Source organism: Xanthomonas euvesicatoria pv. euvesicatoria (assembly GCF_020880415.1).
Classification (GTDB): domain Bacteria; phylum Pseudomonadota; class Gammaproteobacteria; order Xanthomonadales; family Xanthomonadaceae; genus Xanthomonas; species Xanthomonas euvesicatoria.
The window spans coordinates 1-54,707 of the sequence record NZ_JAJIUJ010000075.1 but is presented as its reverse complement, the minus strand read 5'-3'; the positions used below and the strand labels follow the sequence as shown (position 1 = coordinate 54,707).

General features: G+C 66.1%; 55 protein-coding genes, 1 other RNA gene and 3 pseudogenes (1 of these 59 running past the window's edge). 24 read left to right on the top strand and 35 right to left on the bottom strand.

Going from position 1 to position 54,707, the window contains the following annotated elements; translation table 11 throughout:
* On the top strand, positions 1-62 hold the 3' end of the coding sequence (locus tag LN450_RS13120; RefSeq protein WP_011346461.1) for a DUF6607 family protein. It extends 862 nt beyond the left edge of the window; only the last 62 of its 924 coding nucleotides appear in the window; the start codon falls outside the window, past its left edge; its stop codon occupies positions 60-62.
* Between the two features lie 126 nt (positions 63-188).
* On the opposite strand, the gene LN450_RS13115 is transcribed toward LN450_RS13120, so the two are convergent.
* From LN450_RS13115 to LN450_RS13085, 7 genes are all read right to left on the bottom strand, one after another.
* On the bottom strand, positions 189-542 hold the full coding sequence (locus LN450_RS13115) for a DMT family protein (RefSeq protein WP_005910790.1): 354 nt from the start codon (positions 540-542) through the stop codon (positions 189-191).
* Between the two features lie 79 nt (positions 543-621).
* A complete protein-coding gene (locus tag LN450_RS13110) occupies positions 622-1,506 on the bottom strand; it encodes an ABC transporter permease (protein WP_011346462.1) in 885 nt (294 codons plus the stop codon).
* Positions 1,503-2,336 (bottom strand): ABC transporter ATP-binding protein, encoded by an 834-nt coding sequence (locus tag LN450_RS13105; protein ID WP_011346463.1) that lies wholly within the window; start codon positions 2,334-2,336, stop codon positions 1,503-1,505. Before LN450_RS13105 ends, LN450_RS13110 begins: the two co-directional genes overlap by 4 nt.
* A gap of 3 nt (positions 2,337-2,339) precedes the next feature.
* Positions 2,340-3,386 carry an ABC transporter substrate-binding protein gene (locus LN450_RS13100; RefSeq protein ID WP_011346464.1) on the bottom strand — a complete coding sequence of 349 codons (1,047 nt, stop codon included), beginning with the start codon at positions 3,384-3,386 and terminating at the stop codon, positions 2,340-2,342.
* Between the two features lie 40 nt (positions 3,387-3,426).
* Complete coding sequence (locus tag LN450_RS13095) at positions 3,427-4,344, bottom strand: TauD/TfdA dioxygenase family protein (RefSeq protein ID WP_011346465.1); 918 nt, start codon at positions 4,342-4,344, stop codon at positions 3,427-3,429.
* 248 nt (positions 4,345-4,592) lie between these two features.
* Entirely contained in the window at positions 4,593-7,076 is a 2,484-nt protein-coding gene (locus tag LN450_RS13090) for an ABC transporter permease (protein ID WP_011346466.1), read from the bottom strand.
* The gene (locus LN450_RS13085) at positions 7,073-7,678 is read right to left on the bottom strand and encodes an ABC transporter ATP-binding protein (protein ID WP_011346467.1); all 606 of its coding nucleotides are present in this window, start codon (positions 7,676-7,678) and stop codon (positions 7,073-7,075) included. The genes LN450_RS13090 and LN450_RS13085 overlap by 4 nt, the downstream gene beginning before the upstream one ends.
* A 103-nt stretch (positions 7,679-7,781) precedes the next feature.
* Between LN450_RS13085 and LN450_RS13080 the strand changes: the two genes are divergently transcribed.
* From LN450_RS13080 to LN450_RS13070, 3 genes and pseudogenes are all read left to right on the top strand, one after another.
* On the top strand, positions 7,782-8,450 hold the full coding sequence (locus tag LN450_RS13080; protein WP_011346468.1) for an arylesterase: 669 nt from the start codon (positions 7,782-7,784) through the stop codon (positions 8,448-8,450).
* 91 nt (positions 8,451-8,541) lie between these two features.
* A pseudogene (locus LN450_RS13075) lies at positions 8,542-9,253 on the top strand (response regulator transcription factor).
* Between the two features lie 142 nt (positions 9,254-9,395).
* A complete protein-coding gene (locus LN450_RS13070) occupies positions 9,396-10,667 on the top strand; it encodes a sensor histidine kinase (RefSeq protein WP_039417740.1) in 1,272 nt (423 codons plus the stop codon).
* A gap of 417 nt (positions 10,668-11,084) precedes the next feature.
* Here LN450_RS13070 and LN450_RS13065 read toward each other — a convergent pair whose 3' ends face one another.
* On the bottom strand, positions 11,085-11,786 hold the full coding sequence (locus tag LN450_RS13065) for an SGNH/GDSL hydrolase family protein (RefSeq protein ID WP_011346470.1): 702 nt from the start codon (positions 11,784-11,786) through the stop codon (positions 11,085-11,087).
* A 181-nt stretch (positions 11,787-11,967) separates the two neighbouring features.
* Here LN450_RS13065 and LN450_RS13060 point away from each other — a divergent pair, with 181 nt between their 5' ends.
* The 8 genes from LN450_RS13060 (at position 11,968) to LN450_RS13025 (ending at position 17,374) form a co-directional block, all read left to right on the top strand.
* Positions 11,968-12,348 carry a diacylglycerol kinase gene (locus tag LN450_RS13060; protein ID WP_005910722.1) on the top strand — a complete coding sequence of 127 codons (381 nt, stop codon included), beginning with the start codon at positions 11,968-11,970 and terminating at the stop codon, positions 12,346-12,348.
* 96 nt (positions 12,349-12,444) lie between these two features.
* On the top strand, positions 12,445-13,083 hold the full coding sequence (locus LN450_RS13055) for a LemA family protein (RefSeq protein ID WP_014089429.1): 639 nt from the start codon (positions 12,445-12,447) through the stop codon (positions 13,081-13,083).
* A 344-nt stretch (positions 13,084-13,427) separates the two neighbouring features.
* Complete coding sequence (locus LN450_RS13050; RefSeq protein ID WP_011346472.1) at positions 13,428-14,315, top strand: TPM domain-containing protein; 888 nt, start codon at positions 13,428-13,430, stop codon at positions 14,313-14,315.
* Positions 14,315-14,806, top strand: coding sequence for a TPM domain-containing protein (locus LN450_RS13045; RefSeq protein ID WP_011346473.1), 492 nt, complete (start codon positions 14,315-14,317; stop codon positions 14,804-14,806). Before LN450_RS13050 ends, LN450_RS13045 begins: the two co-directional genes overlap by 1 nt.
* Positions 14,807-14,860: 54 nt before the next feature.
* The gene (gene lgt, locus LN450_RS13040) at positions 14,861-15,751 is read left to right on the top strand and encodes a prolipoprotein diacylglyceryl transferase (protein ID WP_011346474.1); all 891 of its coding nucleotides are present in this window, start codon (positions 14,861-14,863) and stop codon (positions 15,749-15,751) included.
* A complete protein-coding gene (locus tag LN450_RS13035) occupies positions 15,748-16,542 on the top strand; it encodes a thymidylate synthase (protein WP_011346475.1) in 795 nt (264 codons plus the stop codon). Before lgt ends, LN450_RS13035 begins: the two co-directional genes overlap by 4 nt.
* 53 nt (positions 16,543-16,595) lie before the next feature.
* Positions 16,596-16,883 carry a hypothetical protein gene (locus LN450_RS13030; protein WP_011346476.1) on the top strand — a complete coding sequence of 96 codons (288 nt, stop codon included), beginning with the start codon at positions 16,596-16,598 and terminating at the stop codon, positions 16,881-16,883.
* Positions 16,880-17,374, top strand: coding sequence for a dihydrofolate reductase (locus LN450_RS13025; RefSeq protein WP_011346477.1), 495 nt, complete (start codon positions 16,880-16,882; stop codon positions 17,372-17,374). The genes LN450_RS13030 and LN450_RS13025 overlap by 4 nt, the downstream gene beginning before the upstream one ends.
* A gap of 51 nt (positions 17,375-17,425) precedes the next feature.
* Here LN450_RS13025 and LN450_RS13020 read toward each other — a convergent pair whose 3' ends face one another.
* The 9 genes from LN450_RS13020 to LN450_RS12980 all read right to left on the bottom strand — a co-directional run bounded on the left by LN450_RS13020 (position 17,426) and on the right by LN450_RS12980 (position 26,760).
* Positions 17,426-18,382, bottom strand: coding sequence for a symmetrical bis(5'-nucleosyl)-tetraphosphatase (locus tag LN450_RS13020; protein ID WP_011346478.1), 957 nt, complete (start codon positions 18,380-18,382; stop codon positions 17,426-17,428).
* Positions 18,383-18,410: 28 nt separating this feature from the next.
* Positions 18,411-18,794 (bottom strand): Co2+/Mg2+ efflux protein ApaG, encoded by a 384-nt coding sequence (gene apaG, locus LN450_RS13015; RefSeq protein WP_007965232.1) that lies wholly within the window; start codon positions 18,792-18,794, stop codon positions 18,411-18,413.
* 36 nt (positions 18,795-18,830) lie between these two features.
* A complete protein-coding gene (gene rsmA, locus LN450_RS13010; protein ID WP_011346479.1) occupies positions 18,831-19,619 on the bottom strand; it encodes a 16S rRNA (adenine(1518)-N(6)/adenine(1519)-N(6))-dimethyltransferase RsmA in 789 nt (262 codons plus the stop codon).
* Positions 19,620-19,736: 117 nt separating this feature from the next.
* On the bottom strand, positions 19,737-20,708 hold the full coding sequence (pdxA, locus tag LN450_RS13005; RefSeq protein ID WP_008576395.1) for a 4-hydroxythreonine-4-phosphate dehydrogenase PdxA: 972 nt from the start codon (positions 20,706-20,708) through the stop codon (positions 19,737-19,739).
* Positions 20,709-20,727: 19 nt separating this feature from the next.
* The gene (locus LN450_RS13000) at positions 20,728-22,119 is read right to left on the bottom strand and encodes a peptidylprolyl isomerase (protein ID WP_008576397.1); all 1,392 of its coding nucleotides are present in this window, start codon (positions 22,117-22,119) and stop codon (positions 20,728-20,730) included.
* The gene (gene lptD, locus LN450_RS12995; RefSeq protein ID WP_011346480.1) at positions 22,116-24,545 is read right to left on the bottom strand and encodes an LPS-assembly protein LptD; all 2,430 of its coding nucleotides are present in this window, start codon (positions 24,543-24,545) and stop codon (positions 22,116-22,118) included. Before lptD ends, LN450_RS13000 begins: the two co-directional genes overlap by 4 nt.
* A gap of 128 nt (positions 24,546-24,673) precedes the next feature.
* Positions 24,674-25,582: a histone deacetylase family protein gene (locus LN450_RS12990; RefSeq protein WP_008576401.1), complete on the bottom strand. Its 909-nt coding sequence runs from the start codon at positions 25,580-25,582 to the stop codon at positions 24,674-24,676.
* 38 nt (positions 25,583-25,620) lie between these two features.
* Entirely contained in the window at positions 25,621-26,178 is a 558-nt protein-coding gene (locus tag LN450_RS12985; protein ID WP_008576403.1) for a cob(I)yrinic acid a,c-diamide adenosyltransferase, read from the bottom strand.
* Positions 26,179-26,181: 3 nt separating this feature from the next.
* On the bottom strand, positions 26,182-26,760 hold the full coding sequence (locus tag LN450_RS12980; protein WP_011346481.1) for a hypothetical protein: 579 nt from the start codon (positions 26,758-26,760) through the stop codon (positions 26,182-26,184).
* A gap of 340 nt (positions 26,761-27,100) precedes the next feature.
* Here LN450_RS12980 and ubiH point away from each other — a divergent pair, with 340 nt between their 5' ends.
* The 5 genes from ubiH to LN450_RS12955 all read left to right on the top strand — a co-directional run bounded on the left by ubiH (position 27,101) and on the right by LN450_RS12955 (position 32,053).
* Positions 27,101-28,309, top strand: coding sequence for a 2-octaprenyl-6-methoxyphenyl hydroxylase (gene ubiH, locus LN450_RS12975; protein ID WP_011346482.1), 1,209 nt, complete (start codon positions 27,101-27,103; stop codon positions 28,307-28,309).
* The gene (locus tag LN450_RS12970) at positions 28,306-29,487 is read left to right on the top strand and encodes a UbiH/UbiF family hydroxylase (protein ID WP_011346483.1); all 1,182 of its coding nucleotides are present in this window, start codon (positions 28,306-28,308) and stop codon (positions 29,485-29,487) included. The genes ubiH and LN450_RS12970 overlap by 4 nt, the downstream gene beginning before the upstream one ends.
* Before the next feature lie 127 nt (positions 29,488-29,614).
* Positions 29,615-30,337 (top strand): alpha/beta fold hydrolase, encoded by a 723-nt coding sequence (locus tag LN450_RS12965; protein WP_014089440.1) that lies wholly within the window; start codon positions 29,615-29,617, stop codon positions 30,335-30,337.
* 102 nt (positions 30,338-30,439) lie between these two features.
* Positions 30,440-30,871, top strand: a complete 432-nt coding sequence (locus tag LN450_RS12960) for a nuclear transport factor 2 family protein (RefSeq protein WP_008572574.1) — start codon at positions 30,440-30,442, stop codon at positions 30,869-30,871.
* A gap of 150 nt (positions 30,872-31,021) precedes the next feature.
* The gene (locus tag LN450_RS12955) at positions 31,022-32,053 is read left to right on the top strand and encodes a SphA family protein (RefSeq protein WP_011346485.1); all 1,032 of its coding nucleotides are present in this window, start codon (positions 31,022-31,024) and stop codon (positions 32,051-32,053) included.
* A 166-nt stretch (positions 32,054-32,219) separates the two neighbouring features.
* Here LN450_RS12955 and LN450_RS12950 read toward each other — a convergent pair whose 3' ends face one another.
* On the bottom strand, positions 32,220-32,894 hold the full coding sequence (locus tag LN450_RS12950) for a GntR family transcriptional regulator (protein WP_005917283.1): 675 nt from the start codon (positions 32,892-32,894) through the stop codon (positions 32,220-32,222).
* Between the two features lie 233 nt (positions 32,895-33,127).
* Here LN450_RS12950 and LN450_RS12945 point away from each other — a divergent pair, with 233 nt between their 5' ends.
* The 3 genes from LN450_RS12945 to LN450_RS12935 all read left to right on the top strand — a co-directional run bounded on the left by LN450_RS12945 (position 33,128) and on the right by LN450_RS12935 (position 35,462).
* Positions 33,128-34,024, top strand: a complete 897-nt coding sequence (locus LN450_RS12945; protein WP_011346486.1) for a gallate dioxygenase — start codon at positions 33,128-33,130, stop codon at positions 34,022-34,024.
* A gap of 10 nt (positions 34,025-34,034) precedes the next feature.
* On the top strand, positions 34,035-34,394 hold the full coding sequence (locus LN450_RS12940) for a protocatechuate 3,4-dioxygenase subunit alpha (RefSeq protein ID WP_011346487.1): 360 nt from the start codon (positions 34,035-34,037) through the stop codon (positions 34,392-34,394).
* Between the two features lie 66 nt (positions 34,395-34,460).
* Positions 34,461-35,462: a LysR substrate-binding domain-containing protein gene (locus tag LN450_RS12935; RefSeq protein ID WP_008572588.1), complete on the top strand. Its 1,002-nt coding sequence runs from the start codon at positions 34,461-34,463 to the stop codon at positions 35,460-35,462.
* Between the two features lie 177 nt (positions 35,463-35,639).
* Here LN450_RS12935 and LN450_RS12930 read toward each other — a convergent pair whose 3' ends face one another.
* The 7 genes and pseudogenes from LN450_RS12930 to LN450_RS12900 form a co-directional block, all read right to left on the bottom strand.
* Positions 35,640-37,118 (bottom strand): AMP-binding protein, encoded by a 1,479-nt coding sequence (locus LN450_RS12930; RefSeq protein ID WP_011346488.1) that lies wholly within the window; start codon positions 37,116-37,118, stop codon positions 35,640-35,642.
* Positions 37,119-37,321: 203 nt separating this feature from the next.
* Complete coding sequence (locus tag LN450_RS12925; protein ID WP_011346489.1) at positions 37,322-38,791, bottom strand: aldehyde dehydrogenase; 1,470 nt, start codon at positions 38,789-38,791, stop codon at positions 37,322-37,324.
* An 83-nt stretch (positions 38,792-38,874) separates the two neighbouring features.
* Complete coding sequence (locus tag LN450_RS12920) at positions 38,875-39,702, bottom strand: p-hydroxycinnamoyl CoA hydratase/lyase (RefSeq protein ID WP_008572593.1); 828 nt, start codon at positions 39,700-39,702, stop codon at positions 38,875-38,877.
* Between the two features lie 45 nt (positions 39,703-39,747).
* A complete protein-coding gene (locus tag LN450_RS12915) occupies positions 39,748-40,221 on the bottom strand; it encodes a MarR family winged helix-turn-helix transcriptional regulator (protein ID WP_008572595.1) in 474 nt (157 codons plus the stop codon).
* Positions 40,222-40,358: 137 nt separating this feature from the next.
* Positions 40,359-40,768: pseudogene (locus LN450_RS12910) on the bottom strand (EF-hand domain-containing protein).
* 200 nt (positions 40,769-40,968) lie between these two features.
* On the bottom strand, positions 40,969-41,691 hold the full coding sequence (locus LN450_RS12905) for a hypothetical protein (RefSeq protein ID WP_011346491.1): 723 nt from the start codon (positions 41,689-41,691) through the stop codon (positions 40,969-40,971).
* 81 nt (positions 41,692-41,772) lie between these two features.
* Complete coding sequence (locus LN450_RS12900; protein ID WP_008572599.1) at positions 41,773-42,678, bottom strand: SMP-30/gluconolactonase/LRE family protein; 906 nt, start codon at positions 42,676-42,678, stop codon at positions 41,773-41,775.
* A gap of 123 nt (positions 42,679-42,801) precedes the next feature.
* Between LN450_RS12900 and LN450_RS12895 the strand changes: the two genes are divergently transcribed.
* Positions 42,802-43,911, top strand: coding sequence for a Gfo/Idh/MocA family protein (locus LN450_RS12895; protein ID WP_011346492.1), 1,110 nt, complete (start codon positions 42,802-42,804; stop codon positions 43,909-43,911).
* A 497-nt stretch (positions 43,912-44,408) separates the two neighbouring features.
* Here LN450_RS12895 and rlmM read toward each other — a convergent pair whose 3' ends face one another.
* From rlmM to LN450_RS12880, 3 genes are read right to left on the bottom strand one after another with little or no spacing between them, the layout of a single operon-like run.
* Positions 44,409-45,452, bottom strand: coding sequence for a 23S rRNA (cytidine(2498)-2'-O)-methyltransferase RlmM (gene rlmM, locus LN450_RS12890; protein WP_011346493.1), 1,044 nt, complete (start codon positions 45,450-45,452; stop codon positions 44,409-44,411).
* 39 nt (positions 45,453-45,491) lie between these two features.
* The gene (locus tag LN450_RS12885; RefSeq protein ID WP_011346494.1) at positions 45,492-46,052 is read right to left on the bottom strand and encodes a nucleoside deaminase; all 561 of its coding nucleotides are present in this window, start codon (positions 46,050-46,052) and stop codon (positions 45,492-45,494) included.
* Positions 46,052-46,432: a hypothetical protein gene (locus LN450_RS12880; RefSeq protein WP_046932418.1), complete on the bottom strand. Its 381-nt coding sequence runs from the start codon at positions 46,430-46,432 to the stop codon at positions 46,052-46,054. Before LN450_RS12880 ends, LN450_RS12885 begins: the two co-directional genes overlap by 1 nt.
* Positions 46,433-46,697: 265 nt before the next feature.
* Between LN450_RS12880 and LN450_RS12875 the strand changes: the two genes are divergently transcribed.
* Positions 46,698-46,772, top strand: a non-coding RNA gene (locus LN450_RS12875) — sX9 sRNA.
* A 13-nt stretch (positions 46,773-46,785) separates the two neighbouring features.
* Here LN450_RS12875 and LN450_RS12870 read toward each other — a convergent pair.
* The 4 genes and pseudogenes from LN450_RS12870 to LN450_RS12855 form a co-directional block, all read right to left on the bottom strand.
* Positions 46,786-46,995, bottom strand: a complete 210-nt coding sequence (locus LN450_RS12870; RefSeq protein ID WP_162012997.1) for a hypothetical protein — start codon at positions 46,993-46,995, stop codon at positions 46,786-46,788.
* A gap of 103 nt (positions 46,996-47,098) precedes the next feature.
* A complete protein-coding gene (locus tag LN450_RS12865; protein WP_011346497.1) occupies positions 47,099-48,028 on the bottom strand; it encodes a DMT family transporter in 930 nt (309 codons plus the stop codon).
* An 11-nt stretch (positions 48,029-48,039) separates the two neighbouring features.
* Positions 48,040-48,288, bottom strand: a pseudogene (locus tag LN450_RS12860) (hypothetical protein).
* Positions 48,289-48,411: 123 nt separating this feature from the next.
* The gene (locus LN450_RS12855) at positions 48,412-50,151 is read right to left on the bottom strand and encodes a glutamine--tRNA ligase/YqeY domain fusion protein (RefSeq protein ID WP_011346499.1); all 1,740 of its coding nucleotides are present in this window, start codon (positions 50,149-50,151) and stop codon (positions 48,412-48,414) included.
* Positions 50,152-50,567: 416 nt separating this feature from the next.
* On the opposite strand from LN450_RS12855, the gene LN450_RS12850 reads away from it, so the two are divergent.
* Both LN450_RS12850 and LN450_RS12845 read left to right on the top strand, forming a co-directional pair.
* Entirely contained in the window at positions 50,568-51,209 is a 642-nt protein-coding gene (locus LN450_RS12850) for a glutathione S-transferase family protein (RefSeq protein WP_008572606.1), read from the top strand.
* Between the two features lies 1 nt (position 51,210).
* Complete coding sequence (locus LN450_RS12845) at positions 51,211-51,441, top strand: putative signal transducing protein (protein ID WP_014089453.1); 231 nt, start codon at positions 51,211-51,213, stop codon at positions 51,439-51,441.
* 94 nt (positions 51,442-51,535) lie between these two features.
* Here LN450_RS12845 and LN450_RS12840 read toward each other — a convergent pair whose 3' ends face one another.
* The 3 genes from LN450_RS12840 to LN450_RS12830 are packed head-to-tail and all read right to left on the bottom strand — an operon-like array spanning position 51,536 to position 54,611.
* Complete coding sequence (locus tag LN450_RS12840; RefSeq protein ID WP_003487509.1) at positions 51,536-52,000, bottom strand: response regulator; 465 nt, start codon at positions 51,998-52,000, stop codon at positions 51,536-51,538.
* Positions 51,997-53,907, bottom strand: coding sequence for an ATP-binding protein (locus LN450_RS12835; protein ID WP_008572609.1), 1,911 nt, complete (start codon positions 53,905-53,907; stop codon positions 51,997-51,999). The genes LN450_RS12840 and LN450_RS12835 overlap by 4 nt, the downstream gene beginning before the upstream one ends.
* Positions 53,904-54,611 carry a helix-turn-helix transcriptional regulator gene (locus tag LN450_RS12830; RefSeq protein WP_008572610.1) on the bottom strand — a complete coding sequence of 236 codons (708 nt, stop codon included), beginning with the start codon at positions 54,609-54,611 and terminating at the stop codon, positions 53,904-53,906. The genes LN450_RS12835 and LN450_RS12830 overlap by 4 nt, the downstream gene beginning before the upstream one ends.
* Between the last annotated feature and the right edge of the window lie 96 nt (positions 54,612-54,707).

Below are 54,707 nucleotides of genomic sequence, written 5' to 3'. Positions count from 1 at the left end.
AGCCGGTCAAGGACGCGCAAATCGATGCGGTGTTCGCACGGTGGGTCGAACCGGCGAACTAGGCACCCTGACGCCGTAGGAGCGCATCCGGGCGCGATATGGCATTCCCGGTAAGGCCCACGCACCGCAGGGGGCTCTTGCGAGGCCGACCCCGGGTGCGCGCCTACGAGCGAGAGGGCGCTTTGCCTCTATTCCTTGAACATCAGGAACGCGGCCACCAGGATCAGGCCGAACGCGGCCCAATGGTTCCACTTCAGCGACTGCCCCAGGTAGAAGGTGGAGAAACCGGCAAAGACCAGCAGCGTGATCACTTCCTGCATGCCCTTGAGCTGCGGCGCCGAATACACCGCGCTGCCCAGACGGTTGCCAGGCACCTGCAGGCAGTATTCGAAGAACGCGATGCCCCAGCTGACCAGGATGGCGATCATCAGCGGCGTGGTCTTGTACTTCAGGTGCCCGTACCAGGCGAAGGTCATGAACACGTTGCTGGCGATCAGCAGCAGAACCGGGTACAGGTAGGCGGTGAAGGGGGCAGTGGGCATGGCGGCGAGCGGCAGAGAATGGGGGCCGAAGCATAAGCCAACTTCGTTAAGCGCACGCGACCGTGCCGCCGGGGCCGCGCTAGCGCTGCATGCCCCAGCGACGCACCGTGAGCCGCTCGATCGCCTGGAACACCACGCCCTCCACCAGCAGCCCCAGCACGATCACCATTGCCAGCCCCGCGAAGACCTTGTCGGTGTAAAGCTCATTGCGGTTCTGGAAGATGTACCAGCCCAGGCCGCCCTGGCCGGAGGTGGCGCCGAACACCAGTTCGGCGGCGATCAGGGTGCGCCAGGCGAATGCCCAGCCGATCTTCAGCCCGGACAGGATCGCCGGCAGCGCCGCCGGAACCAGCAGTTGCACCACATAGCGCGGGCCGCGCAGGCCGTAGTTGCGCCCGGCCATGCGCAGCGTGTCCGGTACCGCCTGGAAGCCGGCGTAGGTGGTCAGCGCCAGCGGCCACAGGACCGAGTGCACCAGCACGAACACCAGGCTGCCGGTGCCCAGCCCGAACCACAGCAAGGCCAGCGGCAACAGCGCAATGGCCGGCAGCGGGTTGAACATGGCGGTCAGCGTGCCGAGCACATCGCGGCCACAGCGCGTGGAAGCGGCCAGCGCGGTCAGCACGAACGCCAGCAGCACGCCCAGCGCATAACCTTGCGCCAGCACGCGCAACGACGCACCGACCCGGCGCAGCAGTTCGCCCGACAGCAGCCCGTCGTAGAACGCGCGCGCGGTCTGCACTGCGCCGGGCAGCATCAGATCGTCGCCGACCAGCCGCGCGGCGATTTCCCATGCCGCGACCAAGACCACCAGCACCAATGCCTTGCGCAGCCAGGGCGGTGCGTGCCAACGCGTGGGCGTGGTCGCGGCGCCCAGGGCAGGGTCCAGCGGGGTCAGTGCCACTTCGTACTCGGGCCGCACCGGTGGAATCGGCGGCACTGCGCTTGCGGTACTGCGGCTCATGTCAGCGCCTCGCGTTGGCGCAGGGACGGGCGACGCAGCGGTGCCACCTTGTCGTCGTCCAGCGTGTCATCGGGCAGATCGAACAGCAGCCGGTGAATGCGTTGCGCGGTCTGCTGGAAGGCCACGCTGCCGGCACTGTGCGGGCCGAAGGCATGCGCGTTGAGTTCGGCGCGCACCTGGCCCGGGTGCGGCGACAACAGCAACACGCGATTGCCGACCACCAATGCTTCTTCGATGGAATGGGTGACGAACAACAGCGTGAAGTGCAATTGTTCCCACAATTCCAGCACCTGCTCCTGCATGCGCGAACGCGTCAGCGCATCCAGTGCCGCGAACGGTTCATCCATCAGCAGGACACGCGGGCGCATCGCCAGGGCGCGTGCGATGGCCACACGCTGCTTCATGCCGCCGGACAAGGTGTGCGGGTAAGCATCTGCAAATCCGCTCAGCCCGACCTGGGCCAGACTGTCGTCTGCCCGCTCGCGCGCCTCGGCACGGCCGAGTTTGCGCGCCGCACGCAGCCCGAACACCACGTTCTCGCGCACGGTTTTCCATGGTGCCAACTGGTCGAATTCCTGGAACACCACCACCCGGTCCGGCCCGGGACCGGTGACCGCATGACCCTGCAGGCGGATCTGTCCTTCGCGCGGCGCAACGAAACCGGCCACCGCCTTGAGCAATGTGGATTTACCGCAGCCTGAGGGCCCCAGCAGCACGAAGCGGTCGGCTTCGTGCACATCGAAGCGCACGCGATGGGTCGCGCGCACCACGCGCTGGGCCGAGGCATATTCCAGGCTGACATGATCGACCTGCAGCAGGGGCGTGCTCATCGCTCAGCTCCCGCCCGCAATCAGCGGGTCGTCGAAAAAGTAATCGCCCGCCTTGCCCGGCGCCTGCTTGATCGCCCCGCTGTGCTGCATGAACTTGCCCAGCCCCAGCGTGTTCTGCGGTGCCACGGTGAACTGCACTTTCGGGTCCTTGAGGATCTGCAGCACCAGCGCGCGGTCGATGCCCGAGCCATTACGACGCAGGAAGATATCGGCCGCCTGCTCCGGATGGGCCGTGACGAACTTCGCCGCCTGGTCCAGTGCGGCGACAAACGCGCGGTAGGTCTTGGGATTGTCCTTGCGGAATTTTTCGGTGGCGTACAACACCGTTGCCGACGACGGGCCGCCTTCGATCTCGTAGGAACTGGTGACGATATGCGCGGCCGGGTTGCGCGCCAGTTCCTGCTCCTGAAACGGCGGGCTGGCAAAATGCGCGGTGATTTCGGTACGCCCACGGATGATCGCCGCGGCGGCATCCGGATGCGGCAAGGCGACCTGTAGCGCGTCGAGCTGATGGGTGCCCTTGTCGCCCCAGCGTTGTTGCGAGGCATGCTGCAGAAACCGCGACTGCACCGAGACACCTGTTGCCGGCACCGCAATGCGGTCCTTTGGCGTGAAATCGCCGATGGACTTGATGCGCGGAGTGTTGCTGATCAGGTAGTACGGGAAATTGCCCAGCGATGCGACGCCGCGGACATTCTGGCGGCCGCGCGTGCGGTCCCAGATGGTGAACAGCGGCCCGACACCGGCACCGGCGATATCGATCGAACCGGTCAACAACGCATCGTTGACTGCCGCCCCACCGGAGAGCTGCAGGAATTGCACGTCGATGTCCACACCGGCGGCCTTGCCCTGCTGTTCGATCAACTTCTGGTCCTGCGCCACGTCCAGCAGCAGGTAAACGATGCCGAATTGCTTGGCGATCCGCAGCTTGCCTTCGGCCTGCGCATGCGCGCTGTGCAACAGCGGCAGCGCGGCCAACACCAGCAGCGCGATGCGCCGCGAAAAACGCCGGCGCGGCGCAGGAGCGTGGGAAGTGACGGTCAAACGCATGCGGCGCTCCAGTCGGGAAGGGGAGGGAACAGGTGCAGGCTCAGAACGGTGCATCGCCTTCGATGGTGGTGCGGTTGAGCCGACGGCGCAGATGATCCGGCGTGCCTGCAGCCAGATGCATCACCGAACGGTTGTCCCAGAACACCATGTCGTGCGGCTGCCAGCGATGCCGATACACCAGCCCAGCATGCGTGGAGTGTTCGAACAACCTCTGCAACAGCGCGCGGCTTTCGTCCTCGGGCAAGCCGACGATGCGCGTGGTGAAATGCTCGCTGACGAACAGCGCCTTGCGGCCCGTCTCCGGATGCGTGCGCACCACCGGGTGCTGCACCGGTGTCACTTCGGCAATCTGCTCCGGCGTCAGTGCCGGCCGCCACGGATTGCGGGCGCGCAACTCCTCGTACTTGGCCAGATAACTGTGTTCGGCACGCAGGTCCTGCACGGCGCGTTTGAGCGATTCGGGCAGCGTTTGCCATGCCAGGTGCTGGTTGGCAAAGAGGGTGTCGCCGCCTTCGCCGGGCAGCTCCTGCGCATGCAGCAGCGACCCCAGGCTCGGTGTTTGCTTGTACGACAGATCCGAGTGCCAGTAATGCCCGGCATCGCCCAGGCCGATCGGCTCGCCGTTCTCCTTGATGTTGGACACCACCAGCACTTCCGGGTGCCCGCGCAGTTGAAAGTTGCGCAGCACGTGAATCTGCAGCGGCCCGAAGCGACGGCTGAATTCCACCTGCTGGGCCGGTGTGATGCGTTGATCGCGAAACACCAGCACGTGGTAATCCAGGTGCGCGCGATGGATACGCGCGAAGGTGGCGGCGTCCAGCGGTTGCGCAAGGTCCAGCCCGATCACTTCGGCGCCCAGCGGAGCGTCGAATGGCACGATCCTGACGCTGGAGCTCTGCACGGGGGAAGACGCATCGCGCGGCGTGTGCACACGCGCTGCGGAAGTGATGCTGGCCATGACGTGGCACCTCGACGGCAACGAAAGGCCGCCTGGGCCGGCGGCCGGACATACCACTCTAGGCAGTCGTGCCACCGCTGCGAACGTACGATTTGCAAGGTGCTTATGCGCTGCAGACATATGCAGCACTCACAGAAGAGCAAGGCCCCTCACGCTGCGCGCCACAGCGTCCGTGAGCTGGCCTGCAGCACAGCCACCGGGCCGCGCGTCGCATGCCGTTGCCCGCATGCGACGCGTTTTACCCGCGCTTATTCGCTCCGCAATGCCAATGCCGGCGGCGTGGACAGGATGCGCCGCGTGCCCGACCAACCCGCCAACAGACTCAAGGCCAGCCCGAATGCGCCGCCGAGCAGCAGGCGCGGCCAATCCGGTGTCAACGCCATCTCGAACGCCTGCTTCCCCACGACCGCGCCGATCACGGCCGCAGCGGTCACCGCCAGCGTCGCCGCCAGCAAGCCAAGCGCGCCGAATTCCACCAGCACCGCACCGCGTAGCTGGCCACGGCGTGCGCCCAGGGTGCGCAACACTGCGCTGTCGTAACGGCGTTCGCCCGCGGTGGCCTGCAATGCGGCCAGCAACACCAGCACGCCGGCCAGCAGGCTGAAGCCCATCACCAGTTGCACCGCCTGTGCCACCTGGTCGATGACCTCGCGCACGCGGCCCAGGATGGCATCGATATCCAGCAACGAAATGTTCGGATAGTCGCGACTCAGCGCCGCCAGCTTGGACGCATTGCCCGGCGGCAGGTGGAAGGCGGAAATCAGGTTGTACGGCGCATCGCCGACCGATCCTTGATTGAGCAGCAGGAAGAAGTTGACCCGGAACGAATCCCAATCGGCCTTGCGGATGCTGGTCACGGTGAACGTGCGTTGCTGTTCGCCCAGCAGCAGGGTGATGCGATCGCCCAGTTTGAGCTGGTAGCGCTGCGCCCAGCCTTCTTCCACCGAGGCTTCCGCCGCGGTGCTGTCGGCCGCCCAGAACTTGCCCTGCAGCAGCGTATTTGCCGGCGGGAACGCGTGACGCCAGGAAAAATTCACCGGGCGGTTGTCGCCGTCGCCATCGTCGGCCGGGTCGCGGTCGCCACGCACCGGCGGTTTTTCGTTGATGGCCACCAGGCGCCCGGTGGAAAACGGCTCCACGGCCGCATCATTCACCCCCAGGCCGCGCAGCGTCTGCAGCACCGGCTGGGTTTGTTCGGGCTGGATGTTCATCAGGAAGTAGTTGGGCGTATCGGCCGGCAGGCGGTCGCGCCATTGACCGAGCAGGCCCGGGCCGACCACCGCCAGCAGCAACAGCGCGCACAACGACAGCGACAGCCCGACCAGTTGCACCACGCTCAAGCCGCGGCGCCGTGTCAGCGAGGCCAGGCCAAGTTTCCAGGCACCGCGCAGACGGTGCTGGATCGGTCGCAGCAACGCGAGCAGGCCCAGCCCCAGCAACATCGCCACCAGTGCCAGCGCGGCCAGGCCGCCCAGCACCCAGCCGGCCAATACCAGGTTGCCGGTGGCATAGACGGTGAGCGCCAGCGTGGCGGCCAGGGCGGCGCCATACACCAGCAACGAACTCGGTGGCACTGCAGCAAAGCTGCGGTTGAGCACGCGCATCGGTGGCACGTTGCGCAGCCGCAGCAGCGGCGGCAGGCCGAAGCCCAGCAACAGCACCAGGCCGATGCCCGCACCGGCCAGGGCAGGGGTGGCCTGCGGCAGCGGCAACCGGTTCGGGATCAGGCTGCCCAGCGCCTGCACCAGGCCTTCCTGCGCAAGCATGCCAAGCCCGATACCGACCAGGCAGGCCGGAATCGCCGTCAGCAGCAACTGCAGCGACAGCATTGCCAGGATGTCGCGCTGGCGTGCGCCCAGGCAGCGCAAGACCGCCACGGTGTCGATGCGTCGCATCGCAAACCGGTTCGCTGCCAGGGCCGTGGCCACGCCGGACAACAGCACCGCCAGCAACGCCGACAAGGCCAGGAAGCGGCCGGCGCGATCAAACGCCGCACGCATGCCGCGTTGGGTGTCTTCAATACCCACCAGGCGATACTCGCTGGCGCGTGGCTTGAGCCAGGCGCGCAAATCGGCGATGGCATCCGGTGCGCCGGCGAACATCAACCGATAGGAGGCGCGGCTGCCTGGGCCGAGCAGGCCGGCGCCGTCGATATCGGCGCGATTGACCAGCAGCGGCGGCGAGAGCTGCATCAGCTCCCCGGAGGCATCGGGCTCGGCGCGCAACACGCCGGTGATGGTCAGATGGCCGGCACCGAATTCCAGTTGCTCGCCCACGTGCAGGCCCAGCGCTTCGAGCAGGCGCGGATCGGCATAGGCCTGGCCCGGCGGCGGTGCGCTGGCGGCGCTGCCTTCCGTCCCGGTGCCGTCCTTGGACACCAGCAACTGCCCGCGCAGCGGGTAGCCGGGGCCAACGCCGCGGATATTGGCCATCTGGCTGGCATCGCCATGGAACAGCACGCTGGGAAAGCTGACCATGCGCGTGCTCTGCAGGCCGCGTCGCTGGGCTTCTGCGGCGAAGTCGGCCGGGATCTCCTGCCGCCCGGTCACGCCCAGATCGCCGCCGAGCACTTCGGCCGCGCTGGAGGTCAGCGCGAGCGTCACCCGGTCGACCAGGGTGCCCACCGCGGTCATCACCGCCACGCCCAGCACCAGCGCGGCGAACACCGTCAGCAGATCGCCGGCCAGGAATTCGCGGCGCACGGCGCGCGCGGCTTGGCGCACGACGTTCATGCCGCCGGACCGGTCTGTGCGTGCAGGCGGCCGCTGTCGATGCGGTAGATGTGCCTGCAGCGCTGCGCCAGGCTCATGTCGTGTGTGACCAGCACCAGGGTGGTGTCGCTGGTGGCATTGAGCGCGAACAACAGGTCGCTGATCTGCGCGCCGGTGGCCTGGTCGAGGCTGCCGGTGGGCTCATCGGCGAACAGGATGCGCGGGCGGGCCACGAAGGCGCGCGCCAACGCCACGCGTTGCTGCTCGCCACCGGACAGCTGGCGCGGGTAATGCCGCGCACGTGCACTCAGGCCCACGGCCTCCAGCACTTCGCGCACCCGCGCCGGATCCTCGCGCCCGGCCAGTTCCAGCGGCAGTGCGATGTTTTCTTCGGCAGTCAGCGCCGGCAGCAGGTGGAAACTCTGGAACACGAAGCCGACGTCGCGGGCGCGCAGCGCAGCGCGCGCTTCTTCGTCGAGCTGGCCCAGGTCCTGGCCCGCCAGCGCGATGCTGCCGCGGCTGGGCAGGTCCAGCCCGGCCAGCAGGCCGAGCAGGGTGGTCTTGCCGGAACCGGACGCGCCGACGATGGCGATGCTGTCGCCTTCACTGACCGTCAAGCTCACGTTGTCGAGGATGTGGAGCGTTCCCTCCGGGCCACTGACGGACTTGCCGACCTCGCGAACGTCGATGGCGGTGCGGGTGCTGGAGCGGGGGGCCAGACTGTCGATGAGGAATCTCCGAATGCGTGAAAGAACACTGCGATATGGCGTGCTGGCCCTGTGGCTGCTGACACTCTCCCTGCTTGCGCCGGGGATTGCCTCTGCCAGAAGTCCGGTCGCCACTGCGCCGGTCCTGGTGGTGGGCGACAGCCTGAGCGCTGCGCACAACATCCCGGTGCAGTCCGGCTGGGTGACCTTGCTGGACCAGCGCCTGAAGCGTGACATGGCGACGCCACCGGCAGTCGTCAATGCCAGCATCAGCGGCGAAACCACCTCCGGCGCGCTGACCCGGCTGCCGGGCCTGCTGGAAAAACACCGCCCCGGCGTGGTGGTCATCGAGCTCGGCGGCAACGACGCGCTGCGCGGGCTGACCCCGGCCCAGCTCAAGGGCAACCTGGAAAAGATGATCCAGCTCAGCCAGCACGCCGGCGCCAAGGTGCTGCTGCTCGGGATCGACGTGCCGCCCAATTACGGCCCAGCCTACCGCGAGCGGCTCAAGGCGACCTATGCGGACCTCTCCACACAGTACAAGACCGCGCTGGTGCCGTTCTTCCTGGAAAAGGTCGCGCTGCAGCCCGGCCTGATGCAGGCGGACGGTCTGCACCCCACCGCCGCCGCGCAACCGAAGGTGCTGGAGACGGTATGGCCGGCATTGCGCCCGCTGCTCGGCCGCTAAATGCCGCGGAACACGAAACGTTATCCGGTCTTCACGCTCTTTCCACCGTCGATCCGGCATGTTTCACAAAGCTGAAGACCGAGGAAAGTCCATGCGTCAGACCAAGGAAACGTGGCCTCGTGCTGGTCGTCGAAGACAACCGCAATATCTCCGAAATGATCGGCGAGTACCTGGAAGGCCGTGGCTTCGAGGTCGACTACGCGCAGGACGGCCTGGACGGCTACCGTCTTGCCGCGGAGAACAGCTACGACGTGGTCGTGCTGGATCTCATGCTGCCACGCCTGGACGGCATCGAAGTGTGTCGCCGCCTGCGTAACGACGCACGCAAGTCCACACCGGTGTTGATGCTGACCGCCCGCGACACGCTGGACGACAAGCTCACCGGCCTGGGCTTTGGCGCCGATGACTACCTGACCAAGCCGTTTGCGATTCAGGAACTGGAGGCGCGCCTGCGTGCCCTGATCCGCCGCGAGCGTCGCCAGGTGGGCTCGGAAGTGCTCAAGGTCGCCGACCTGGTGCTGGACCCGGTGAGCATGCGCGCCACCCGTGCCGGCACCGAGCTGCAGCTCTCGCCGATCGGCCTGCGCCTTTTGACCATCCTGATGCGCGAATCGCCGCGTGTGGTCACCCGCCAGGAAATCGAGCGCGAAATCTGGGGCAACGGTTTGCCCGATTCGGACACCCTGCGCAGCCATCTGTACAACCTGCGCAAGATCATCGACAAGCCGTTCGACCGTCCGCTGCTGCACACCGTGCAGAGCGCCGGCTATCGCATCGCCGACATCGCCCAACCGATGGCGTGATGTCACGCGCCGGCCGCCGTTCTGGCGGCCGGCCGCTGTATAGGCGCTCATGCGCCGATCGATCTCCTGTGCTGCCGGCTGGTTGCACGAAGGACTCACGGAAGCGTTGCCTATACTCCGGCGCTCTTCCCTGGATGCAGTAATGCCACACGGGCTTCCGAGAAAAATACGTCTCGCCTTCCTGCTGCAGGTCGCGCTGGCGAGCCTGGCGCTGGTGCTGGCCGGGTACCTGGTGTCGTTCGTCATCAAATACAGCCTGGTGCGCACCGTGCTCGCCGACGAGGCCGTGCATTTCTGGCAGATGCAAAAGAGCGTGCCGGACAACCGGCCGCCCAATACACGCAACATCCAAGGGTATTTTTCGCCCGCCGGTACCGCCGCCGAGGCTGCACCGGCCGCACTGCGCAACCTGTCTCCGGGTTTCAGCGAAGTGGCTGCCGCCGATGCGCTGGTGTATGTCGATCAACGCCCGGAGGGGCGGCTGTATCTGGTGTTTCCGCGCTCGCGTGCGGCGCATCTGACCTTGTGGTTCGGTGTGGTGCCGGCAATCGTGGTGTTGGTGGCGATCTATGGCGTGTCCTGGTTCACCTATCGGGTTTCCAAGCGGCTGGTCTCGCCGATCAGCTGGCTGGCCCGGCGCGTCTCGCATTGGGACCCGCGCAACCCGGATGTGGACGAACTGGCTCCGGAGCGGCTGCCTGCCGAATTGCAGGGCGAAACGCGCCAACTGGCCGCCGCGCTGCATGCGCTGGGGCTGCGCGTCAGCGAGCATGTCGCGCGCGAACGCAATTTCACCCGCGATGCCAGCCATGAATTGCGCACTCCGCTGACGGTGATCCGCGTGGCCAGCGACATGGCCTTGGCCGACGACGAGTTGTCCGCGCGCACGCAGCGCAGCCTGCGTCGCATCCAGCGCGCCGGCCACGATATGGAGGCGGTGATCGATGCCTTCCTGATTTTGGCGCGCGAAGCCGAGATCGACCCGCAAAGCGAAAATTTCGATGTGGCCGAGCTTGCCAGCGAAGAGCTGGAAAGTGCGCGCGAATTGCTTGGCGACAAACCGGTGTCGTTGCGCATGGTCGGCGACCGCAGCCTGCAGATGTTCGCCCCGCCCAGGGTCATGCGGGTGGTGCTCAGCAACCTGTTGCGTAACGCCTGCGCTTACACCGATACCGGCAGCATCGAGGTGGAGGTGACCCACGACCGCATCGTGGTCCGCGATACCGGCATTGGCATGAGCGAAGAGGCGCGTGCCCGCGCGTTCGAACCGTTCTTCCGCGCCGACCCCACCCGCCCGCAAGGCACTGGGCTCGGCCTGTCGATCGTCCGTCGGCTATGCGATCGCTTCGGCTGGCGTATCGAACTGCAGAGCCAAGCCGGCGTCGGCACGTCCGTAGCGGTGGTCGTCGCCTGAGGCGTCACTTCGTGGTCCTGGCGCCTGCTGATGACGCCTTGCTGCCGCTCAACAGTCAGGCGGCACGGCAGGAAGACGACGAACGCTGCTGCACGCGCTCGGCTAACCGCTTCGATCACCCTACTTACCGCTCGGCAGCCGGAAGGCTCAACGTAGTGCCAACAGTGCACCGGCGCGTGGACGTTTGCAGTGCCTTTAGCGACGTTGCAGGTGCTTGGCATTGCCGGTATTTCTTGCCCACACCGCCAATGCGGTCGCCACGTGCCCAAATCGCAGACCCCTACGTCAGTTGTGTGTGGGAACAGGGCCGGCAGGCTGCCGCCACGAAAAAACGCGCTGGCATGGAGCGGCAGCCAACGCCTCCCCTGCAGGCCGGCCGATCCGGCGACAGGCGCGCCGGATCGGCTCGGTTGCGTTCTAGCGTTGTTCCAATACCGGTGCCACGACCTTGCGCCAGATCGCGTAGCCATCGGCCGTCATATGCAGCCTGTCGGCGCGGAACAGTTCTGCGCGCGGTTTGCCGCTGGCATCGAGCATCGGGGTGTAGATGTCGACGAAGTCCACACGCGGCAGCGGGGCTAGCGCGTCCTTGATCAGGCGGTTGGCCTGGATCACCGCCGGCAGCAGTTGCGCGCGCGACGGGCTGGGCTTGATCGACAGGTAGCTGATGCGTGCCTCGGGCAGGTCGCGGCGTACACGTGCCACGAATGCCAGCACATCATCGCGCACCTGTTCGGGTGTGCGGCCGCTGTTGAGGTCGTTGTCGCCGGCGTACAGCACGACCTGGCGTGGCCCGTATGGAATCACGATGCGGTCTGCGTACCAGGTGCTGTCGCGCACTTCCGAGCCGCCGAAGCCGCGATTGATCACCGGTTTGCCCGGGAAATCCTGGGCCAATGTCTCCCAGAACCGGATCGATGAGCTGCCGACGAACACGATGCCGTGCTTGGGCGGCGGCTGACGCGCGTCGCTCTCTGCGAAGCGTTGCATGTCTTGTTCCCAAGCGGCATTGGAAACCTGCGCCGGCACCGCCGGAGCGGTGTGCAGGGCGTCGGCATACGCATGGCCGGACAGGAGGACTAGGGCGCACAGCACGCTGCGCAGGCGATGGATGGTCATGCAGGAACCTTCAAAGTGAAGCGGGCTGCCATGGTGCGCCAGGCTGGAAGCTGAGGGCAAACCTGCCGGTAGCTGGCGGGGCGGGGCGCCACGGTGCAAGATTCGCACTTTCCCCAGCAGCGACCATGCCATGCGTTTGATTTGTTCCCCTCTTCGCCCATGCGGCAGGACGCACTGACGCATGGCCGATCAATTGGGGCACGTCCCGCGCGGCCCGCGTCGCATGCTCAAGGCGGCGATCTGGTCATGGCAGGGATTGCGCGCGGCGTGGCTGCACGAATCCTCGTTCCGCCTGGAGGTCTGTCTGGCGGCAGTGCTGGTGCCGCTCGGTCTGTGGCTCGGGCAGTCGGGACTCGAGCGCATTGCACTGATTGCACCACTGTTGATCGTGCTGGCGGCCGAACTGCTGAACTCGGCCATCGAAGCGGTGATCGAACGCTACGGCCCGGAACATCACGTATTGGCCGGGCGTGCCAAGGACATGGGCTCGGCGGCGGTGTTCGTGCTGCTGATCAATGTGCTGCTGTGCTGGGGATTGATCCTGTTGCCGCGGCTGTGGTGACGCGCGGCAGGCAGGGCGAGCCGGGCAGGGGCGTGTGCATGCGGGCTTGACTTGGCACGTGGCATGCTCGGGCTCTCTTCCAATGGAATCGCCTGCATGCCTGTCCTGATTCGCGCCTTGGTGTTGCTGATCCTGACCGCGTCGCTGTCCGGTTGCGGCTACAACGCGATCCAGCAGAAGGAAGAGGGCGTCAAGGCCGGTTGGTCGGAGGTGCTCAATCAGTATCAGCGCCGCGCCGATCTGATTCCCAACCTGGTACGCACTGTGCAGGGCTACGCTCAGCAGGAACGCCAGGTCCTGACCGAAGTGACCAATGCGCGTGCGCGCGTGGGCCAGATCCAGGTCAACGCCGATGACGAAGCGTCGTTGAAGCAATTCCAGCAGGCGCAAGGCGAGTTGGGTAGCGCGCTGTCGCGGTTGTTGGTGGTCAGCGAAAACTATCCGCAGCTCAAGTCGGACCAGTCGTTCCGCGATCTGCAGGTGCAGCTGGAAGGCACCGAAAACCGCATCACCGTGGCGCGTGGCCGCTATATCCAGACCGTGCAGGACTACAACACCTACATCCGCTCGTTCCCGCAGGTGATCACGGCCAAGATCTTCGGCTACCAGCCCAAGCCCAATTTCAGCGTGGAAAACGAAGCGCAGATCTCGCGCGCCCCGCAGGTGGATTTCGGTAATCAGCAGACGCCGCAGCAGGCACCGCAGCAACAGCCCGCGCCTCAACCAGCGCAGTAATCAGTTGCTGTGTGTGCACGGCGGTTGTGCAGTCGTCGCTAGCAAGCGCAGTGCGCGCGCTGTCGGACGACGCACAGGCACGCGCCAAGGCGATGCGCGCCGAGCCGCACATCAGCACGAATGTGCGGACCAAGCCGACAGACCGTGTCGAGGCGAGACCTAGCCCTCTCCCATCGAGGAAGGGCTTGGTGAGGGTAGGCCGCCAGGCTTCGCGGTCGTTCGACCACCCGTGGCTTCGCTTCAGGCGCACACGTTCTCTGTAAGAGGCAATGTCCTGCAGGGAAGAAGCAATCGCAAGACCCCGCGCTGATGGACGATCGGCGCGCATCAGGTAGGAGTTGGCAATGCGACGAATGTGTTTGCGGGTGGTGTGGATGATGGCGTTGCTGCTGCTGCCGGCATCGCTGCTGGCGCAGGAGTTGGCTGCCATCCCGCCGCTGCGCTCGCCGGTGGTCGACGTCACCGGCACCCTGGATGCGGCGCAGATCCAGCAACTCGAGCAACAGGCGCTGGCCTTGCAGCAGCGCAAGGGCGCGCAGCTGCAGATTTTGATCGTGCCGACCACGCAGCCGGAAGCGATCGAGCAATACACCCAGCGCGTGTTCGACCAATGGAAGATCGGTCGCAAGGGCGTGGACGACGGCGTGCTGCTGCTGGTGGCCAAGGACGACCGCCGCGTCCGCATCCAGCCGGGCTACGGCCTGGAAGGCGCCATTCCGGACATCACCGCCAACCGCATCATCCAGGAGTATCTGGCGCCGCGCTTCCGTGAGGGCGATTACGCTGGCGGCATCACGGCGGCGACCGCAACCCTGGCCGGCCTGATCGAGGGCGAGGCCCTGCCGGCGCCGGTCAGCGGGCATGCCGAGGGCGGCAACGGCGCGGGCGGTGGTGGCTGGATCATGGCGCTGTTCATCGGCTTCGTGGTGGCCATGGTGGCGCGCGGCATCCTGGGCGCGCTACCGCGCCCGCTGCGCGCCGTGCTGACCGGCGTTGCCGCCGGCGGTGCGGCGTTGCTGTTGACGTCGTTGCTGTTCGCCAGTGCGGGCGCGGCGATGATCGGCCTGCTGGCCGGCCTGTCCTCCGGCTCGCCCGGCCGCTTTGTCGGCGGTGGCGGCTGGGGCGGCGGCTTCGGTGGATTTGGCGGCGGCCGCGGCGGTTTCGGCGCCGGTGGTGGCTGGGGCGGTGGCGGCGGGTCATCAGGAGGCGGTGGCGCCTCGGGGAGCTGGTAATGCGGTGGCTCAGGCATATCTTCGCGCCCTCGGCGCAGCGCACTTTTCCAGCCGCATGCATGGACGCCATTGCGGCGGCGGTGACCGCGAGCGAGCGCTCGCACACCGGCCAGATCATGGTCGCGGTCGAGGCCGACCTGCCGCTGGAGGCGTTGTGGCGCGGGCACAGCGCGCGGCAGCGCGCCGAGCAGGCTTTCGCCCAGCTGCGGACCTGGGATACCGAAGCCAACAACGGGGTGCTGATTTACCTGCTGCTGGCCGACCACGCCATCGAGGTGGTGGCAGACCGCGGTCTGCGCAGCCGGGTGCCGGAAGCGCGCTGGGCAGAGGTGTGCCGGCGCATGCAGCAATTCCTGCGCGAAGGCCAGCACGAAGCGGCTGTCCTGGCCGGCATCGAGGCGGTGACCGAGCTGTTGGCCGAGCAGTTCCCGGCCACAGACGGCGCGCAGCATGAAGACGAGCTACCTGACCGGCCGCGGATTTTAGGCTGAGCGCGTGCGAGATGTCAGAATAGCGGCCTCGCTTGTTTGTGATACGCGGTCCGCATGATCTATCTGCACGCCATCGACCCCATCGCCTTCTCGCTCGGCCCGGTGCAGGTGCACTGGTACGGCTTGATGTATTTGGCGGCGTTTTTCTCGGCCTGGGCGCTGGGCCGTTCGCGCATCCTGCGCGGTCGCCTGCCCGGGGTAGACATGGATGGTTTTTCCGACCTGCTGTTCTACGGCATGCTCGGCGTGGTGTTGGGCGGGCGCATCGGCTACATGCTGTTCTATGCGTTCGAGACCTTCCTGGCCAACCCGCTGATCCTGTTCAAGGTCTGGGAAGGCGGCATGAGCTTCCACGGCGGCCTGCTTGGCGTGTTGATCGCCTGCTGGCTGTGGGCGCGCAAGCACCGGTTGCACTTCTTCGATGTGATGGACTTTGTCGCCCCGCTGGTGCCGCTGGGTCTTGGTTTCGGGAGGCTCGGCAATTTCGTCGGCGGCGAATTGTGGGGAAAATTCACCCAGGCCGGCTGGGGCGTTATCTTTCCGCACGCGCCGGAACTGGCGGACCGGTTGCCTGCGCAGATCCAGGCGCAGTACGCCGCCGGCGCGTTGAACCAGTTCGCACGCCACCCCTCGCAGCTCTATGAAGCTGCACTGGAAGGCGTGGTGATGTTCGTGGTGTTGTGGACGTTCTCCATGAAGCCGCGCGCACGGTATGCGGTCTCTGGCCTGTTTGCATTGCTGTATGGCGTGTTCCGTTTCATCGTCGAATTCGTGCGCGTGCCAGACGCACCGATCGGCTACCTGGCCTTCAATTGGCTGACGATGGGCCAGATTCTGAGCCTGCCGTTGATTGCGGTTGGCCTGGTGCTGCTGGCGATGTCGCGCCGCGCGCCGGTGTTGCAGCCGGTGCTGCCGGCGCCCGCAGGCGTGGAGGCTGCCAAGTGAAGCCGTACCTGGAGTTGTTGCAGCACGTGCTGGAACACGGTGCAGAGAAGTCCGACCGCACCGGTACCGGCACGCGCAGCGTGTTCGGCTGGCAGATGCGCTTCGATCTCAACGACGGCTTCCCGTTGGTGACCACCAAGAAGCTGCACCTGCGCTCGATCATCCATGAGTTGCTGTGGTTCCTGAAGGGCGACACCAATATCGGCTACCTCAGCGACAACCAGGTACGCATCTGGGACGAGTGGGCCGACGACAACGGCGATCTCGGTCCGGTGTACGGCAAGCAGTGGCGGCGCTGGACCGGCCCGGACGGTGTCGAAATCGACCAGATGCAGTGGCTGGTGGATGAAATCAAGCGCAATCCGGATTCGCGTCGGCTGGTGATCAGCGCCTGGAATGTCGGCGAGCTGCCGCAGATGGCGCTGATGCCGTGCCACAGCCTGTTCCAGTTCTATGTGGTGAACGGCAAGCTCAGTTGCCAGCTCTATCAGCGCAGCGGCGACATCTTCCTGGGCGTGCCGTTCAATATCGCCAGCTATGCGCTGCTGACGCACATGGTGGCGCAGGCCACCGGCCTGGGCGTTGGCGATTTCGTGCACACGCTGGGCGATGCGCACCTGTATTCCAATCATTTCGAGCAGGCACGCGAGCAGCTGACGCGCACGCCGCGCGCGCTGCCCACCTTGCGTTTGAATCCCGAGGTCACCGACCTGTTCGGGTTCCGCTTCGAAGACATCGCCATCGAAGGCTACGCCCCGCATCCGGCGATCAAGGCGCCGGTGGCGGTGTGACGAGCGAGTTGCGGCATTGTCCGCCGGTATCCACTTGAGACGGCAGCACTGTGATGGCCAAGCATTCGATCAAGGCACGGGAAAAACTGGCTGATTCGCTTATGGCAATGCAGGCCAGCCTGTTTGTGAATCTCACGAGCATCCTGCTCATCGCACCGATCGGCTTTTTCGGTATTGCCTTGTACAAGGGTGAACCCCTGCAGCTGACGAACGTCTTCGGCGGGCAGTCTTCGGCGGCGCTGGCGGTGATTGCCGTGTTGTACCTTGCGGCTTTCTGCCTTGGAATGATGGGCCGGCACGCCGCGATGAAAATCTACGACACGCTGTATCCGGACCGATGAAACTGACCCTGATCGTGGCCTTCGACCGCAACAACGCCATCGGTCGCGATAACGAGCTGCCGTGGAAGCTGCCCGATGATCTCAAGCGCTTCAAGGCGCTGACGCTGGGCAAGCCAATCCTGATGGGGCGCAAGACGGCGCAGTCGCTGGGGCGTGCGTTGCCGGGGCGGTTGAATCTGGTGCTGACCCGCTCGGGGCAGGTGCCGTTCGACGGCATGCAGGCGGTCGCATCGGTGGAGCAGGCGATCGAACGCGCCGTGCAGGAGGGGGCGCAGGAGCTGTGCGTGATCGGTGGCGGGGAGGTGTATCGCCTGACCATGGAACGCGCCGATCTGCTGGCCGTGACCGAAGTGGACACCGCGGTGGATGGCGCCGATACGCACTTCCCGCCGATCGACCCTGCGGTGTGGTCGCCGGCGAGGCGCGAGTTACATGCTGCCGACGCCCGGCATGCCCATGCGTTTTCGTTCGTGGATTACGAACGCCGCTGAGCGATGCAGGGTCGCGCCCGGCACCGCGATGGCGACGGGCGCCTCGCGCGCTCAGTCCTGTGGCGTATCGACTGACGGCTTGGGGCCGGCCGCTGCGTTCCCCGCATTGCCGCGGTTGCCGCGCGAGCGCTGACGCCCCTGACGCTCACGTGGACGCCGCGGTGCGCGTGCGACCGGTGCCGGCCCGGTCACTTCCCGTCCGGGCACCTGCACCACGCGCAGCTCCTCGCTATCCAGCTGCAACGCCGTGAGCTTGCCGCCCCAGACCGCGCCGGTATCGATCGCATGCACACCCTGGGTGATCGTCAGGCCCAGTGCGGACCAATGCCCGCAGACGATCTTCAGGTCGCGCTCGACCCGTCCCGGCACTTCGAACCAGGGATACAGGCCCTGTGCCTGCGTCCCCGGCGTGCCCTTGTCGTCGGTGGCGATGCGCCCACGCGGGGTGCAGTAGCGCATGCGGGTGAACAGGTTGATGATGGCCCGGCTGCGGTCGTAGCCGCTCAGGCCCGGCGACCAGCCCGGCTGGTCGCCGTACATATTGCGCAGCAGCTTGCGATAGCCGCCGCCCTGCAGTTGCTGCTCGACCTCGCGTGCATGCTTTTCGGCCATCTGCGTGGTCCACTTCGGCGCCAGCCCGGCATGGATCATCATCCAGCCCAGGGTGCGGTCCACGTGCGCCAGCTTCTGCATGCGTAGCCAGTCCAGCAACGCATCGCGATCTTCGGCCATCACGATGCGCAGCAGATCCGGGTTGACCTTGCGCTGCTCTTCTTCCGAACGCGCCCCGATCGCCAGCAGCGACAGGTCGTGATTGCCCAGCACCACTACGCTGTGCGCGCGCAGGGAATGCACCAGGCGCAGCGTTTCCAGCGATTGCCCGCCGCGGTTGACCAGATCGCCGCAGAACCACAGCGTGTCCTGGGCGGGGTCGAAATTGATCTTCTCCAGCAACCGCTGGGTGATGTCGTAGCACCCTTGCAGGTCGCCGATGGCCCAGACGCTCATTGCGCGCGCTCCCTTACTCCGGCATTCATCAGTGCAGCGTCCTGGGCACGCTCAGCACGAAGGCGGCGATCGGAGCGATAAATTCGGTGCCATCGTCGGCCACCATGTCGTAGTGGCCCTGCATCTGTCCCTGCTCGGTCTCCAGCAGTACGCCGGAGGTGTAATGGAAAGCTTCGCCCGGTCGCAGCCACGGCTGTTCGCCGACCACGCCTTCGCCATCCACCTGCTCGGTGCGCCCGTTGCCATCGGTGATCTGCCAATGACGCGCGATCAGGCGCGCAGGCACCGCGCCCGCATTCTGGATGCGGATGCTGTAGGCAAAGGCGTAGCGGCCTTCGTCCGGGGTGGATTGATGGGCGAGGAAGCGGGGCGATACCTCGACCTCGACGCGGTAGCGCGGATCATCTTGCATGGCGAAAGTCTAAATAAAACGGTGTGGGAGCGGCGCTCAAGCCAGCTCGACATTGGCCAGCCGGATGAAATCCGCGACCTCCAGTTGTTCGGCGCGTGCATCCGGGCGCACCTGCGCGGCGTCGAAATGGGCCGGTTCGCAAATGGTGGACAAGGCATTGCGCAGGGTCTTGCGGCGCTGCCCGAACCCGGCGCGCACCACATCGGCGAAGCGGCGGCGGTCGTTGATCTGCACCGTGGCCGGGTCGCGCGGCACCAGCCGCACGACGGCCGAGTCCACCTTCGGCGGCGGCCGGAATGCGCCCGGCGGCACCACGAACAGCGCAGTCACCTCGCAATACGCCTGCAGCATCACGCTGAGCCGTCCGTACACCTTGCTGCCGGGGCCGGCGGCCATGCGGTCGACCACTTCCTTTTGCAGCATGAAATGCATGTCGGCCACGGCAGCGGCATGGTCCAGCGCATGGAACAGGATCGGCGAGGAGATGTTGTAGGGCAGGTTGCCGACCAGGCGGATCGGCGTGCCGTTGGCCAGTGCAGTGAAATCCACGCTGAGCACATCGCGGTGGATGATGCTCAGCGCGCCGATCGGTGCCGCCACTTCGGTCAACGGCGCGATCAGGTCGCGATCGAATTCGATCACGGTCAGCGCGCCATGCCTGCGCAGCAGCGGAAAGGTGATGGCACCCTGGCCCGGGCCGATCTCGACCAGATGCTGGCCGGCGCGCGGGTCTACCGCCTGCACGATGCGGTCGATGTAATACCGGTCGGCAAGAAAGTGCTGGCCAAGCGACTTCTTGGCCGGTGCGCTGAAAGAAGAATTCATCTGCGCAGTTTAACGGAGGCCGCGCCTGCGCGCGGTGTCGTTCGCGTGCCCGCCTGGCCTGGCGGATCGGCGGCGTGCGCCATGCGGCATGCCCGCGCCGAGCAAGCACGCGTGGTGTTAGCGGCGCGCCGCCAATCGCGCGCACAACGCAGTGGCTGCCATCAGGCTGGAGGGGTCTGCGATTCCGCGGCCGGCCAGTTCCAGCGCAGTACCGTGATCCACCGCCACGCGCGGGTAGGGCAGGCCCAGGGTGATATTTACAGCCTGCTCAAAGCCGCTGTACTTGAGCACCGGCAGGCCCTGGTCGTGATACATCGCCACCACCGCGTCGAAGCCGCGCAGTTTCTGCGGCAAGAACGCGGTGTCCGCCGGCAGCGGGCCGATCAGCTGCATGCCCTCGCCGCGCAGCTGCTCTAGCACCGGAATGACGATATCCAGTTCCTCGCGGCCCAGGTGACCGTCTTCGCCGGCGTGCGGGTTGAGGCCGAGCACGGCGATGCGCGGGTGCTCCAGACCGAAGTCGCGCTGCATCGCTGCATGGGTAATGCGCAGGCATTGCAGCAGCGCATCGGCGGTGATCGCATCGGCCACCGCGCGAAGCGGCAGATGGGTTGTCACCAGCGCGACGCGCACGATGCTGTTGGCCAGCATCATCACCACCGGGCAACCGGCTTGTTCGGCCAGCAGTTCGGTGGTGCCGGTGTAAGCAATGCCGCCGGCGTTGATCACTGCCTTGTGCACCGGGCCAGTGACGATTCCCTGCAGGCGGCCGGCGAGGCAGTCACCCGCGGCGCTGCGCAGGCCGGCGATCACTGCTGCCGCATTGGCCGGGTCGGGTGCGCCCAAACGCGTGGTCACGGCCTGGCGAACGGGATGCAGCGGCAGGTCGCCGGGCGCACGTGCCGGCTGGTCGGGATCGAGCAGCCGTACAGGCAACGACAGCGCCGTTGCGGCGCTGTGCAGGGTGTCTGGGTCGGCGTAGGCAATCAGATGCGCGTCCGAGCGCGGCTGCTGCGCAAGCCGGATGCATAGCTCCGGCCCGATTCCGGCCGGCTCGCCTGGCACCAGCGCGAGCGACGGGACCATCATGCTATCCGGCTGCCCGGTCTCAGCGCGTCGGCTTTGCCGGCGGCGGCGAGGGCGCTGCCGGGTCTGCCGATTTGGCCGGAGCGGCAGTGGCATTGTCATCGGCGCGGTCGCCGGTGCGGTAGCTCACATACGCTTCGCCACGCAGTTCCTGCAGATAGCGGTTGTACTCTTCTTCCAGCTTGCGGCGACCGATGGTTTCACGCACCTGCGCGCGCTGGTTCTCGGCGCTGACGTCGGTCTGGCGGCTGCCGACGCGCTGCACGATGTGCCAGCCCGCCTGGGTCCGGAACGGTTCGGAGACTGCGCCGTCGGTCAGGCTTTCGACCTGCTTGCCGAAGTCCGGGCCGAACGCATCGGCGGGGAACCAGCCCAGATCGCCACCCTGACCGCGGCTGTTGGTGTCCTCGGAGGACTCCTTGGCCGTCGCCTGGAAATCGGCACCACCAACGATGCGCGCGCGAATCGTATCGATCTTGGCCTTGGCCTGCGCCTCGGTCTGGTTCTCGCCGATCCGCACCAGGATGTGGCGTGCGTGGTACTCGGTGACCATCTTCTTTTCGCCGCCGGCATTGGCGTCGCGCATTTCCACCAGCTTGAGCAACTGGAAGCCACTCGGGCCGCGCAGCGGTCCGGCCACCTGGCCGGGCTGCATGTCGCGGATCAGCTGCGCAAATGCGTTCGGGATTTCATCCAGGCTGCGCCAGCCCAGATCGCCGCCTTCCAGCGCATTGGGGCTGTCGGAATAACGCACCGCAGCGGCCGAAAAATCCAGCTCGCCCTTGTCGATCAAGGCTTTGACGCCATCGACCTTCTTCTGGCCGGTGGCGATCTGCTCGGCAGTTGCCCCTTCCGGCAAGCCGATCAGGATGTGCGCCAGGTGGTACTGGCTACCGGTGGCGGCCTGTTGGGCCAGTGCGGTATCCACTTCGCCTTCGCTCACGCTGATGCGGCTCTGCGCAAAGCTCTGGCGCAGGCGCTGCACGATGATCTCGTCGCGCACCGATGCGCGGAAATCGGCGTAGCCCATCCCGTCGGCTGCCAGCTTCTGGCGCAGGCCGTCCACGGTCGTGCCGTTCTGCTGGGCGATGCTGGCGATGGCGCGGTTGAGTTCTTCGTCGCTGACGCGGATACCGTTGCCATCGGCACGGCTGACCTGCAGCTTGACCAGCACCAGGCGCTCAAGCACCTGGCGCTGCAGCACATCGTCTGGCGGCAGCTGGTTTTCGCGACCGGCGTACTGCGACTTGACGTTGCGTACGGCGCGATCGAGCTCGCTCTGCAGCACCACGTCTTCGTCGACGATGGCAGCGATGCGATCCAGCGGCTGGGATTGCTGTGCCGAGGCCAACGGCGAAACCGTGCTGGTGATGGCCAGCAGCGAGGCAAGAACAACAGAGAAAGGCTTGGTCATGGAATCAGGTTCGGATCGTAATCGTCCGGATTGGTCGTGGTGTTACTGGGCGGGACCAGGTAGAGGTCGTCGCGGTAATAGCCGAGAATAGCACGGCGCAAAGTGCGGTCCGTGTTCTGCCCGAACGAGCTCAAGCCCTTCAGCACGAACTCAATCTGGATCGAGTTGTCCATCTCGCCATCGCGGTTGCGCACGAACCGGCGCACCAGCCCGCGTACCGCCAGGCAGCAGCTGTCCCATTGCACGCCACCGATGATTTCCAGCGGCTTGCGGTCCAGCAGCGAGTAGTAGTACCGACCGACCGCGCTCCAGCTGGGGTTGATCGGGTACAGGAAGGAGAAATCGGCCTGCTTGAGCTGGTCGCTGTTGTCGGTGAGGTTGCGACGGTAGCGATACGCCAGGTTGATGATGCCGTCGTTGTTGAGCAGATAGCGCGTGCGCAGGCTGGCCAGATCTTCCTTGCGCGAGTTCGGGTTCCACTGGTAGGTGGCGCCCATCGACCAGCGGTCGTTGATCATGTAGTTGGCGTCGGCCACCCAGGCGGACTTGCCCTGTTCGACGGTCTGCTCGCTGCCGGCTGCTGAGTTGTTGCTGTTGTTGATGGTGACCAGCGAGTCGCTGAAGTACAGGATCTGGCCCGCGCTCAGCGAAAGCTTTTCGCGGCCGTCGTCCTGGCGCAGCCAGCGCGAGGTCACTGCCAGGGTCAGCTGGTTGGCATCGTTTTGGCGGTCGGCGCCGGTATAGCGGGTGTCGCGGAACAGCTGCCCGTAGCTGAAGGTGAACGGACGGGTATCGAACACCGGCAGATCGTCCTGGTCGCGGTACGGCACGTACAGGTAGTACATGCGCGGCTCCAACGTATTGAGATAGTTGGTGCCAAACAGCGAGGTTTCGCGATCGAAGTACAGGCCTGCGTCCAGCGAGGCGATCGGCAGGCTGCGCGTGGGCGTGCGGTTGCCGGTCAGCGGTGCGGTATCGGCCAGCGTGGAATCCAGCTGGTACGCGGTGTAGCGCCACGCCACGGTGGGCGTCAGGAACCATGCTGCGCCCGACAGCGGCATCGAGATGTACGGCTTGACGTCCAGGCGCGCGCCGCTGCCGTATTGCTTGTTGCGGATATTGGTACGGACGTACTCGTCTTCGTTGTCATCCCTGCTGCTGCCACTGATCGGCGGCCTGACGAAGTAAGAGTCATCATGCGTAAACCGCACTGCCTCGGCATAGATACCGGCCTCGAAAATGCCCAGCGGCTTTTCCCAGGTGAAATACGCGCGCGGCTGCCGGTTATAGGGCAGGGCCTGCTCGTCCAGCGTGTAGTCGGTGAGCTGCCAACGGTCGGCCATCAGGCCCGCGGTCCAGGTCTCGCCGGTGCCGTAGATGCCCACGGTGCTCTGCAGGCTGGAGGCCGAGCCCATGCCGTTGATGCGGCTGGTGAAATCTTCCACGTAGCGCGTGTCGCTGACCCAGGAGATGCTACTGCGCGCCTGCCAATTGCTGTTGACGTTGTGGTAGCCGCTGTAGAACACGCTGCCACGGTCCTTGTCGCGCAACTTGTCGTTGGGCAGGTAGTTGCCGGTGACTTCGCCGCGACCGCCCTCGTACAGGTACCGGAATTCGGTGCCGAACATGAAACCGCGCTTGCTCATGTAGCGCGGCAACAACGTGGCGTCGTAGTTCGGCGCCAGGTTCAGATAGATCGGCTGCAGGTAGTCGAAGCCGTTACGACCGGACAGACCGAATTGCGGAAACAGCAGGCCGGTCTGGCGGCGGTCGTCGATCGGGAACTTGAACCACGGGAAGTACAGCACCGGCACCTTGCCGATCTGCAGCACCGCGTTGCGCGCGGTACCGAAACCTTCCTCGTTGTCGACGTCGATCTCCGGCGCGCGAACGCGCCAGATCGGCTGCGAGGGGTCGCAGGTGGTGTACGTGGACCGATGCATCTGCCCGACCTGGCCCTGCAGGTCCACCGATTCGGCGTCGCCATTGCCGCGGCGCTCCACCAACTGGTACTGGATGTTGGTGACCTTGTGGGTGTCGGTGTCCTGATTGCCCTCGGCGCGGTCGGCGACCATGCGGAAAGAGGTGTCCTGGTAGCGGACATTGCCTTCGGCGATGTAGTTGCCGGTTTCGGTGTCCATGCGCAGGTTGTCGGCACCCAGGAACTGGTCGCCGCGCTTCAACGCAACATTGCCTTGGTATTGCGGGGTGGTGCTGGTGCCGGAGAGTTGGTCGCCTTCGATGTCGGTCGGCAACTGCTGGCGCATTTCTGCGGCCTTGGGGTCGGCGGCGGGGGCGCCGTCGAAGCCGGGTAGCGGGTCTACGGCCGGGCACAGTCCCCAGTTCAACGGCTTGTCGGCAGCCATGGCCGGGAGGCAGATGGCGATGCTCAAAGGCAGGGGCAGCAGGCGGAGAGCTCGGCGCACGCGTGGGTTCAACCAATAAAATGGCGACTAGCTTGCCGCATACCCCGCATAGGGGCAATGAAGAGCGCCGGCGCCGGGAGGGCGAGGTTCATCGCACTCGGTGACGCGACCGGCGCCCTGGCCGGGGTTCAGCGCAGCGCTGCCACGTGCGCCACGCTGCTTTCGCGCAGCGCCTGCAGGTCGTAGCCGCCTTCCAGCATCGAGACCACGCGGCCGCGTGCATGGCGGTCGGCGAGTGTGCGCAGCGCGCCGGTGAGCCAGGCGAAATCGTCGTCGTCCAGCATCAGGTCGGCCAGTGGGTCGCGCAGATGCGCATCGAAGCCGGCGGAGATCAGGATCAATTGCGGGCGGAAGGCATCGACGAGCGGCAGCATCTCGTCTTCCCAGACATTACGGAAGCGCAGCCCGTCGCTGCCCGGTGGCAGCAGCAGGTTGTGGATATTGCCGACGCCGCGCTCGTACACGCTGCCCGAATGCGGATACAGCCCGGACTGGTGGGTGCTCAGGTACTGCACGGTGGGGTCGCGTTCGAAGATCGCCTGGGTGCCGTTACCGTGATGGACGTCGAAATCCACGATGGTGATGCGTTCCAGCCCATGCCGGTCGCGGGCGTGGGCGGCGGCCACGGCGATGTTGTTGAACAGGCAAAATCCCATCGACACCTGTGCGGTGGCGTGGTGACCGGGCGGACGCACGGCGCAGAAGGCGGTGCGGGCCTGGTCCTGCATCACCGCATCGACCGCGGCGATGCCGGCGCCTGCGGCGCGCAAGGCGGCCGCGCGCGAGGCCGGCACCATGCGTGTATCCACGTCCAGCTGACGATAGCCGTCGAAGGCGGTTTCCAGCACCGCATCCACCTGCTCGCGCTCGTGCACGCGGCACAGGTCGCCCAGCTTGGCCAACGGCGCTTCGCGCCAGTCCAGATCTGGGAATGCGCCGCGCAGGGCCTGGACGACCGCTTCCAGGCGGGCGGGGCTCTCCGGGTGCTCAGGGCCGGCGTCGTGACCGAGGCAGGCGGGATGGGTAAAGACCAACATGGGGCAACTCTAGCCTCTGTGCCGACCCGGGCACATGCTCAACCGCGTCGGCGGTCGTGCCGCCACAGGACTTCCTGCCGACCATCGGCACGCGCCAGCACGCGCGCCAACACGAACAGCAGGTCGGACAAGCGGTTGAGATAGCCGATCGCCTCGCTGCGTACCGCTTCCTGGCGCGACAGCGCAACGGTCTCGCGCTCGGCCCGGCGCACGATGGTGCGGGCCAGATGGCAGCGCGCGGCGGCCTCACCGCCGGCCGGCAAGATGAATTCCTGCAGTGCGGGCAGCGTCTGGTTGAAGGCGTCCAGCTGCGTCTCCAGCGCCTGGATGTCGGCCGCGTCGATGGCCGCGTGGCCGGGGATGCAGAGCTCGCCGCCCAGGTCGAACAACTGGTGCTGCACGGTGGTCAGCAGTGCGGCGATCGGCTCCGGCACACCGGGGGCGGCCAGCAGCACGCCGATGGCCGAATTGGCTTCGTCCACGGTGCCGTAGGCATTGACGCGCAACGCATCCTTGCCGGTCCGGCTGCCGTCGCCCAGGCCGGTGCTGCCGTCGTCGCCGGTCCGCGTATAGATACGAGAGAGTCGATTGCCCATGGCTTAGCCGGCGTAGGGCTGGCGACGCGGTGCGGACAGGCGCTCGGCAGCCACCTGGATCACCGCGGCGGCCGCCACGTACAGCGCGGCACTGCGCAGATAGGGCCCCAGCCAGTCGGTGTAATTCTTGAACCAGCCGGCCACGGTCGGGTCGGCCACGCTGGCGCTGATCCAGTAGAAGCTGCCCTGGGCGATCAGCTGGCACAACGCCACGGCGATCAGCAGGGCCGGCACCAGCCGCGCCAGCGCGCTCCACTGTGCGCCATGATAGTGCCGGCGCAGCCACATGCCGCCGGCCCACAGCGCGAAATACGCCGGGATCAGGCACCAGTAGGCCGGCGACACGCAGTAGTGCTGCCAGAAGCTCAGGCCCTGGCCGGTGATCACCAGCCAGTCCACCGCCACGGCCAGCAGCATCAGCAGTGGAAATGCCAGCTTGGTGCGCGCAGCCAGATGAAATCCGCCGATGAAGAACATCGCCCAGGACGCATCCGGAACCGGCGCGAAGTGATTGATCCGCGTGGCTGCCATCAATACGGCGAGCAGACTCAGAATCAGGGTGTCGTGCGAGCGAGAAGTCATGCGCGGAGCGGGCCGGATTACAGGCCCTGGAGTGTAGCGTGGAAGTGGTGCTGCCCGCGGCTTGGGCACGGCAGCTGCAGAACGAGTGCGCAGTGCCAGGCGCGCGTGGGCGGCGCCCGGAATCGGCCTGCACCACGCCTAGATCGCCGCGTCCGGGTGCGCCGTCCGCGCCCGCCCTGCGACTGCCCGCCACGCTGTGCCAGCCGCTGCATGCGTTTTGGGGAGCGCGTGACGCGCTGCGCTGCGTGCGAGCCGGGCAAGGCGCAGGTGGGCAGCGGGCGCGGCAGATGTCCCGCCCTTTGGCGGCAACGCGCAGGGGGCGAAGGCTTATCATGTGGGAATGACACATCCCCATGACGTTCTGATCGTTGGCGGCGGCCTGGTCGGCTCCAGCCTTGCGATTGCGCTGGACCGCCTCGGCCTGGATGTCGGGCTGGTGGAGGCCACCCCGGCCGGCACGCCGCCGGCAGTGTTTGATCAACGCAACCTCAGTTTCGCCGCGGCCACGGTGAACGCGCTGGGTGCGCTCGGGGTGATGGCCAAGCTGCGCAGCCCGCCCGGGCCGATCCGGCGCATCCATGTCAGCCGCGCCGGGGACTTCGGCCGCGTGCAACTGGACGCGGCCGATTACGGCCGCGACGCCTTCGGCCAGGTGGTGGTGGCACGCGACTTCGGCGATGCCTTGCAGACCCGTCTGGACGAACTGACCCATCTGCGGCGTTACCGGCCTGCGCGGTGCATCGGCATAGAGCCGGTGCAGGACGACGTGCGCGCGGTGCGCCTGGCCACCGATGCGGGCGAGCAACGTGTGCAGGCCAGACTGGTGGTCGGCGCCGATGGCAGCCATAGCGCGGTGCGCGAGCTGCTGCACATCGGTACCGATGCCCACGATTTCCTGCAGACCCTGTTCGTGGCGCGCGTGCGTGCGTCACGACCGCCCGATGGCACGGCCTGGGAGCGTTTTGGCGAACATGGGCCAACTGCGCTGTTGCCACGCGGCGACCGCCATTACGGTGCGATCCACTGCGTGGCGCGCACCGAGGCCGAGGCCGTGGCTGCGCTCGATGACGCCGGCTGGCTGGCGCGCCTGCAGCGTGCCGCCGGCTGGCGTGCCGGGCGCTTCGTCGCCACCGGCGAGCGCAGTGCCTATCCGCTGGTGCAGGTGCTGGCCAACAGCCTCATCGCCGAGCGCGTGGTGCTGTTGGGCAATGCCGCGCAGACGCTGCATCCGATCGGTGCGCAGGGCTTCAACCTGGGGCTGCGCGATTCGCTGACGCTGGCCGAATTGATCGAGCACGATCGCAGCGATGCCGGTGCCGGTGCGTTGCTGGCCGAGTATCTGGCGCGGCGGCGGGTGGACCGCGAGCACACCATCGGGTTTTCCAGCGGTCTGGCGCGGCTCACCGGCAACCCGGCGCCGTTGCTGCGGCCGTTGCGTAGCCTGGGCTTGTTTGCCACGTCGCAGGCGGCCCCGCTGCAATCGATGCTGGTAGGCGGCGCCATGGGCTTTCGTGGCGATGTGCCGCAGCTGTGCCGGAGCAGCGCATGAGCCGGCGCAGCACGCGTGATGCGGTGATCGTCGGCGGTGGCGTCGTCGGCGCCGCCTGCGCGCTGGCGTTGAACGATGCCGGCCTGAGCGTTGCCCTGGTCGAAGGGCGTGAGCCTGTCCGCTGGCACGCCGATCACCCCGATCTGCGTGTCTATGCCTTCGCCGCCGACAACGCTGCGTTGCTCGACAGCCTGGGCGTGTGGAATGCGGTGTGTGCCGCGCGTGTGCAGCCTTACCGGCGCATGCGGGTCTGGGATGCCGGTGGCGGTGGCGAGCTGGGCTTCGACGCGGACACGCTGGGACGCGAGCAACTGGGATGGATCATCGAAAACGACGTGCTGGTGGACCGCTTGTGGGCCGCCGTGCATGCGGCCGGCATCGAAGTGCATTGTCCGGCACGCGTGGTCGAACTGGAGCAGGACACCGCCAGCGTGCGCCTGCGCCTGGACGATGGCAGCCGGCTGGAAGCGGCAATGGCCATTGCCGCCGATGGTGCAGCCTCCACCCTGCGTGAACTCGCCGGGCTGCCGGTCTCCCGGCATGCCTACGCACAGCGCGGCGTGGTTGCCTTCGTGGAAACCGAGCACCCGCATCAGGCCACCGCCTGGCAGCGCTTCCTGACCACCGGGCCGCTGGCCTTCCTGCCGTTCGCCGATGGCCGCAGTTCGATCGTGTGGACCTTGCCGGATGCCGACGCCGAGCGCGTGCTGGCGCTGGACGATGCCGATTTCTCGCGTGAGTTGACCCAGGCCTTTGCCGCGCGCCTGGGCGAGGTGCGCGTGGTGTCGGCACGCACTGCCTTCCCGCTGCAACGGCAGCTGGTGCAGCAGTACGTCAGCGGCCGCGTGCTGACCCTGGGCGATGCCGCGCATGTGGTGCATCCGCTGGCGGGGCAGGGCGTCAACCTGGGCCTGCGCGATGTGGCGGCATTGCGGCAGAGCGTGCGCGAGGCGATGGCCAAACGTGCCGATTGGGCCGCGCCGCATCGCCTGCAGCGCTGGGCACGTACCCGGCGCAGCGAGAACACCGTGGCCGCCTACGGCTTCGATGCGATCAATACGGTGTTTTCCAACGACGAAATGCACCTGACCTTGTTGCGCGGATCGGTATTGGGCCTGGCCGGCACGTTGCCGCCGTTGGTCGATGCGCTGTGGAAGCGCGCCTCCGGCGGCGCGTGAGCCAATCGCACCCGCCGCCGGAATCGGCGTCGGCGGCTGTCTGTCATGCCTTGATATGCCTTTGATGCTATAGCGAAGGCAGCAGGTTCCATACGACGTGCGTGGCTGCCATGGCTACAGTCGCGCCATGACCTCGTCTGCGCCTCCTTCGTCCAAGCCGGCAGTGCTGTTGTTGTGCGGCCTGCTGTGCGACGCCGCCATCTGGCAACCGCAGCGCGTCGCGCTGCGCGATCTGGCCGATGTGCAGGTGATGGATTTCGCCGGCTTCGACAGCATCGCGCAGATGGCCGCGCATGTATTGGACGTTGCGCCGCCGCACTTTGCGCTGGCGGGACATTCGATGGGCGGGCGGGTCGCGCTGGAAATCATGCGCCAGGCGCCAGCGCGCGTGCTGCGGCTGGCCCTGCTCGATACAGGCATCGCGCCGCGCCGCGACGGCGAACGCGAAGAGCGGCTTGCATTGGTGCGACTGGCGCATGCCCAGGGAATGCAGGCGCTGGCTCAGCGCTGGTTGCCGCCGATGCTGCACCCCGATCACCGCGCCGATGGCGCGTTGATGGATGGCTTGATGGCCATGGTGCAACGGCAAAGCGCGCAAAGTTTTGCTGGGCAGACCAATGCCCTGCTGGAACGCCCCGATGCGGCACCGGTGCTCGCGCACATCACATGCCCGACGTTGTTGGGAGTCGGGCGACAGGACGCGTGGAGCCCATTGGCGCGGCATCAGGACATGGCACGACACATTCCGCAGGCGCGGCTGGCGATTTTCGAACACTGCGGGCACATGGCGCCGGTGGAAGCACCTGCCGCCGTCAGCGACGCGCTGCGCGACTGGTTGCAGGCCGCGTGATGGCGCGCCCGCCGAACGCATGGGACTACGGGGCCACTGCTGCCGAAACACGCAGTTCGCCGGGTGTCGAGATTGCCTTGGTCACGCCTTGAGGAACGCTGCATGCACGACGACGTCTCGATCATCATTGCCTGCGAGCAAGCGATCCGCCGGTTCGCGCTGTGCAACGACCGCCATGATCATGCCGGCCTGGCCGCGTTGTTCACCGACGATGGTGTGTTCGCGCGTCCCAGTGCACCGGATGCGCCCGTGCGGGGGCGCGAGGCCATCTTGCAGTCGTTTCGCGAGCGTGCGCCGCGCACCACGTGCCACCTGATGCTCAATACCTTGGTCAGCGTCCAGTCGCACACGCTGGCGCACGCGCACAGCCATGTCCTGCTCTACACCGCCGGCGATACCTCCGCAGCGCCGCCGTGGACGGCGCAATCGCCGGCATTGCTGGGCAGCTTCGAGGATGTGCTGGTGCTCGAGCAGGGGCGCTGGTTGTTCCAGCAACGGCTCGGGTCGCTGCTGCTGCGGGTCGGCACCGGCTGAGTCGGCGCATCCGGGCTGCAGACAACACCGTTACCCATCGCTGTCCCGATGGCGCATGTCGCGTGCCGCCGTCTTTGAGTCCTGTTTTCTCCCCCTCCCCGTCGCGTCGCATCGCAGTCATCCATTCCCTTTGCATCGGAGATTCGCCTAGTGGAACGCGTCCGTTCGTCTGTTCGTTGTGGTTCGGTGTTGCCGCATGCGCTGTCGCCTCGTCAACCTGCGCTGATCATCGCTGCCTTGCTGGCCGCAGCGTCGCCAGCAGCGTGGGCGCAGGCCGTGCCGGAAACCGCGGCGCCACCGCAAGGCATCAATTTGGGTGGCACCAGTTTTCTAGATGGCTTCAGTTCCATGAAGCCTGGATGGACGGCCATCGAGTATCTGCGGTACTACGATTTCGATGCGATCAAAAATGCCAACGGCGATAATTCGCCGGCGTTCCGCGACCCCAACGTCGGGGTCAGCGTCGCGTTGACCCAGCTCATCTACGTCACGCCCTACACCTGGAAGGGCGGTTCGTTGAGCTTCAATGCGATCGTGCCGCTGGTCAATTACGACACCTCCGTCGCTGCCGATAGCCCGGTGCGCTTGAGCAGCAATGGCTTGGGTCTGGGCGATATCTCGTTCGGGCCGGCGCTGCAGATGCCGCCGGTGATGCGCGATGGGCGGGTGCTGTTCTTCCAGCGATTTGCCATCGACGCCTTCGCGCCCGTGGGCAAGTTCGATCGCGATGTCGCCATCAACCAGAGCACCGGTTTCTGGTCGGTCGCACCGCATTGGGCCTTCACCGTGCAACCCAGCGACAACTGGGAAATCAGCGGGCGGCTGAATTACCTCTACAACTTCCGCACCAGCCGCGCCGGCGGTGTGCCGCCGATTCCCGGGTTCCGTTTTCGCAACGGCCAGGCCGGCGATGTGCTGTGGGCAAACTTCGCCAGCTCGGTCAAGGTCACCGAACAATTGCGTCTGGGCATCAATGGGTATTACCTGCAGCAGTTAAAGAACAACCGCACCAACGACCAGAGCATTCCCGACAGCAAGCGCAGGCAGTTCTACGTTGGTCCCGGGTTGTCCTGGCGGTTCGACGAAAAGAACCTTCTCAACTTCAACGTTTACCTCCCCATCGAGGTCGAGAACTCGGTGGCGGGCAATAGCTACAACCTGATGATTGTGCACTCGCTGTAACGTGTGCGGGTCATGTGTCCTGCATTGCCTGTGCCGCGGTGCCGGCATGTGGACGATGCTGATGCGATGCGATCCGTCACGCGAACCTGCTTGCGCGGGAGGTCCGGCCTCATCGCTCAAGCCGGGTGCTTGGCGCGCAGGGGTATCGACGAGCAAAGCGCTCGTCTCACAGTCCCATGCTGTGCCGTTGCGTGTTGGCGTGTTCGCGGAACAGCAATTCCGCGCGTGCGCCATCGCGTTGCTCGATGGCCGAGACGATCGCGCCGTGTTGCCTGTGTCCGTAAAACAGATCGTCGTAGGCAAGCGCGGCAGTGCGTTGGCCGAACACGACGTTGACCGGGCTGACGAACGGCACCAAGGTGCAGCGCTCCACCGTTTCGGTCAGGATCGGCTTGTTGGCCGCCTCCACGATGGCGCGATGGAAACGGGCATTCATTGCGCCATATGCCTGCTCGTCGTCGGCACGGAGATTGCGGCTGGCCAGGATGCGGTCGCCTTCGCCCAGGCAGGCGTACAAGGTGGCGAGCAACTCGGCGGGGGCGCCCCGTTCGGCGACGGTGCGCGCGGCCATGCCTTCCATCACTGCGCGCACCGCTAGTGCATCCAGGCTTTCCTGCTGGCTGAAGCGCCGCACGGCGTAACCACGGTTGCCTGCCTGCACCAGCAGGCCTTCCTGGCACAACGCCGGCAGGGCCTGGCGGATCGGCGTGCGCGAAAGCGCCAGGCGCTCGGCCAGTGCCGCCTCGGTGAGGCGCTCGCCCGGCGCGAAGGTGCCGCACAGGATCAATTCGCGTAGCTGCTGGATCGCTTGCAATCGGTGGTTGTTCGCCATTGGCTCCATTCTCTCGCGCCATACCGCAGCGCACGTTCCTTCGACAGGGAAAACTCGCACTTACGTGTATAAAAACCTTGCGGATGAGATCGCTTGATGGCAATTTGGATCCCAAGGATACCGTTTTGGCGATCCGAAGTCGTTGGTCGTCCTTTGTTGGGATCCATTGCGTTGCAGATCCCAATCACCCACTGATGCGCGCCTGCCCCGACCGGGCCCGGCCCGCGTCGCAGGAGCACAACATGGCAAGCATCATCGGCGGTATCGGGACCTCGCACGTTCCCACCATCGGGGTGGCCTACGACAAGGGCAAGCAGCAGGACCCGGTATGGAAACCGTTGTTCGACGGCTACACGCCAGTGGCCGCGTGGCTGGCCGAGCAACGGGCCGACGTGCTGGTGTTCTTCTACAACGACCACTGCACGACGTTCTTCTTCGATCTGTATCCCACCTTCGCGCTGGGCGTGGGCGAACGCTTTCCGGTTGCCGACGAAGGCGCGGGGCTGCGCGAGCTGCCGCCGATCCGCGGCGACGTGCAGTTGCAGGCGCATATCGCCGAATGCCTGGTCAATGACGAATTCGACCTGACCGTGTTCCAGGACAAGCCGATCGACCACGGCTGCGCAGCGCCGCTGCCGCTGCTGTGGCCGCATGTGCCGGACTGGCCGGGCACGGTGGTGCCGATCGCCATCAACGTGCTGCAGTACCCGCTGCCGACGGCGCGGCGCTGCTATCGCCTGGGCCAGGCAGTGCGCCGCGCGATCGAATCGTATCCGGAAGATCTTCGGGTGGTGGTGGTGGGCACCGGTGGGCTATCGCACCAGATCCATGGCGAGCGCACGGGCTTCAACAACACCGAATGGGACATGGAATTTCTGGACCGGTTCCAGCATGCGCCCGAGACACTCACCGATCTCACCCACACCGATTACGTGCGCCTGGGCGGTGCGGAGAGCGTGGAGCAGATCATGTGGCTGGCGATGCGCGGCGCGCTAGATGGGCCGATCCGCAAGCTGCATCAGAACTACTACCTGATGACCACCACGGCGATGACCGTGGTGCTGTACGAGCCGGGCGAAGAAGCGGCCGGCGCGCCGCGTTCGGCCGAGCTGCTTGCGCGCACTGCCGCTGCGGCCTGAGGAGGTGCTGATGAATCCGCAAACCCATGGCATGGAGCAGATCGGCGGCACGTACCTGTTCGATCTGCGCACCAGCAATCGCGCGCTGCGCCTGAACCGCTTTTTCTGGCACATGATCCGCGCCCCGTGGCGCGATCGTTTCTTGCAGGATGCAGAAGCATTGATGCAGGAAGCCGAACTCACCGAGCAGGAGAAGGCGCTGATCCGTGCACGCGACTGGCTGGGCCTAGTGCAGTACGGCGCCAACTTCTTCGTCATCGAAAAATTTGCGCGCGTGGTGCGCATGACCAATCTGCAGGTCTACGCCATCATGCGCGGCGAATCGTTCGAAGACTTCATGCAGACGCGGCGTGTGCCCCATGCGCGCTGAGCCGGGCGTATCGGCTCAGCGCCGCATCGTCGCGTTACCCGACTTCCCAACCCAAGGTCTCCCCCAATGACCATGTCCTCCGTGTTCTTCGAACACCGCATCAAGGTGCGGCACCTGCGTGTCATCGAGGCGCTGGACCGACAGAAAAGCCTGTTGCGCGCCTCACGCGTCTTGAATGTCACCCAGCCTGCGCTCACGCGCGCTTTGCAGGAGATCGAAGAGATCGTCGGTGCGCCGCTGTTCGAGCGGCATTCGCGCGGCGTTCGCCCCAACGCGATGGGCGAGGTGCTGGTGCAGACGGCGCATGTGGTACTTGGGCAGCTGCGACGCGCCCAGGACACCTTCGAAGGGCTGCTGCAGGACGATGCGCTCACGATCACCGTGGGTGCCTTGCCGGTGGCGGCCAGCGGTCTGCTGCCGGCGGTGCTGGCCGCGCTGTATCGCACCGAGCCCACGCTGCGGGTGCGCCTGCTGCACGGGCGCACCGATGAGCTGTTGCCCAAACTGGCCGGTAACGAGATCGATCTGGTGGTCGGGCGGTTGTATCCGCTGGCCCGCTACGACGCACTGATTCGCAAGGTGTTGTACCAGGACCCGATTGCGCTGGTGGCGCGCAGCGACCACCCGCTGTTCGCCAATGGGCCGGTGCGCGTTGCCGAGGCGGTCGCGTACCGGCAGGTGCTGCCGACCCTGAGCCAGCATGTCGAACGCGACGTGGCGCAGGTCATGCGCGAGCACGGTCTTGCAACGCGCGACCAGTTGCGTTCCAGCTCGGCCAGTTTCACGCGCGAGATCCTGCTCGGCACCGACAGCATTGCGGTGATGCCGAGCATGATGGTGGCCGGCGACATCGCACGCGGCGAGTTGCGTGCCTTCCAGCTGCAGCAGCCCTCGCAGGCGCGCGCAGGCGGGGTGATCTATCGCGATGGCGCCGCAATCCACAAGCCGGGCGTGCGCTTGCTGATGCGCGAGCTGGAGCACCAGCTGGCCCTCATGGCCGAACAGGGCGCGGTGTGGGTGGACGACCGCGTTGGCGAAGACGATGTGCTGCTGGATGCCTCTGCGTGATCGCGTAAGGCCGGCGCAACGCGCGGCGCTTCGCGATTCCTGCTGAGCTGCATCAACGCGCAACGGGTTGTCGCGCGCGGCTGCACACGGCGGGTCGTGCGCCGCGCCACAGCAACGGGCAGCCCAGGCTGCCCGTTGCAGTTGGCGGTGCGCATGCGCGCCCGATGCGACGGCACCTCAGGTGTCACTGGCCAAGGTGTCCTTCAAGCGCGCTTTTTGTAATTTGCCGGTCGCCGTGCGCGGCAAGGCATCCACCAACCGCAGATGCTTGGGCACCTTGTACTTGGCCAGCCGTGCGGTCAGATAGGTGCGGATCTCCTCCAGGTCCGGCGCCGCAGCGGCCGGCACGATCGCCAGATAGCCCACCTCGCCCCACTGCGGGTCGGCCAGGCCGACCACTGCGCACTCGCGGATGTCCGGATGGTCTGCGAGCAACGCTTCGATCTCTGCCGGGTACACGTTCTCGCCGCCGGAAATGAACATGTCCTTCTTGCGGTCGACGACCCAGAAGAAGCCGTCGGCATCGCGCTGCACGATATCGCCGGTACGGAACCAGCCCTGCCCATCGAGCACGTCGGCGCTCGCGTGCGGGTCGCGCCAGTAACCGGGGCTGAGGTTGGGACCGCGCAAGAGCAATTCACCGGGAACGCCCGCCGGGCAGTCGTTGCCGTGGTCATCGACCACGCGCGTCTGCACCGATGGCGTTGCGATGCCGGCCGCGCCCAGCTTGTTGCGGATCACATCGCAGTCCACCGACATGCCGAACACCGTGCCGGCTTCGCTCATGCCGAAGCCGCAGACCATCGGGATGCCATCGTCCAGCCAGCCAAGCAGATCGTCGCTGGCGTGCGGCGCGCCGCCGCTGACCAATGCGGTGAGGTGGCGCAGCGCTGCGGCATCGAAGCCGGGCTGATTGCGAAATGCCTGCATCATCTGCGGCACGCCGACGTAATGCGTGATTCCCAGCGATGGATCGGCAAGCCAGCCCAACGAGCGTTTGGGCTCGAAGCCATTGGAGACCTGGATCGAACCGCCCACCGCCAGCGCCGAGCGCACATTGGTGACCAGGCCGATGATGTGGAACATCGGCGCTTCGCACAGAAAGCTGCTGCGTGCGTCCACGCGTGTGGTGACGCCGAAGTTATGCGCGGCATGCTGCAGGTTCTGCTCGCTGAGCATCACGCCCTTGGGCTGACCCGAGGTGCCGGAGGTAAACAGGATCAGGCTGACACGATCCGGCGGAATCGATGGCGTGTCGGCAGGCTCCAGTGCATCGGCGCTCGCGATAAAGCCTGCCAAGGCTTCCATGTCCGTGCGACCGGCAGCGACATCGTCGCCCAGCAATACGCGTGGCTCTGCGCGTTGCAGCAGCGCATCGAGCTCGCTTGCGCTCAACCGCCAGTTGAGCGGTACATAGATCGCGCCGACCCGCCCGCAGGCAAAGTGCAAGGCCACCTGCCACACCGAATTGCGCGCCAGCACGGCGAGCCGCTCTCCATCGACGCAGCCACGCCGGCGCAACAAGGCCGCCAGGCGGCCCACCAAGGCGTCCAGTTCGGCATAGGACCATTTCAGGCCCAGCACTAGGTCGCGTGCGGCAAACTGTTGCGGCGAGAGACGGGCGTGGAAGGCGATCGAATCGGTCGGCATGGCCATGGCGCGGTCTTCTGGAAGAGTGGGAAGTGACTGGTGTGAGTGCGAGTGCTGCGTGCGAAAGGTTTAGATGTCCCGGAGAACGTGATGCGCACGTGGCGGATGCAGCCACGCGTGCGCTGCGCACGGCAGGCACGCAATGCGCTATCGGTTGGCGATGTGTGCTTGCCAGTCCGCACGCAGGCGCGCGTTGTTTCGGCTGTGCGCTAGCTCAGGTAGAGGGTTTTGGTTTCGAGGAAGGCATGCAGACCTTCGATACCGCCTTCGCGGCCGATACCCGAGTGCTTGAAGCCACCAAACGGCATGCTGATATCGACCCACATGCCGTTGATCGCATGACTGCCGCTGCGCACGCGGCGCGCGATGCGATAGGCGCGTTCGGCGTCTTCGCTGTAGATGGTGCCGTGCAGGCCGTAGTCGCTGGCTTTGGCCTTGGCGATCAGGTCGGCTTCGTCGTGGTAGTCGATGAAGCTCACCACCGGTCCGAAGATTTCCTCGCGCGCAATGGTCATGTCCGGCGTCACCTCGGCAAACACCGTCGGTTCGACGAAGAAGCCGCGCGACAGGTGTGCCGGGCGGCCTCCCCCCATGGCCAGGCGTGCGCCCTGCGCCTTGCCTTTGGCGATGTAGGACTGCACACGTTCGAGCTGGCGGCCCAGGGCCAACGGGCCCATCCCGGTGTCTTCCGCAAACGGGTCGCCCAGCTTCACTGCGCTCAATGCCGCGCAATATGCCTGCAGGACTTCTTCGCGGCGCTGCGCCGGCACCAGGACGCGCGTCAACGAGAAGCACACCTGTCCGGCGATCGGCATGGAGTAGGGCACCAGGGTGGGCAGCACCTTGGCGATGTCGGCGTCCTCCAGCACGATTGCTGCCGATTTACCGCCCAGCTCCAGGCCAACCCGTGCCAGGCGCTCGGCGCAGGCGATGCCGATCGAGCGGCCGGCCTGGGTGGAGCCGGTGAAGCTGACCTTGTCCACGTGCGGGTGGCGGATCAATTGCTCGCCCACTTCGCGGCCGGCGGGGAGCAGGTTGAACACGCCATCGGGCACGCCGGCGGCGCTGATGCACTCGGCCAGGATATAGGCATCGATCGGCGTTTCCGGCGAGGGCTTGGCCACCACCGTGCAGCCGGCAGCCAGCGCGGCGGCGACCTTGTAGCACAGCAATACCAGCGGCGCGTTCCAGGGCGTGATCGCGGCGACCACGCCGACCGGCTCCTGCACCACATGCACGCGGCCACCGTTGGGGCGCACACGTGGTTCGACGAATGCGTGGGTGGCAATCAGGTCGGCGTAGTAGTCGAATAAATCCGGCGCCTGCTGCGAGGCGCGCTTGCTGAAGCCAAGGGTCGCGCCGACCTGGCCCGTCCATGCTTCGGCCAACTCCGGCATGCGTGCACGCAAGTGGTCGGCCACCCGCTTGAGTGCCACGCTGCGCGCTTGCGGGGAGAGCTGCGGCCAGGGGCCGTGGTCGAAGGCGCGGCGTGCAGCTGCGATGGCCGCTTCGGTATCTGCGTGCGAGGGTTCGGTGTAGCGCAGCAGCCGTTCTTCGGTATGCGGCGCGATCACATCGACCGAGCGATCGCCGGTGCTTGCGCGCCATTGCCCGTCGATGAACAGACCCAGGGGACCTCGCGCGGCGATGCCGCGCAGCGTTTCGAATAAGGCTTCCATACTCCCTCCTCGGTGCAGAAAACCACTGGCAGCGCCAGCGATGCACGCACAACGCGCACCGCTTCGGACGCCGTAGGACGCGCTTACGCTCGGTGTTTGCTGAGGTCGTACTCGCCCAGGCCGGGCTTGTAGCTCTTCTCGTCGATGAACTGACGGATGCCTTCCTTGCGGGCGTTGTTGTCGAACGAATTGGCCGCTTCCTGCATGCGCACCAGGTAATCTTCGGCTTCGTCGTAGGTCATGGTGCCGACGCGGCGCACCGCATCCTTGGCGTACTTGAGCGCGACCGGGTTCTTGCGCAGCAACAGTTCGGCCACTTCGCGGGTGCGTGCCTCCAGGCGTTCCAGCGGCACGCTTTCGTTGACCAGGCGCCATTCGGCAGCCTTCTTGCCATCCACCATTTCGCCGGTCAGCGTCATCCACATCGCATCGCGCATCGACAGCAGTTCCACCGCGACCTTGGTGACGCCACCGCCGGGCAGGATGCCCCAGTTGATTTCCGACAGGCCAAACTGCGCCTCATCGGCGGCAATCGCCAGGTCGCAGGCAAACAGCGGGCCGAAGCCGCCGCCGAAACACCAGCCGTTGACCATGGCGATGGTCGGCTTCTGATACCAGCGCAGGCGACGGAACCAGCCATACGATTCGCGCTGCGAGCGCCGCACGCCACGCAGGCCCTGCGCTTCGGTTTCGCGGAAATATTCCTTCAGGTCCATGCCCGCCGACCAGGCGGTGCCTTCGCCGCCGAGCACCAGCACGCCGACGTTGTCGTCGAACTCCAGCTCGTCCAGCACGTCCATCATGCGGCGGTTGAGCGCCGGGCTCATCGCGTTGCGCTTGTCGGGGCGCGCGAACTTCACCCAGGCGATGCGGTTTTCGATGCGAACCGATACCACGTCATGCTCGTTCAAGCGGCGTCTCCTTCGAGTCGTGAGAGTGCTGGTGTGTTGATGGGCTCAGAGTGCTTCGGCCAACGCGGTGTCTGGCGCGGCGGCGCGCTCCAGTGCAGCGCTGGCGTTCAACTTGCAGAGCAGCCGCAGCAGGGTCTGTTGTTCGCTGGCCTGCAGGCCGGTGCAGGTGCGTTCGCCCGCGCGCGCCAGGCAGCCCTGCGCAACCAGCAGCGTGCGCTCGCCCGAGTCGGTGAGGTACAGGCCCTTGCTGCGACGATCGCGGCCAGCAAGGCGTTCGATCAGGCCTTGCTCGGCCAGCGCATTGGCGATCTTCATGCCGGCGGCGCGGTTGACCAGCAGACGGTTGCCCAGCTCGGTCTGGTCGCAGCCGGGTTGATCGCGGATGTGGATCAACGCGGTCACGCGCGCCGGGGTGAGCTGTAGCTCGGCCAATTCCTGGCGCGCGGCGTGGCTGGAGGCCAGGGCGGCGAGTTGCAGCTGGTAGCCAAGATCGGCGGCAAGTGAAAGGCGAGCAGTCATCGGTCCGTCCAGATTGTATCCGTTAAATACAATCTAGCCGACCGAAGCGGGCCCTGCAAGAGGGGGCGATGGCGTGATGCGAAGCACAGTGCGCGGCTGCGTAGTACAGCCGCGCCCGCCGTACGACGATCAGCGGATCAGCGGATCAGCCAGCCAGCGAGCTGTTCGCGGGTCAGGTAACCGCTGTGACGGGTGTCGAGCGCGTCGAATTCATCGGCCAGGGCAGGGTTGGCCTGCGCCTCCGCACGGCTGATGCGGCCATCGCCATCGGTATCCATGGCTTCAAAATCGATGCGGTAGCTGCCGACCACGCTGTTGGGCTGGATCGAACGCACGATCACGCTGGATTCGCCGCGCGGGCGCTCCAGTTCGGTTTGATGGGTGACTTCGCCACTGGACAGCGGCTGGGTGCGGATGGCACTGGGCACGTCGATCAGCGGCATGCTGCTGGCCGGCGTGGGCGCCTGCTGCGCCTGTGCGGCAGTGCGGCAGTGCAGAGCAATAGCGACAGCGTGGAGACGAGTGTGGCAAGACTGCGGTTGGTCATCAGATCCCCCTGATGCGGAACAGCCCACAAGCATAGAGCCTGGCGGCCTTTTGCGCTGTGCGTGACGGTGGCGCGCCGCTTGGCGATGGGGATACGCTGTTGGAGTGTCAGAGGCGGCGAACGGGTCTTGTCGCGCTGCTGCATCGTTGCCCTGAGCGAGCACTGCGCATTGCATCGCGCAGTGCTCTGGTTGGCGCCACTCAGCCGGGAATGAAGGGGAAGACGATCTTCAGTAGTCCCTTCAGGCCGCCCTCCGCCGTGCTTGTCACCGCCTTGGCACCCAGGCTGTTGAGTGCGCGGCGCACGTCGTCCCAGCGCAACTGCGCAATGTCCTTCTTGAGCAGATCCGACACCTCTTCTGCGGTGGGCGTGAGCTTCTGCAATGCGCGCACAGTGGCGTGCAGATCCGGTTGCAGGTAGCCCCAGCGCTCGGCGATTTTCAGCAGCGTGTCGAAGCGCACCGCGACCACTTCGCGGTTGCGTTCGTACACCGGCAGCGCACCGACATCGAGAATGGCTTGCTCGAACTGTTGCGCGTCGTCGGGATGTTCGATGCGCACCGCCAAAAAGCCTTCCTTGCGGCTGCGTTCGCTGACATGTTTTGCACCCGAGCGCAGATTGTCTTCGGTGAGCACGTTGGCAACGATGCGCTGCATCGCGGCGTCGCCCTCTTCGGGCACCAGCGAGCGCCAACGCGCATAGCCATCGCGCCGCAGCGCCTTGACCTTGGCCGAGGTCACCCGCAACTGCAATGCGACCGCAGCGTTGGAGCTGTTGCGCGAGATGGCGCCATCGCGTTCGAGCAGCACGAAGATCAACAATTCCAGGTCACGCTTGGTCAGCGACTGGAACCCCTGCAACAGGGTCAGGCGCAGAAATTCGCTGCCGAAGGCGGCCGCGTCCTTCAATTCGATCGGTTGCATGGGGAGTCCTCCACAGGTGACCTGCAGCATGCCAGGACGCTGTTGCGCGGCCTGAGAACCAATGCGACGCACACGCCAGTTTCAGTGTCCGGTTTCGCGCCCGCGACGATCGGACCTGAACGTTTCAACTGCGCCGCGGTCCTGCAAGGTGACGAACACCTGCTTGCCATCGGCGCCGCCGAAGGCCACGTTGCTGGCCTTGCGCCCCTTCAATGCAACCGTGCGCAGCAGCTTGCCCTGCGGCGACACCACTGCAATCTGCCCGGCATCGTAGCGGGCGATGTACAGATTGCCGTCGGCATCGCAGCGCATGCCGTCCATGCCGAAATCGGGGAAGCTGATCAGCAGCCGTTTGTTGCGCAGGCTGCCGTCGCTGCCACGGTCGTAGGCCCACACCTTGCGCGACATGCTTTCATTGACATACAGCTGTTTGCCGTCGGGGCTGACATCCAGGCCGTTGGGCGTGGTCATCCCTGCCTCCAGCAGCCGCACCGCGCCGTCGCGGCCGATGTGCCACAAGCGCCCGCCATTGTCCTTCCAGTTCGGGTCGCTGGCGTAGAAGCTGCCATCGGGCGCCAGCGCCAGATCGTTGGGGCCATCTGCCTCGGGCAATGCCGCGAACGTGCTGACCGCACGCGTCTGCATGTTGACCTGCAGGATCTTGTGGCCGGTGTAATCGGCGACATACATGGTGCCGTCGCGAAAGCGGATGCCATTGCCGGTGCTTCCCTCGGGCAAGGTGACAAACACCTCGGCACGTGCGCCGCCGTCGGCCTGCAGCGCGATGCGCGCGATGGTGCCGTCCTTGCCCAGGTTCACCGCGTACAGCGCGCCATCCGGACCGGTCGCCGGGCCTTCGGCATTGTGTGTGAATGCGCCATCGCCGATCAGATCGCGCGCAACGAAGGGAGTGTCGGCAGCGCTGGCGAGCGAACTGGACAACAGGAGCGCCAGCGGCAGATAGCGAAGATGGGCAACGACGGTCATGCGCAATGCTCCGGATGTGATCGCCAGCAGTGTGCCAGAACGTGCAGCGCGACCATGGCGGTGATCACACCCGATCAAGTAAGGTGCGCGAGCAGTACGCCCACACTCGCGAAGGAGGTTTGCATGTCCGTGGAATCGATCACACGTCGCCGCTTGCTTGCCGCCTTTGGCGGTGCAGGCATCCTGCTGGCTGCACCGACGTGGGCAGTGCCGAAGAAAAAGCCCGGAAAACCGCTCAATGTCGCGTTGGTCGGGTTGGGTAGTTATGCCAGCGAACAGCTCGCGCCCGGCCTGGCGCTGACCAAGCATTGCAAGCTTGCCGGGATCGTCACCGGCACGCCGTCGAAGATTCCGCAGTGGCAGTCCAAGTACGGCATCGCCGACCGCAATGTCTACAACTACGAGAACTTCGATCGTATCGCCGACAACGACGACATCGATGTGGTGTACATCGTCACGCCAACGCATCTGCATGCGCCACTGACCCTGCGTGCGGCTGCCGCGGGCAAGCATGTGTGGTGCGAGAAGCCGATGGCGATGCACGCCGGTGAATGCGAGGCCATGATTGCTGCCTGCAAACGCAACAAGGTGGCGCTGACGATCGGCTACCGCATGCAGCATGAGCCCAACACGCGGCGCGTGATTGCGATGGCCAGCGAAAAACCGTTCGGCGCGATGCAACGCGTGCGTGCCGAGGCCGGGTACAACGGCTATCAAGGCACCGCCAAGGCCGACCGCCCGTGGCGGTTGCGCTCGCAGTTCGGTGGCGGCGCGATGTACGACATGGGCGTGTATCCGCTCAATGCCGCGCGTTACACCGTGGGCACCGAGCCGCTGGCAGTAACGGCCAAGCGCTGGACCGACCGACCCGATCTGTTCGATGAAGTCGACGAGCACATGGACTTCACCCTGGAGTTTCCCAATGCGGTGCGCGCCGAGTGCAAGACCAGCTTCGGCAAGAACATGAATGTGCTGCGCGCCGAATGCGAGCGCGGTTGGTACGAGTTGTCGCCGTTCCAGAGCTACCAGGGCGTGACCGGCAAGGCCAGCGATGGCCGCGTGTTCGACGCCAAGGTGCCGCATCAGCAAGCGCTGCAGATGGACGAAGACGCGCTGGCGATCATGAACGGCACGCCATTACGTGCGCCGGGCGAAGAAGGCCTGCGCGACATCCGCATCGTCGATGCGATCTACCGCTCGGCGCGCGAGGGCAGCAAGCGCATCGTGCTGTAAACGAGCTGGTTCCGGCGGCCAAGTGCCGCCGGGGCCACCGCAATAGCAAGCAGCGGCCCAGGGCCGCCAGGCATGGCAGCACACAGCGGCCAACACACATTCTGACTGTGGAGCGAGCAAGCGGCCAACCGGCCGCGGTGCGTCACGCCCGCAATCAATGGCCGACAGCTGCAAGCAGCACACCAGCGGCAACCAGCGGCCGCAGAAATGTTGATTCAGTGAGAAGAGCAAGCGTCAATTTCGCAAAAGCGAGTCGCGCCAGTCGGGAAGCAATTTCTACTACAAGGCACGGGACCAACCATCACGAGGATTCCCGTTGCACGCCTCAGGCGCGCTTCAAACGCTCAGAGCATCGCTGTGCAGGAATGATTCAAAACGCTCAGTGAACGTCGCGCGGTGGTCGAAGGAATCGACGACAGCATATACAGCCGAACCGGCCAACCGCTTTTACGATTCCCGATTCCCGATTCCCGAATCCCAAATCCCGAATCCCAGCCTCACTCCCGCATCGCCAGTACCGTGATCTCCTCGCGATCGTGATACAGCTGCTTGGCGCGCACGATCAATGATTTTTCTGCCTGTTGCTCGAACAGGTCCAGGCACAGGCGGGTCTCGTCCCAGCGCTTTTTCATCGGCAGCTTGAGGTTGAAGATGGTGTTGCGGCACCAGCCTTCGCGCACCCAGGTGGCCATGCGTTCGGCCACGCGGCGCGGTTGCTCGACCATGTCGCAGACCATCCAGTCCAGCGGCTGCGCGGGCTTCCAGTGGAAGCCGTCGGCGCGCAGGTGCTCCACCAGCCCGGTCTCCAGCACATGCTCGCGCAGCGGGCCGTTGTCCACGCTGGTGACGTGCACGTGCTGCCGCGTCAGTACCCAGGTCCAGCCGCCGGGCGCAGCGCCCAGATCGGCCGCGCGCATGCCCGGCTTGACCAGTGCGTCGCGTTCTTCGGGCGTGAGCAGCGTCAGCAGGGCCTCGTCGAGCTTGAGGGCAGAGCGCGAAGGCGCTTCCGGCAGCAATTTCAGGCGTGGAATGCCCAGCGGCCACGGCGCGCTGTCGGCGTTGTCGGCCACCGCCAGCACGGCGTGGTCGCCGTCGAGAAAACAGACGTGCAACCGCGGTTGGCGCAGCTGCGGCTTGTCGGTGAGCAGGCCGGCCTTACGCAGGGCCGGTCGCAGTGCATTGCCGAAGCTGCGCGCCAGGCCTGCAAGCGGCTTGCCGGCGTCCGAATCCGGGTGTTCCACCCACAGATCGCCAAACCGCTGGTGCCCGTCCAACGCGGCCAGGATCGGCGTGATGCGGTCCTTGGGATCGATACCTTTCAGCTCGGCAATCACCACCAGCTTTTGCCGGGCGAAGATCAACTCGCGCCACTGCAGTTTTGCTGCAAGTTGCGCAGCCTCGTCGCAGACGAACAGCACATAGCCGTCGTTGCGTTGGGTGCGCGCATACCCGGCGATACCGACGAATGCAGCGCGCGCGCTCAGTTCTGCGGCCAGCTCAGGTTCGAAACCCTGCCGGCAATAACACACCAGGCCGCTCATCGCTGCACCTGCAGGAGGGCGCCCGCTGCGCCGGCGACATCAGTAATGGTCACCGCCGCCCTCGCCATAGTTGCGCAGCACTGCACACGCCTGGTCGCGCAGTACGTCGCGCACCACCTCGATGCCGCGGCGGCTCAGTTCACCCACCCAGTCGGCCGGCAACGGGCCTTCGTCGAATTGCGTCAGCGCCATCACGTCGTCGGCGCGCGCGCCGATCAGCAGGCGGTCGATGCCGGCCCATACGGTCGCGCCGTAGCACTGGCAGCACGGCTGCGCGGAGGTGGCCAGCGCCACCGGCGACAGCACATCGTTCAAGCGTGGCGTCTGCAGGCGCTGTTGCGCCAGCATGTAGGCCATGTTTTCGGCATGCGCCAGCGAGGTGGTCTGCGGCACCACGCGGTTCACTGCGGCGGCGATGATGCGATGGTCCGGGCCGAACACCACCGCGCCGAACGGGCCGCCGCTGCGTTCGCGCACATTCATCCGCGACAGCTCGATCGCCAGGGCCACCTTGTCCTCATCGCTGGGATAGGCGCGGCTGTCGTCGACATGCGCGTGGATCCAGTCGGGCAGGGTGAGGTGGATGTGCGCGTAAAGCATCAGTGGACCGTTTCTGTAGGGGGAGTGGCGGGGCGCAGTGTATCGGCCTGCGCGTCCTTTGCGGCACATTGACCGGCCACGCACTGGCAGGCGCTGATCTCGCGGAAGCCGCACACGCTCATCATGCCGCCAGCCTGGCATTGCGCCAGTACGCCGTTGGGGTCGGTGGCGCTGTTGACGTTGACGCAGGCCGGAAACGCACCGCAACAGTTGCCGACGTTCTTCACCGTGCAATCGGCATCGGTGCGGCAAGTGGTGGTGACGACCACCGCTTTGCCGGCTGCCGGGCCGCGTGTCGAGCCGGTCGCCGGAGGTGGCGTGGCGGTATCGGTCGGTGGTGCGGCCACGCAGCCAATCGACCCAAGACAGGCCAGCAGCAACAGCGTGCTCAGACACCGGGACAAAAGACGGGACATGCGGCCGCTCCGATCAGGATAGGTGAGCGGCCATGGTAAGCCCCGGGTGCGCGGAATGTGGCACGCGCAGGATCAGCTAGAAAATTCCGCAATCCAGATCGTGCGCGCGTTGTGGCTGATGACGCTGGCGACGGCGTCGCGTGTGACCGAAACACGCCTGCAGCCTTGGAGCAGCTAACGAAACGACTGTGCAGCCGCCGGGCGGGCGCGGCCGCTGCCCGGAATCGGCATGTACCACGCGTCCACTCCGGTTGCTCCGCGCCGTCGTATCCGCCTGACGACTGCCCGCTAGGTGTTGTCAGCTGCTCTTGGTGAAGTCAACGCCGTCTGCGCAGTGACCGGTGGCAGCGCGTGGCAAGGTCCAGTTGCTGCATGCTTTCGTCGCGGCGATCGCTGGGCAGATCGTCATCCGGCCGACCCGGAAGCAGCGTACAGAACACCTCGGCCGGAGTCGCCGCGTTGGAGACGGGCGGCTGCGGCGAGCAGGCCGCCAGGCCGATCGACAGCGAAAACACCGCGCCGCGCAAGGTATTTGCAGGTGGGCGTAAGCATGGTCGCGGGAGGCACATGGCGGCATCGCTGGCTGATACAGCCTGCAATCTAGGCCGCTGCGTGCATCAGGTACCGGGGTCATTTCGCTTCCGCATGCAGTGCTGCGCACCACAGCACGCCGACCAGCAGGCAGGCGATGGCGGCCAGCTCCAATGGCGTGGGCAGGCGCATTTCCCAGGCGAAGCCGTACAGCAGCGCAAACACCGTCTCGAATACGATCATCTGCCCGACCAGGGTCAGCGGTAGCACGCGGCTGGCACGATTCCACAGCGCATTGCCGATGATCGAGGCCAGGATGCCCAGCAACAGCGACACGCCCCAGAAACTGGCCCACTCGAGCGGTGCATGCGCGGCACTGCCGATCAGGGCCGCCGGCGCCAGCAACAACGCCAGTGCGCCGGTGACCACGCCGGTCAGCAGCGACCAGTCGCCGCCGGACAGATCCGGGCGCCGCAGCAACCAGCGTGCATTTGCGATCGAATAGGCCGACCACGACACCAGCGCACCCGCCGCGCACAGCAGGCCGGCGATCCGGGTCAGGCGATCGCTTGCCTGCTGGCCGGAGTCGTCCTGCACGGTATCCACTGCCACCAATGTCACGCCGATCACGCACAAAACGCAGGGCGCGGCCAGACGTCGCAATTGCACCGCACCGGCGGCACGCGTCCCGATCACGGTGACCACCACCGGCAACAGCCCGATGATCAACGCCGTTGCCGCGCTGCCTGCCCACTGCACGGCGCTGCCAAGCAGCACGTAATACATCAGGTTTCCCATCAGGCTCAAGCGCACCAACGCCCACCATTCGGCAGCGCCCAGCCGGGCAGCGGTCTGCCGCGCGCGTGGCGCCAGCAGCAAGGTCGCCACGGCGCCATACGAGAGATACCGCGCCACCGCCAATTGCAGCGGCGTAAAAGCGCCCAGCAATTGCGGCGCCAGAAACACCAGCCCCCACAGCGCGCCCGCACCGATTCCGCAGGCGACACCCACCATCAAGCGTTCACGCATCGTGCTGTTCCTCAGGGCATGCATTGCAGCGTGCCGTGCGGCAGGGCGTTGATCAAGGCGGGCCCTGCAGACGGATGCAACGCCGCACGCTGCATCAGTGCGCTGTTCCAGCTTCTGTGATGTCGTCGGTCACACGCATGGCGCCGCGTGCGTGCGATGGCGCTGCGCAAATCAATGGGATGCCATCGCAGCGCATGCGCCACCGCCACGATCGTGATGGCCTGAAGCGGTCCACGGCGTGGCAGCCGCTTGCTGCGCATCGGCGTTGCGGCCGAAAGGGTGCGTGACGACGCAGGTGCGGCCTCTGCAGCCGTGCAGCCGCCGCCCAACCTAGGGAGCAGCGACGCCCGCCTTGCAAGAGCGCCGCTGTCTGTCCTGCGTGGTTACTTGGCCCAGGTATCGCGCAAGGTCACGCTGCGATTGAAGACCGGCGTGGCCGCGCTATGGTCGCGACGGTCGGCAACGAAGTAACCGCTGCGTTCGAACTGGAACGCCTGCTCCGGCGCAGCCATCGCAGCGCTCGGCTCCACGTAGCCGCGCACGTTGCGCTTGGACTCGGGGTTCAGATAATCGCGGTAGGTCTTGCCTTCGGATTCGTCGTCGGGCTTTTCCACCGAAAACAGGCGGTCGTACAGGCGGATTTCCGCTTCCACCGCGTGTACGGCGCTGACCCAGTGGATGGTGCCCTTGACCTTGCGGTTGGCGCCTTCCATGCCCGGACGCGATTCCGGATCGAGCCAGCCGCGCAGTTCGACGATCTCGCCGTCAGCGTTCTTGATCACCTCGTCCACGCGCGCAATGCCTGCGCCGCGCAAGCGGATTTCGCCGCCCGGCACCAGGCGCTTCCAGCCCTTGGGCGGAACCTCGGCAAAATCCTCGCGTTCGATCCACAGCTCGCGCGCAAACGGTACTTCGCGTGTGCCGAAGCTCTCGTCCTTGGGGTGGTTGGAAAACTGCAGCGTTTCGGTATGGCCTTCCGGCAGGTTGGTCAGCACCAGCTTGAGCGGGTCGATCACTGCCATGCGGCGCGGCGCCGCGGCGTCCAGATCCTCGCGCAGGCACCCTTCCAGCACCGAGAAATCGATCAGCGAGTTCTGCTTGCTGATGCCCACGCGGTCCACGAACAACCGCATCGCCGCCGGCGTATAGCCACGCCGGCGCAGGCCCTGCAGCGTGTACATGCGCGGGTCGTCCCAACCGTCCACCAGCTGCTCTTCCACCAGCGCGGTGAGCTTGCGCTTGCTCATCACCGTGTAGTTGATGTTGAGGCGCGAAAACTCGATCTGACGCGGCTTGGCCGCTTCGCGCGGTAAGCCCTTGTCCAGCAGCGGCTGCAGCAGTTCCGGGTGACCGGCCAGGTCCACCTTGTCCACGCACCAGTCGTACAGCGGGCGGTGGTCTTCAAATTCCAGCGTGCACAGCGAGTGGGTGATGCCTTCCACCGCATCGCCGAGCGAATGCGCGAAGTCGTACATGGGGTAGATCGGCCACGCATTGCCGGTGTTCTGGTGCTCCACATGCTTGATGCGGTACAGCGCCGGGTCGCGCAGGTTGATGTTGCCGCTGGCCATGTCGATCTTGGCGCGCAGCGTGCGCGCGCCGTCCGGGAATTCGCCGGCACGCATGCGTGCGAACAGCTCCAGGTTTTCTTCGACGCTGCGCTCGCGGAACGGCGAATTGCGGCCGGGCTCGGTCAGCGTGCCACGGTATTGGCGCACCTGTTCTGCGGACAGGTCGCACACGAACGCATGGCCATCGCGAATCAGCTTCTGCGCGGCCAGGTAATACACCTGGAAATAATCCGAGGCGTGGCGCAGTTGTGCCCACTCATAGCCCAGCCAGCGCACGTCGTCCTGGATGGCCACCACGAACTCGGGGTCTTCCTTGGCCGGGTTGGTATCGTCCAGGCGCAGGTTGCACAGCCCGCCGAACTCGGCCGCCAGGCCGAAATCCAGGCAGATCGCCTTGGCATGGCCAATATGCAGGTAGCCGTTGGGCTCGGGCGGGAAGCGGGTGCGGATGACCGTGTGCTTGCCGCTGGCCAGATCCTCGCGGACGATCTGGCGGATGAAGTCTTTCTTCTCCGCCGGGGCGGTGGCGTCGGTGGCTAGGGTCTCGGACATGCGCGCATCAGCAATGGGTAAACCGCAAGTTTAGGCGGTGGCACCGATTAGGGGTAGGCGCGCGGCGCGGCGGGGCGGCTTCCGGGCGTTGGTTTGCGCGGGGTTGGGTCCCGGATAGCCCCTGCAGGCCGTGCCGGCGATGCGTGGATCTGTCGTCGCCGGTTTCACGATGCAACCCACGGCACGCCAGGCGGCGCCGACGGATCTGGCGAGCAGGCGCGGTCGGCGTGCCCGTTGCGCAGCAACCACGGCGCAAGGCCCGCTCTCACCTCGCGCTTGGCCTTTTCACGTTGTTGGCCCGCACGCGCTGCCTTGCGCGCGTGCTGCAGGACCAGGCGTGCCTGCGACCGGGCATGGCTGGCGGGTATCGGCCGCGACGCGTACGCTGCGCCGACCCCGTTGGAGCGCTCCTGCCCATGCCACTGCCCCGTCTGGTGATCGGCGACAAGACCTTGTCTTCCTGGTCGTTGCGGCCGTGGCTGCTGTTGCGACACTTCAGGGTGCCGTTCGAGGAAGTCGCGCTGCCGCTGGCGACGCCCGAATTCCAGGCGCGCATTGCCGGGTATTCGCCGACCCGCCAGGTGCCGGTGCTATGGGACGACGCCCTGCATGTGTGGGATTCGCTGGCGATCTGCGAATACATCAACGAGCGCTGGTTGGACGGCCGCGGCTGGCCGACCGACCTGGCCGTGCGTGCACAGGCGCGCGCGGCCGCGGCAGAGATGCATTCAGGCTTTGCGGCCTTGCGCAGCCAATTGCCGATGAATCTGGCCCGCGCGCCGGGCCCTGCCCAGTGGGATGCCGCGGCCGAGCGCGACATCACGCGCATCCAGGCGCTGTGGGCCAGCCTGCGCGCCGAGCACGGCCATGCCGGGCAGTTCCTGTGCGGGCAGTTCGGCATTGTCGATGCGATGTATGCGCCGGTGGCGCTGCGTTTTTCCAGCTACGGCGTGCCGCTGTTTGAAGCGGCCGGAGATTATGTGGCGGCGCTGGATGCATTGCCGGCGCTACGCGACTGGCGCAATGGCGCGCAGCGCGAACGTGCAGAGCGCAGCTGAGATGCAGATCGCCTACCGCGCCAGTCACCTCATCGATGCGCATCTGGCCAAGCACGCGCTGGAAGATGCCGGCATCACCGCGTTTGTCTTCGGTGAATCGCTGCTGGGCGGTGCCGGCGAGCTGCCCGCCTTCGGCGTGCTGCAGGTCTGCGTGGCAGATATGCATTTGACTCAGGCCCAGGCGGTGCTGGCGGAGATCGGCTTGTGCGGGCAGGTCACGCGGGCGCTGTAGCGCAGCGCCAGTCGTAGGAGCGCACCCGGGCGCGACGAGGCTCTGCCGATAAACGCCACGTCGCGCCCAGGTGCGCTCCTACGATGTATGCGCGTCATTCCTGCTGACGCCACCCCGGCGGCGCTGCATCCGGCGCGGCCAATGCGCGCAGACGCTTGAACAACACGGTGGTTTCGGCCACGTTCCAGACCCGCAGTGCGACTTCGAAGGTATCCAGCGGCTTGGTCAAAAAGTCCTTGGCGCCCAGGCCCAGGGCGCGGTGGCGCGCGCTGCGGCTGGGGTCGGCGGTGAGCACGATCACCGGCAGAAACTGGCCAGGGTCTGACAGCCGCGCCAGCTGTTCCAGCAGCGCGTAGCCGTCCAACTCGGGCATCTTCAGATCCAGCAGGATCAGGTCCGGGGCAAATGCCGAGACCAGGCCCATGACCCGTAGCGGATCGGTGGTGGCGATCACTTGCTGGAAACCTTCGCGTTGCAGCAAGTCTTCGAGCAACCGCACGTTGGCCGGCTCGTCGTCGACGATGAGGATGCGGGAACCGAGAATTTCGTCGCGTGTCATGCCAGCAACCCATCGATTACGGTGAAGAATTCGGCCACGTCGAGCGGCTTGGTCAGATAGGCGCGCACGCCTTGATTGCCCACGCGCGCCAGTGTGGCGGTGGTGGCATCGGCACTGATCACCACCACCGGGATGGCCGCCAGCGCCGGCTGCGCCTGCAATTCGCGCAACAGCTCTTCGCCGTTGCCATCGCTTAGGTGCAGGTCCAGCAGGATCAGATCCGGCGCGCCGTGCTGCAATAGCGCACGCGCCTGCGCCAGGCTGGCCGCCTCGAGCAGCTGCCACTGCGGGCGACGCTCGGTGAGCGTGCGGATCAACGCCTGATTGGATGGATTGTCTTCGATGCTCAACAGCCGGCACACGCCGCTGCCGGCACTGCTTGGCGGTACCAGCGGCCGCGCCGGTTCACTGTGCCGATGCTCGCCCTGCGGCAGCGAAATCCAGAACCGCGCGCCATCGCTGCTGCTGTGCACGCCGATCTGTCCACCCATCGCCTCGATCAAGCGCTTGCTCAGCGCCAACCCCAGCCCGGTGCCTTCCACCGCAGAGCGCTCGGCGCCCAAGCGCTCGAACGGTGTAAACAGGCGGTCGATCTGCGCCGGGGTCAGCCCCGCGCCCTGGTCGGCAACCGTAATACGCACCTGTTCGCCATCGGCCTGCGCGCTCACCTGCACCTGCCCGCCAGTACGATTGAACTTGACCGCGTTCGACAGCAGATTGAGCAGCACCTGGCGCAGCCGCTGCGCATCGGCGCGCACCGTCCACGGTCCGTCGATGGAGGCCGGTTGCAGCGCAATGCCATGCTTGTCGGCATCCGGTGCGATCAGTCCCAGGGCTTCGTGCACGGCCGCGCGTACCGAGACCGGCTCCGGACTCAGATCAAGTTGATCGGCTTCGATACGCGCGATGTCCAGCAGCTCGGTGATCAACCCGAGCAAGTGCCTGCCGGCACCCAGAATGTGCTGCAGATGCCGCCGATGACCCGGCTCGGGCAGATCCATTTCCAGCACCTGCGCATAGCCCAGGATCGCATTGAGCGGAGTCCGCAGTTCATGGCTGCTGCGCGAGAGAAATTCGGTTTTTGCGCGGTTGGCGGTTTCGGCCTCGCGCCGCGCCAGTTGCGCTTCGGCTGCGCGTGCGGCCAACAATTCGCTGGCTTGCGCCAGACGCTGGCCGACCTGGCCCAGTTCGTCGCCGGCACGCGGCTGCGGTGCCAGCGGCAGGCCTTCGCCCAGCCGGTCGGCGTTGGCGGCCAGGGTGCGCAGGCGCCCGGACAATGCCGAGGCGAACCATGCCACCGCAAATACCGCGCCCAGCCCGCCCAGCATCGCCGCGCTCAAGGTGATGATGAGGTTGCGCTGGCGCAGCCCTTGCGCCTTGGCGGTACGCACCTGCAACTGCGCGGTTTCGTAATTGCGCAACTCGCGCAGTTCCGCACGCAGGATGTCGAGTTTGTACTTGCCATCCCACAGTTGCCGGATCTCTTCTTCGCGGCTCAGATCCGGTGCCAGCAATCGGCGCCAACCCTGCATTTTTTCCGCAAAAAGCGGCTTGATGCGCGCAAAGCGCCGCGCTTGGCTGGGATCGGTGATGCGTTGCGAAAGACGGTCGGCCACGCGCTGCAGCCGCGGCTCGGCATCGCGATACGGGGTCAGGAATTCATCGCGCCGCACCAGCCGATATCCGCGCACGCCGGCCGCGGTTTCGGCCAACAGTGCGTGCGCTTCATACAGATCGCTGAGCACTTCCAGGGTCTGCCGCACGTCGTTTTCGGCGGCGATGTTCTGCCGTTCCACGCTGTAGATCGCCATCAACGCAACGGCCAGCAACAGCAGCGGCAGGGTGACCACCGCCAGGCTTTTGCGGGTAATCGGCCAATCGTTCCAACGCACCGCCAATGCATTCATAGCGCAAGTCCGGATTGGACCGCGTACACCGCGGCCTGGGTGCGATCTTTTACCTCAAGTTTCTGCAGGATTCGCTCCACGTGCACTTTCACCGTGCCGGGAGAAATCCCCAGTTCAGCTGCGAGGGTCGCGTTGGTGAGTCCGCGCGGAAGCAACGACAACACCTGTTTTTCGCGCTTGCTCAGCGCGCCCAGACGGTCGTCCTGCAGCGGTTTGCGCCGCCGCGTGGCAATCGGTTTGGCCGGCTCCGCCACCATCGCCGGCAGCAGCAGCGCGAACGCCTGCAGCGCCTGCACGTCGTCATTGCCGGGGGCCGGGCGGCCTTCGCTCCAGGCCACGCAGAGCATGCCGTGCGTGGTGCCCAGCGCGTGGATCGGCACCCTGGCTTCGCGGATGTCGGACGGGCGCGGTGGCATCAACCAGGCCGCTTCCTGGCCGTCGCCGGCGGCGCTGGCACCGGGCGGCAATGCACGGCCGCGGCTGGCCAACACTTGCGCGCGCGGGCCGCGCTGCGCCAGTACTGCGCCGTGTTCCAGGCCCAGCAGCAGCAGCACCCGGCCAAGGACCGCATCGCAGGCCTGCTCGGGGCTGTGCACCTGGCGCAGTGCAACGGCAGCTTCCCACAGCGCCTGCCAACGCGCGCTATCGGAGGCCTCGCGGCGCAAGGCTAGGCGCCAATCGCCAGCATTGGTGGGAGTTTCCATAGGCTCGCTCTAGGCCGATCAGCATATTTGAGTATATGCCACCCGGCAGAATTGTTGGGGCTGCTTGATTTCGATACTGAGCCTGCCCGCTGAGGC

What these genes read in the sequence shown, in the direction of transcription:
- LN450_RS13115 (WP_005910790.1), bottom strand. Translation starts at nt 542, where the DNA reads ATGCCCACTGCCCCCTTCACCGCCTACCTGTACCCGGTTCTGCTGCTG.
- LN450_RS13110 (WP_011346462.1), bottom strand. Translation starts at nt 1,506, where the DNA reads ATGAGCCGCAGTACCGCAAGCGCAGTGCCGCCGATTCCACCGGTGCGG.
- LN450_RS13105 (WP_011346463.1), bottom strand. Translation starts at nt 2,336, where the DNA reads ATGAGCACGCCCCTGCTGCAGGTCGATCATGTCAGCCTGGAATATGCC.
- LN450_RS13100 (WP_011346464.1), bottom strand. Translation starts at nt 3,386, where the DNA reads ATGCGTTTGACCGTCACTTCCCACGCTCCTGCGCCGCGCCGGCGTTTT.
- LN450_RS13095 (WP_011346465.1), bottom strand. Translation starts at nt 4,344, where the DNA reads ATGGCCAGCATCACTTCCGCAGCGCGTGTGCACACGCCGCGCGATGCG.
- LN450_RS13090 (WP_011346466.1), bottom strand. Translation starts at nt 7,076, where the DNA reads ATGAACGTCGTGCGCCAAGCCGCGCGCGCCGTGCGCCGCGAATTCCTG.
- LN450_RS13080 (WP_011346468.1), top strand. Translation starts at nt 7,782, where the DNA reads ATGAGGAATCTCCGAATGCGTGAAAGAACACTGCGATATGGCGTGCTG.
- LN450_RS13070 (WP_039417740.1), top strand. Translation starts at nt 9,396, where the DNA reads ATGCCACACGGGCTTCCGAGAAAAATACGTCTCGCCTTCCTGCTGCAG.
- LN450_RS13065 (WP_011346470.1), bottom strand. Translation starts at nt 11,786, where the DNA reads ATGACCATCCATCGCCTGCGCAGCGTGCTGTGCGCCCTAGTCCTCCTG.
- LN450_RS13060 (WP_005910722.1), top strand. Translation starts at nt 11,968, where the DNA reads ATGGCCGATCAATTGGGGCACGTCCCGCGCGGCCCGCGTCGCATGCTC.
- LN450_RS13055 (WP_014089429.1), top strand. Translation starts at nt 12,445, where the DNA reads ATGCCTGTCCTGATTCGCGCCTTGGTGTTGCTGATCCTGACCGCGTCG.
- LN450_RS13050 (WP_011346472.1), top strand. Translation starts at nt 13,428, where the DNA reads ATGCGACGAATGTGTTTGCGGGTGGTGTGGATGATGGCGTTGCTGCTG.
- LN450_RS13045 (WP_011346473.1), top strand. Translation starts at nt 14,315, where the DNA reads ATGCGGTGGCTCAGGCATATCTTCGCGCCCTCGGCGCAGCGCACTTTT.
- lgt (WP_011346474.1), top strand. Translation starts at nt 14,861, where the DNA reads ATGATCTATCTGCACGCCATCGACCCCATCGCCTTCTCGCTCGGCCCG.
- LN450_RS13030 (WP_011346476.1), top strand. Translation starts at nt 16,596, where the DNA reads ATGGCCAAGCATTCGATCAAGGCACGGGAAAAACTGGCTGATTCGCTT.
- LN450_RS13025 (WP_011346477.1), top strand. Translation starts at nt 16,880, where the DNA reads ATGAAACTGACCCTGATCGTGGCCTTCGACCGCAACAACGCCATCGGT.
- LN450_RS13020 (WP_011346478.1), bottom strand. Translation starts at nt 18,382, where the DNA reads ATGAGCGTCTGGGCCATCGGCGACCTGCAAGGGTGCTACGACATCACC.
- apaG (WP_007965232.1), bottom strand. Translation starts at nt 18,794, where the DNA reads ATGCAAGATGATCCGCGCTACCGCGTCGAGGTCGAGGTATCGCCCCGC.
- rsmA (WP_011346479.1), bottom strand. Translation starts at nt 19,619, where the DNA reads ATGAATTCTTCTTTCAGCGCACCGGCCAAGAAGTCGCTTGGCCAGCAC.
- pdxA (WP_008576395.1), bottom strand. Translation starts at nt 20,708, where the DNA reads ATGATGGTCCCGTCGCTCGCGCTGGTGCCAGGCGAGCCGGCCGGAATC.
- LN450_RS13000 (WP_008576397.1), bottom strand. Translation starts at nt 22,119, where the DNA reads ATGACCAAGCCTTTCTCTGTTGTTCTTGCCTCGCTGCTGGCCATCACC.
- LN450_RS12990 (WP_008576401.1), bottom strand. Translation starts at nt 25,582, where the DNA reads ATGTTGGTCTTTACCCATCCCGCCTGCCTCGGTCACGACGCCGGCCCT.
- LN450_RS12985 (WP_008576403.1), bottom strand. Translation starts at nt 26,178, where the DNA reads ATGGGCAATCGACTCTCTCGTATCTATACGCGGACCGGCGACGACGGC.
- LN450_RS12980 (WP_011346481.1), bottom strand. Translation starts at nt 26,760, where the DNA reads ATGACTTCTCGCTCGCACGACACCCTGATTCTGAGTCTGCTCGCCGTA.
- ubiH (WP_011346482.1), top strand. Translation starts at nt 27,101, where the DNA reads ATGACACATCCCCATGACGTTCTGATCGTTGGCGGCGGCCTGGTCGGC.
- LN450_RS12970 (WP_011346483.1), top strand. Translation starts at nt 28,306, where the DNA reads ATGAGCCGGCGCAGCACGCGTGATGCGGTGATCGTCGGCGGTGGCGTC.
- LN450_RS12965 (WP_014089440.1), top strand. Translation starts at nt 29,615, where the DNA reads ATGACCTCGTCTGCGCCTCCTTCGTCCAAGCCGGCAGTGCTGTTGTTG.
- LN450_RS12960 (WP_008572574.1), top strand. Translation starts at nt 30,440, where the DNA reads ATGCACGACGACGTCTCGATCATCATTGCCTGCGAGCAAGCGATCCGC.
- LN450_RS12950 (WP_005917283.1), bottom strand. Translation starts at nt 32,894, where the DNA reads ATGGAGCCAATGGCGAACAACCACCGATTGCAAGCGATCCAGCAGCTA.
- LN450_RS12945 (WP_011346486.1), top strand. Translation starts at nt 33,128, where the DNA reads ATGGCAAGCATCATCGGCGGTATCGGGACCTCGCACGTTCCCACCATC.
- LN450_RS12940 (WP_011346487.1), top strand. Translation starts at nt 34,035, where the DNA reads ATGAATCCGCAAACCCATGGCATGGAGCAGATCGGCGGCACGTACCTG.
- LN450_RS12935 (WP_008572588.1), top strand. Translation starts at nt 34,461, where the DNA reads ATGACCATGTCCTCCGTGTTCTTCGAACACCGCATCAAGGTGCGGCAC.
- LN450_RS12930 (WP_011346488.1), bottom strand. Translation starts at nt 37,118, where the DNA reads ATGGCCATGCCGACCGATTCGATCGCCTTCCACGCCCGTCTCTCGCCG.
- LN450_RS12925 (WP_011346489.1), bottom strand. Translation starts at nt 38,791, where the DNA reads ATGGAAGCCTTATTCGAAACGCTGCGCGGCATCGCCGCGCGAGGTCCC.
- LN450_RS12915 (WP_008572595.1), bottom strand. Translation starts at nt 40,221, where the DNA reads ATGACTGCTCGCCTTTCACTTGCCGCCGATCTTGGCTACCAGCTGCAA.
- LN450_RS12905 (WP_011346491.1), bottom strand. Translation starts at nt 41,691, where the DNA reads ATGCAACCGATCGAATTGAAGGACGCGGCCGCCTTCGGCAGCGAATTT.
- LN450_RS12900 (WP_008572599.1), bottom strand. Translation starts at nt 42,678, where the DNA reads ATGACCGTCGTTGCCCATCTTCGCTATCTGCCGCTGGCGCTCCTGTTG.
- LN450_RS12895 (WP_011346492.1), top strand. Translation starts at nt 42,802, where the DNA reads ATGTCCGTGGAATCGATCACACGTCGCCGCTTGCTTGCCGCCTTTGGC.
- rlmM (WP_011346493.1), bottom strand. Translation starts at nt 45,452, where the DNA reads ATGAGCGGCCTGGTGTGTTATTGCCGGCAGGGTTTCGAACCTGAGCTG.
- LN450_RS12885 (WP_011346494.1), bottom strand. Translation starts at nt 46,052, where the DNA reads ATGCTTTACGCGCACATCCACCTCACCCTGCCCGACTGGATCCACGCG.
- LN450_RS12865 (WP_011346497.1), bottom strand. Translation starts at nt 48,028, where the DNA reads ATGCGTGAACGCTTGATGGTGGGTGTCGCCTGCGGAATCGGTGCGGGC.
- LN450_RS12855 (WP_011346499.1), bottom strand. Translation starts at nt 50,151, where the DNA reads ATGTCCGAGACCCTAGCCACCGACGCCACCGCCCCGGCGGAGAAGAAA.
- LN450_RS12850 (WP_008572606.1), top strand. Translation starts at nt 50,568, where the DNA reads ATGCCACTGCCCCGTCTGGTGATCGGCGACAAGACCTTGTCTTCCTGG.
- LN450_RS12845 (WP_014089453.1), top strand. Translation starts at nt 51,211, where the DNA reads ATGCAGATCGCCTACCGCGCCAGTCACCTCATCGATGCGCATCTGGCC.
- LN450_RS12840 (WP_003487509.1), bottom strand. Translation starts at nt 52,000, where the DNA reads ATGACACGCGACGAAATTCTCGGTTCCCGCATCCTCATCGTCGACGAC.
- LN450_RS12835 (WP_008572609.1), bottom strand. Translation starts at nt 53,907, where the DNA reads ATGAATGCATTGGCGGTGCGTTGGAACGATTGGCCGATTACCCGCAAA.
- LN450_RS12830 (WP_008572610.1), bottom strand. Translation starts at nt 54,611, where the DNA reads ATGGAAACTCCCACCAATGCTGGCGATTGGCGCCTAGCCTTGCGCCGC.